The sequence below is a fragment of the Curtobacterium sp. PhB191 genome (assembly GCF_004346515.1).
In the GTDB taxonomy this organism is placed as follows: Bacteria; Actinomycetota; Actinomycetes; order Actinomycetales; family Microbacteriaceae; genus Curtobacterium.
Map to the genome: position 1 here is coordinate 111,951 of NZ_SMBV01000001.1, position 57,405 is coordinate 169,355.

Sequence of the window (57,405 nt, forward strand, 5' to 3'; positions counted from 1 at the left end):
GCGGCTCGCGGGTCGATGCCGAGGACCTCTACCATGGCGGCCACCTGATGGTACGCGACCCCGAGCGTTTCCGCATCGTCGGCGTCCAGGGCGGCATTGCCGGTGCGCACGGTCTCGTGCAGGACGGCCAGCGCCTGGGGCACTGCGAGGTCGTCGTCCATCGCGGCGGCGAAGGCGTCCGGCACGGCGGGGGCATCGGCGAGGTGCACGCCTTCGAGCCGCACCTCGGCCCGCTGCAGGAACCCGCCGATGCGGTCGTAGGCCGCCTCGGCCTCGGCCAAGGAGCCGTCGTGGTGGTCGATCGAGGAGCGGTAGTGCGCAGCGCCGAGGAAGTACCGCACCACGGCCGGACGGGCATTGGCGAGGAAGTCGGCGGCGAAGATCGAGTTGCCGAGCGACTTCGACATCTTCTGGCCCTCGACCGTGACGAGCCCGTTGTGCAACCAGTACGACGCGAAGGGGTCGCCCGCCGCGGTGGACTGCGCGAGCTCGTTCTCGTGGTGCGGGAACCGCAGGTCGAGCCCGCCGCCGTGGATGTCGAACGCCGGACCGAGGTACCGCCGCGACATGGCGGAGCACTCGATGTGCCAGCCCGGACGACCGGGGCCCCACGGGGAGTCCCACGACGCGGTCGACGGCTCGCCGGGCTTCGCACCCTTCCAGAGCGCGAAGTCGCGGGCGTCGCGCTTGCCACGGGGGTCGGCGTCGGCGGCCTCGACCATGTCCTCGCGACGCTGCCGGGTGAGCGCCCCGTAGGACTCCCAGCTGCCGGTGTCGAAGTAGACGTCGCCCGAGTCGTCGGCGGCGACGTAGGCGTGACCGCGGTCGATGAGCTTCGTGATGATGTCGTGCATCTGCGGCACGCTCGCTGTTGCCCGCGGCTCGTAGGTCGGGGGCAGGATGCCGAGGGCGTTGTACGCGGCGGTGAACTCGAGCTCGACGCGGTAGGCGCGGGCGAACCACGCTTCGTCGGTGCCGGCGGCCAGGTCGAGCACCTTGTCGTCGATGTCGGTGACGTTCCGCACGAGGGTGACGCGCAGACCGCGGTACGTCAGCCAGCGGCGCCAGATGTCGTAGACCAGGGCCGAGCGCAGGTGTCCGATGTGCGGCGACGACTGCACCGTCGGACCGCAGACGTAGACGCTGACCTGTCCGTCGACCAGGGGGACGAGGTCGACGACGGCTGCGGCGCGGGAGTCGTAGAGGCGAACGGTCACGATCCCAAGCCTAGGACGTCAGGCCGGTCGGGTGACGGCCGTGGCGATCGCGGCGAGCCCCTCGCCCCGGCCGGTGAACCCGAGGCCGTCGGTCGTCGTGCCGGACACCGCGACGGGGGCACCGACGACGGCGGACAGGGCGTCCTGCATCTCCGCACGACGGGCCCCGATGCGCGGCCGGTTCCCGATGACCTGCACCGTGACCGACACGGGGACGAGGCCGGCGTCGGCGAGCAGCCCGACGGCACCGCGGATGAAGACGTCCCCGGCGGCTCCGGCGTAGGCGGGGTCGGCGGTGCCGAACGTCCCACCGATGTCACCGAGGCCACCCGCGGAGAGCAGGGCGTCGCACACCGCGTGCGCCACGGCGTCACCGTCGCTGTGCCCGGAGAGGCCGGGTTCGCCGGGGAAGTCGAGCAGGCCGACGCGGCACGGCGACTCGACGTCGAACGCGTGCACGTCGACCCCGAGCCCGAGCCGGACCGCCGAGGCACCGGGGTCGCCCGGGACCGTGGCGCGCGACCGGACGATCGACTCTGCTCGTCCGAGGTCCCACGGCGTCGTGATCTTGAAGGCATCGGCGTCACCCGGCACGAAGCGCACCGTGCCACCGGCCGCCTGGAACACGCCGGCGTCATCGGTCTCGGACTGCGTCGACACCGCGTACGCCCGTCGGAGTGCGTCGAGCGGGAAGCCCTGCGGCGTCTGGACCCCGACGAGCGCGGACCGGTCGACGGTCTCGACGACCACGTCGCCGGACACCCGCTTGACCGTGTCGGTGACGGGGAGCGCGGGGACGACGCCGTCACCGGTGCCGGTCGCGACCGAAGCCTCGACCGCGTCGAACACCCGGTCGAACTGCGCGGCCGGCGTGAGGCACCGCGCCGCATCGTGCACCAGCACCGCGGTGACGGAGTCCGGCAGCACGCCCAGGCCGGCCTGGACCGAACCATGGCGATCCGTGCCTCCCGGAACCACCGCCGTGTACGCGACCGCGGCGCCCGCGACCGAGGCGACCACCTGACGGCAGTCCTCGAGCAGGGTCGACGGCGCGACCACGACGACCAGCGTCGGAGCCGACAACGTGAACAGCGGCTCGAGCGCCCGCGCGAGCATGAGCTGCCCCGCGACGGGCACGAACGCCTTCGCGGTGCCGATGCCGAGCCGGGTTCCGGACCCGGCTGCAACGACGACGACCGCCCGGTCCACCCCTTCGGGGAACCGTGCGGCCGTCGTGGTGTGCAGTGCGCTCAGGACGCGAGGACTTCGTCGAGGACGGTCGATGCCTTGTCCTCGTCGGTCTTCTCGGCCAGGGCCAACTCGGAGATCAGGATCTGCCGCGCCTTGGCCAGCATCCGCTTCTCGCCCGCGGACAGGCCGCGGTCCTGATCGCGTCGCCAGAGGTCGCGGACGACCTCGGAGACCTTGATGACGTCCCCGGAAGCGAGCTTCTCGAGGTTCGCCTTGTACCGGCGCGACCAGTTGGTGGGCTCTTCGGTGAACGGCGCCCGGAGGACCTCGAACACCTTGTCGAGCCCTTCCTTGCCGATCACGTCGCGGACTCCGACCAGGTCGACGTTGTCCGCCGGTACCTCGATCGTCAGGTCACCCTGCGTGACCCGCAGTTTCAGGTAGACCTTTTCCTCGCCCTTGATGACGCGCGTCTTGACTTCAGAGATGGTTGCCGCCCCGTGGTGGGGGTAGACGACGGTCTCGCCGACCTCGAATTGCATGTATCAGGCTCCGTTCCCAGACTTCCAGTTTACCACAAGGGGTGTTCGGGTAAGGGGACCCTCAGCACTGGGCCTTCCCGGTGATCGCTAAGATGGAGCGGGACCGTCTGGTCCTCATCGACTTACGGAGGAATCTCTTGCGAGCTCGGGTACTCGTGTCCGTCGCCGTTGCGGCAACCATCGCGCTGGGCGCCACCGGGTGCGAGTTCATGTCGCCCGCGCACACCGTCGACATCAAGCAGATCACCGACGGCGTCAACGTCTCGACCGGCAAGGTCGACGTGCGGAACGCCATCCTCATCTCGGACGACGGCGAGGGTGCGCGGTTCATCGGCACGCTGGTGAACAACTCCGACACCGACGGCATCACCGTGTCGGTCGAGATCGGTGGCGACACCGAGACCGTGCTGGTGCCGGCGAACTCGCACGTCGACCTGGCGAACGACTCGCAGCACGACACCCTCGACTTCGACAGCGCGGACGCGAAGCCCGGTTCGCTCGTCAAGGTGTACTTCTCGTACCCCGACGCCGAGGGCGTCTCGGCCAACGTGCCGGTGCTGACCACCTCGCAAGAGGAGTACGCCACCCTCGCGCCGACCTCGACCCCCGAGCCGTCCGGCCAGATCACGCTGCCGGTCGAGACCCCGTCGGCCACGCCGGCGGACGGCGAGTAGCCGCACCACGCACGCGCGAGCGCAAGCGCTTCAGACCGGGAGGCCCGGTGTGAGTCCCACGGACTCGCACCGGGCCTCCTGTCCGTGCGTCTCAGGCCTCGATGCGGTACCCGAGACCGCGGACCGTCACCAGGATCTCCGGGGTCGACGGCACGCGCTCGATCTTCGAGCGGATGCGCTTGATGTGCACGTCGAGCGTCTTGGTGTCGCCGAAGTAGTCGGAGCCCCACACCCGGTCGATGAGCTGCCCACGGGTGAGCACCCGGCCGGCGTTCCGGAGCAGCAGCTCGAGCAGCTCGAACTCCTTGAGCGGCATCGCCGTCTCCGACCCGTCCACCGACACCGTGTGCCGCTCGACGTCCATCCGGATGCCCCCGACCTGCAGGATCCCGCTGTCCGCCGGGTCGTCCTCGGTGCGGCGGCGCAGGACGGCACGGATGCGGGCCAGCAGCTCGCGCGTCGAGTACGGCTTCGTCACGTAGTCGTCCGCGCCGAGCTCGAGCCCGACGACGATGTCGACCTCGGAGTCCTTCGCCGTCAGCATGATGATCGGTGCGTTCGACCGGGTCCGGATCTGGCGGCACACCTCGGTGCCGGAGAGCCCCGGCAGCATGAGGTCGAGGAGCACCAGGTCCGGGTTCTCCGAGTCGAACTTCGACAGCGCGGTCACGCCGTCGGCCGCGACGGAGGTCTCGTACCCCTCGCGCTGCAGCAGGAACTCCAGGGGCTCGCTCAGGGCCGGCTCGTCGTCGACGATGAGGATCTTGGTCACGATGGCTGCTCTTCCAGTTGCTCTTCGAGTGCGGTGGTCAGTTCGGTGTCCGCCTCGGGCAGGCGGATGGTGAAGGTCGAGCCCTTGCCGGGCTGCGACCAGACGCGGACGTCGCCGCCGTGGTTGCCGACGACGTGCTTGACGATGGCGAGCCCCAGGCCGGTGCCGCCGGTGGCCCGTGACCGTGCCGGGTCGACACGGTAGAACCGCTCGAACACGCGGTCCAGGTCGGCCTCGGGGATGCCGACGCCCTGGTCGGTGATCGCGATCTCGACCAAGCCCTTCGCGGACCGGACGCCCACGCCGACGCGGGTGCCGTCGGGCGAGTACTTCACCGCGTTGGCGATGAGGTTCGAGACGGCGACCTGCAACAGGCCCGGGTCGCCCATCACCCGGAGCTTCGACTTCTTCGCCCGGATGATCTCGATCGAGCGGGCGCGCGCGACGACCTCGTTCGCGTCGACCGCGGCCTGCACGATCTTGTCGACACCGGTCTCCTCGCTGTTCTCCAACGCGTCGACCGACTGCAGCCGGGACAGCTCGATGATGTCCTTCGTCAGGGCGCCGAGCCGCTCGGACTCGGTGATGAGCTGCGCCGCGAACTTCTTGACGTGCTCCGGGTCGTCGGCCGCGATCACGAGCGTCTCGGACAGCAGCCCGATGGCGCCGATCGGCGTCTTCAGCTCGTGCGAGATGTTGGCGACGAAGTCACGGCGGACCTCGTCGATGCGCCGGCTCTCGGTCAGGTCGTCGGCCGTGATGAGCACGTACCGGTTGCCGAGCTGCGCGGCCCGGAAGCTGAGGTAGCCGATGAGCTCCCCGTGCCGTCCGCGTGGGAGCTCGAGGTCCTCCGCCCCCATCTCGCCGCTCTTGCGCACCCGGTCGACCAGGTCGAGGAGCTCCTGGTGCACGAGCCGGCGCCGCACGACGAGCCCGACGGTCAGTGCCTGGGGCGATGCGGCCACGACCGTGTTCGACGGGTCGATGACCACCGCCGGGTTGTGCATCGTCGCGATCACCGCTGCGACACCGTCCGGCAGGGTGCGTTCCGCCACGTCTGCTGCACGAGCCGTGCGCTCGGCGGTGATGATCAGCACCACGACGCCCGCGCCGAAGACCCCGCCGAGGAGCATCGACAGTGGCACGAGCCACGCGTTGTCCATGCCGCCAGTGTAGGGATGGTCATGCGGGGTTCCGGTACCGTTCACCCGTCCCGGAAGGCCGGATCGCGAAGCGTTCAGCCCCACGTCACCGTTCGTTCACCTGGGCTGACGACACTCGTCCGGTACGCAGAGAGAGGTACTCCCCCATGCGCGAAGTCTTCCAGCAGGAACTCCAGGACGTCCAGGAGCGACTGACCGAGATCGCAGGACTCGTCGAGTCCGCCATCACCCGGGCCACCCAGGCCTTCAGCGACTCCGACGTCGCCCTCGCCGAGGAGGTGATCGCGGACGACCAGAAGATCGACGAGGCCGCCAACAGCCTCGACGAGATCGCCATCGACATCCTGGCCCGCCAGGCACCGGTCGCCCGCGACCTGCGCGTCGTCGTCACCGCCCTGCGCGTGAGCTCCTCGCTCGAGCGCATGGGCGACATGGCCGAGCACATCGCGCAGCTCGCCCGCCAGCGCTTCCCCGAGAAGGTCGTGCCGAAGGGACTCCGCGGCACCTTCAAGGAGATGGGCAAGCACGACGTCGCGATGTCGCAGAAGCTCACGCGGCTGCTCGCGACCGAGGACATCGCCCTGGCCGCGGAGATCCGCGACGAGGACGACGCCGTCGACGAACTGCACGCGAGCGTGTTCGACTTCGTGCTCGGCGAGGCGTGGAAGGGCGGACCGATCGACACCGTCGACGCCACCCTGGCCTCGCGCTACCACGAGCGCTTCGCCGACCACGCGGTGTCGATCGCCAAGAAGGTCGAGTACCTGGCGACCGGCGACTGGACCGGCGCCTCGAGTTCGACCGCCGCGGTCTGACCGCCGTGGTCTGACCGCGGCTGCGCGGTCTGCGAGGATCGACGCATGGCTCAGGTCGCGATCATCGTCAACGGCATGCCCGGTTCCGGCAAGAGCACGATCGGCGCTGCGCTGGCCGAGGTGCTCGGCTGCCCGTTCCTGTCGAAGGACCGGATCAAGGAGCCCCTCGCCGACATCGTCGGGCCGATGATCGCGTCTCGTCCGCTCGGTGGCATCGCGATGGACACCGTGTGGGCGATGGCCGGCGCGGTCGAGAACGGCGTCGTCCTGGACGCCGTCTGGGTCACCCCGGAGAGCCGGGACTTCCTGACCGCCGGGCTCCTGACGGCCGGTTCGCCGCGTGCCGTCGAGGTCTGGTGCCACGTCGACCGCGCGACGGCCGACGAACGCCTGCGCGACCGCTACGAGCCGGACGCTCCGATCCGGCACGAGGTCCACGGCGACCTGGCATCGATCATCGACACCTGGGACACCCTCGGCCCCACCTCGGGACCGACCGGGCTGCTCCCCGTCGTCCGCGTCGACACGACGAAGCCCTACGACGTCGGTGCCCTCGTGCAGGAGATCGCGTCGCACTTCGTCTGACCAGCCGACACGACGAACGCCCCGTCCGGGCTCGAACGGGGCGTTCGCGTCTGCGGTGCTACTTCTTGGCGCCCTGGGCGGCCACGGCGGCAGCGCCGGCGGCAGCGGCCTCGGGGTCGAGGTAGTACGCCGGCTTCGTCGGACGGAAGTCGTCGTCGAGCTCGTACACCAGCGGGATGCCCGTCGGGATGTTCAGCCCGGCGATGTCGTCGTCGGAGATGTCGTCGAGGTGCTTCACGAGCGCGCGGAGCGAATTGCCGTGCGCGGTGACGAGCACGGTCTTGCCCTCGCCCAGGTCCTTCGTGATGTCCGACTCCCAGTAGGGCAGCAGGCGGTCGATCACGAGCTTCAACGACTCGGTGCGCGGCAGCTGGTCACCGAGGTCGGCGTAGCGGCGGTCACCGGCCTGCGACCACTCGGCGCCGTCGGCGATGGGGGGCGGCGGGACGTCGAACGACCGGCGCCACTCCATGAACTGCTGCTCGCCGTACTCGGCCAGCGTCTGGGCCTTGTCCTTGCCCTGCAGGTCGCCGTAGTGGCGTTCGTTGAGGCGCCAGTCGCGCTTGACCGGCAGCCAGGCGAGGTCGGCCTGGAGCAGCGCGATGTCGGCCGTCTGGATCGCGCGGGTGAGGAGCGAGGTGTACAGGACGTCGGGGACGATGCCCGATTCGGCGATGAGGTCGCCGGCGCGCTTCGCCTCCGTCTCGCCCAGCTCGCTGAGCCGGACGTCGACCCAACCGGTGAACAGGTTCTTCTGGTTCCAGTCACTGTTTCCGTGACGGAGCAGGACGAGCGTGGAGGTCATGCTGCCGAGTCTACCGAGCGTCGGCAGGCCCGTACCCTTGACGTCATGCCCATCGGGAACGTGACGCGCGGGACGACCGGGTACAACCGGCTCCGCCGTGTCGATCGGTGGATCGCGTCGCTGCCGGCGCTCCGCAAGGCCGACGACCCGCTGGTCGCCGACGTCGGGTACGGGGCCTCGCCGACGACGACGCTCGAGCTGCGCGACCGTCTCGCCCTGGTGCGTCCGGACGTCGAGGTCACCGGTATCGAGATCGAACCGGCACGCGTGGCGTTCGCGAACGCGGGTACCCGCGACGGTGTGACGTTCCGGCTCGGCGGCTTCGAGACGCCCACGCCCGGGCAGCGCCGACCGGCCGTGATCCGGGCGTTCAACGTGCTGCGGCAGTACGACGAGTCCGCCGTGGTGGGGTCGTGGCGGATCATGCAGGACCGCCTGCAGCCCGGCGGCGCGCTGGTCGAGGGGACGTGCAACGAGGTCGGGCGGGTGGCCTCGTGGGTGACGCTCGACGAGCACGCGCCGGTGTCGTTCACGGTGTCGCTGCGGCTCGCCGGACTCGCCGTGCCGTCGATCGTCGCCGAACGGCTGCCGAAGGCGCTCATCCACCGGAACGTGCCGGGTGAGCGGGTGCACGCGTTCCTGCGTGACCTCGACCTGTCGTGGGCGGTCGCGGCGCCGCTCGGCACGTACGGGCCCCGGCAGCGGTGGATCGCCACGGTACGGGGCATGCGCGACCGCGGGTGGCCGGTGCTGCACGGGCCGACGAGGTGGCGGCTCGGCGAGCTCAGCGTGCCGTGGGACGTGGTCGAGCCCGCCTGACGGGGGCGGCGGCGCGGCGGCGGGACTGCGCCACGGCGGCGGCGGCGAATTGGCGACGATCCACGAGTCGATCACCGCGTGCACTGTCGGAAGATGCACACGCACACGATGCGTGCGCATCACCCGACGGAACACCAGTCGATCAACTCGTGGACTGTCGGAAACCTGCGCACACACCAGGCGACCGACGACCGGCGGCGCAGGCTACGAGCGCTTGACGGCTCCGAGCCGGGGCAGCCGCGGGACGTTCGCCGTGGCGCCGGCCTCCGGCGGGACGATGGTCTCCTGCGCCGCCGTCACCACGACGTCGTCGGCGATGAGCGTCAGCGTCGCGGTGGGGTCGAGGGAACGCTTGACCACGGCCAGTCCGATCGGGCCGAGCTCGTGGTGGACCGCCGAGGCCGACAGTCGCCCGACTTCCTTGTCGCCGAGCATCACGGGCGTGCCCGGAGCCGGCAGCACGGCGTCGGAGCCGTCGAGGTGCAGCTGCACGACCCGACGCGGCGGGTGGCCCAGGTTGTGCACCTTCGCGACGGTCTCCTGCCCGCGGTAGCAGCCCTTCGTCAGGTGCACGGCGGAGCGGAGCCAGTCGAGCTCGTGCGGGATGGTGCGCTCGTCGGCGTCGGACAGCGTCGGACGCCAGGCGGCGATCCGCAGTGCCTCGTACGCGAGCAGCCCCGCGACGGGTTCGTCCGACGCAGCGATCGCGGCCGAGGTGCCGGGCGTGACCACGGCGATGCGGAGGGTCCAGTCGGAGCCGGGGTGGGCCTCCTGGGCGGCGTAGCTCCACCCACCGGGCGTGACGGCTGCCCACGGGTCGACCCACTCGACGACGGGCGGGTCCGGCAGGACGGTCGACGCGAACGGGGCGGCCTCGCCGAACCAGCCGAGGGTCGCGAAGTCGGCCGAACGGTCGGCGACCTCGACCCGGAGCATGAAGCGCATCGAGTCGAGCCAGGCGGCGAGCGGTGCGGCGTCCTGCGACTCGGTGAGGAGCCACACGACCGCACCGTCGTCGACCACGCGGGCGGCGTGCTCGACCCGGCCGGACTGGTCGAGGACGAGGGTCTCGGTGCTGACGCCGGTCGGCAGGCCGGTCAGCTGCTGCGAGGTGATCGAGTTGAGCCACGACAGGCGGTCCGGGCCGGAGACGGTGACCACGCCGAGACCGAGCTCGACGACCGCGCGGCCACGGGCCAGCAGCCGTTGCTCGCCCAGGGGGTTGCCGAAGTGGGCTGCGGGCGCGCCGGGCGCATCAGATGCCGCGACGAAGCCGTCGCGCACCGCGAACGCCGACATCAGTCGACCTTCGCGAGCTGCCCCGAGGCGTGCGAGGTGAGTTCGCGACCGAGGGCGGCGATGTCCCACGCCCAGAACAACTTGCCCTCGACCAGGCCGTACAGGCGGGTCGCGGCGGAGTAGTCCTTCGCGTTCGGCGAGCGCATCACGGCGTCGGTGGCCAGGTCGATCCGGCCCTTGAGGACGCGGCCGACGTAGAGCTCGTTGACGCCCGTCGGGTGCACGATCGCGGCCTCGACGTCGAAGCCGTCGGTGGTGTTGCGCAGCGCCTCGACGCTCTCGACGGTGGTGAACGGCGTCGGTCCCTCACCCAGGAGCATCGCGGGGCCGCGGTCACCGGGTTCGGTCGGACGGTCGATCCGCCAGTAGCCCATCTCGGCAGCGAGCGGGGTGTGGTCGTCGTCGAGCAGCCACGTCGTGGACGAGTAGTTGAGGTACGGCAGGCCGTCGTGGCTGAAGCTCACGCGCTGGCCGAACTCGTAGGTGCGGGGTGCCTCTTCGTCACCGACGGGGTACTCCACGACGCCGGTGCCCTCCCAGACGCCGACGAGCCACGACACCGGGACCAGTTCGGGCGCCAGGCCCTCGGGGAGCTCGATCAACGCTGACCCTTGAACAGCTTCACGACGACGACGACCGAGATGAACGCGATCGCGAGCGACGCCAGGCCGAGGAGGCCCACGTAGAACAGCTCGAGCGCAAGCAGCGAATCCATGCCCTGGAGTCTACGCGGCTCGGCTCAACGCGCCAGGAGCACCACCGCGGTGACGAGGACCACGACGAAGGCACCGGACGACGCGATGCTGATCCGTTCGACCAGCCCGTCCTTCGTCGCGGTGATGAGCTGGAGCACGAAGCTCACCATCACGCAGGCGACGAACACGAGCAGCAGCCAGGCGAAGGCGTCGCGCTCGGCGAGCGTCAGGACGAGCACCGCCCCGGCGACGCTGAGGATCCAGACCGGCAGGACGGACGTCAGCTTGAGGCGCCGCTGGTCGGTGGGCTGCACTGGCTGGGTCACGCGTTCCATCATGACAGGGGTCACGCCCGGCGCGCAGGCACAGCCCAGCGGCGCGCTGCACCTGCGCTGCGTGCGCGCTTGCGGGTTGCCGCGCAAACCGTCCGGCCGGATGAGGACTTCCCGAGCATCACTAGGATGTGTCCACGACGTCATCCACCTGCGGAGGTCCTGTGGCACAGCTCCTGGTACTCACCTCGACCGCGCCCGGCGACGTCCTGCCGAGCCTCGGTCTCCTGAGCCACAGGATCCGTCACGTGCCGGCCGAGGCCGCACAGCTGGTCAACGCGCCGCAGAGCGACCTGATGTTCGTGGACGCCCGCACCGACCTGGTCAGCGCGAAGGCCCTGTGCAAGATCCTCGCCTCGTCCGGCTCGACGACGCCCATCGTGCTCGTCGTGACCGAGGGTGGCCTGACCGCCGTCAACAGCGAGTGGAACGTCGACGACGTGGTGCTCGAGAGCGCGGGCCCGGCCGAGATCGACGCCCGCATCCGGCTGTCCGCGGGCCGTGCGGCCAAGGGGCAGTCCAGCTCGAAGATCCAGGCGTCGGGTGTCGTCATCGACGAAGCCAGCTACTCGGCGAAGGTCCGCGGCCGGCCGCTCGACCTGACGTTCAAGGAGTTCGAGCTCCTGCGCTTCTTCGCCACGCACCCGTCCCGCGTCTTCACGCGCGAGCAGCTGCTCAGCGAGGTCTGGGGCTACGACTACTTCGGTGGCACCCGCACGGTCGACGTGCACGTCCGACGTCTCCGCGCCAAGCTCGGCGACCTCGAGTCGCTCATCGGCACGGTCCGCAACGTCGGCTACCGCTTCAACGTCTACGACGACGAGGCCGAGCGCCTGATGGGCCAGTAGTGCCGGACCTCGCGCGGTTCGTCGTGCCCGGTGAAGCACCGCCGTTCTCGGACCAGACCCTGGTCGACGTCCGCGCCGGGCGCGCGACCGTCCTCGCCGTCGACGACGGGGTCGCCGTGGTCCGTGACGGCGAGCTGGAACTCGTGGTCGACCGGGAGGCCCGTGGTCGCGGCACCGGCACCGCCCTCGTCACGCAGGCGCTCGCGCTGGGCGGCGGGGCCGCTCCCGTGCTCGCCTGGGCACACGGGGACCACCCCGCAGCGCGGGCCCTGGCCGATCGGTTCGGCTGGCGCGCGGTCCGCACCCTGCTGCAGCTCCGGGCGCCGCTCGACGATGCCGATGCTCCGTCCGCCGACGTGCCGGCCGGGTACAGCCTGTCCGCCTTCCGACCCGGCACCGAGGACGAGGCCGACTGGCTCGCCCTCAACGCCGCGGCCTTCGCGCACCACCCCGAGCAGGGGCGGATGACGCTCGACGACCTGCACGCCCGCGAATCGGACGCCTGGTTCTCGGGCGAGGACCTGTTGCTGCTCCGCGACGCCTCGGGGCAGCTCGCCGGCTCGTGCTGGCTCAAGGTCGAGGACGGCATCGGCGAGTTCTACGCCGTCGCCGTCCGACCCGACCTGCAGGGGCAACGGCTCGGCGGGGTGCTCATGCGCGCGGGGACTGCTCGGTTGACCGGGCGTGGGCTGACCGCCGCCGCACTGTACGTCGAGGGCGACAACGAACCCGCGCTGGCGCTCTACCGACGGTCCGGGTTCGAGCAGCACGCGATCGACGTGCAGTACGCCGCGCCGGAGCAGGCGGAGGCGCCGACCGGCCGGTAACATTGCGTGGTCGGCGAGGGGTCGGCCAACGGGGGAATCGGGAAGTCGGGGACGCAGTGGCGCAGTACGGTCAGGGTGAGCCACTCGGTGCGTCGTACCGGTTGGTCGAGCTGCTCGGGACCGGTGCCACCGGCGAGGTCTGGCGCACCGAGCACACCGCGACCGGCGAGCACTTTGCTGCGAAGCTGCTCCGCGCCGAGCTCGCCGCCGACCCGCAGATCGTCGAACGCTTCGTCCGCGAACGCTCGGTGCTCCTCGCGCTGCAGCACCCCTCGATCGTGCGGGTGCGGGACCTGGTCGTCGAGGGCGACCGGCTCGCGATCGTCATGGACCTGGTGCCCGGTGGGTCCGCGCGCGATCTGCTCGCATCGAACGGTCCGCTGACCCCGCGGGACGCTCTGACCATCACCGCCGAGGCGCTCGACGCCCTCGCCGCGGCACACGAACGCGACGTGACCCACCGCGACGTCAAGCCCGACAACGTGCTGCTCCAGACCGCCTGGACACCCGGTGCGACCGGCGACGTCCGGGTCACCGACTTCGGCATCGCGTCGGTCGTCGCCGAACGCGAGCGCACGACCACCGGGCTCCTCGGCACACCGCAGTACATGGCCCCCGAGTCGATCAGCCACGGCCGCGCCGGTCCCGCTGCGGACGTCTACGGCGCCGGGGTCATGCTCTACGAGCTGCTGTCCGGCCGCACGCCCTTCGCCGGGCCCGGCACGGACTTCGCCGTGGCGTACCGGCACGTCACCTCGAACCCACCGCCGCTCGACGTGCCCGATGCGCTGTGGTCCGCGGTGTCCGCCCTGCTGACGAAGGACCCGAACAGCCGTCCGGCAGCAGCGGACGCCGCGGCGACCCTGCGGCGGCTCGCCCGGTCCCTCGCCTCGGCCCCTGCGCTGGCCGCGACGAGCGACCCGGACGCGTTCGACGAGGTCGAGCGGCCCGCCACCGTGGTCCGCGGGGTCCGTCCCGAGCGCGATGCTGATCGGGATGACACCGGGGTACTAGAGGACGAAGCCCTGGCAGGGCCGGCTCCGGAACTGGGCCCGGCCGGATCGCAGACCGTCATCCGGCCGATGGCCAGACAGCCGCTGCCGGCCGCCCCCGCTGCCGAGCCCCCACCGGCGCGTCGGTTCGCCCGTCCCGAGTGGCTGACGAACCGTGCGCTCCTGTTCGGCGGCATCGGCGTCGTGCTCGTGGCCGCACTGGTCGTCGGTGGCGTCGTGTGGCTGCCCGGTGCGCTGCGGAAGACGCCGGGCGCCGGCACCGCGACCGCACAGGCCGCCAACGCCTACCAGCAGGACCGCCCACTGCCCACGGGCCTCGCCACCACCCGCCGCGCGACCATCGACCCCGCGAAGGGCACCGTCGACCTGCGCGTCACGTACGCGGCGCAGGCGTCGGCCCTCACCGGTCCGTTCCTCGAAGTCGTGCCGGGCTCCCGCTCGGGGGCGTCCTGCCCCGCGGTCACCTGGTCCGGCGAGGGCATCTCGGCGAAGCGCAACCAGCCCTCGCTGACTGGTGTCGACACCGCGTGCGCCTGGGCCCTGTCCGGGGTCGAGGTTCCCGCCGGCGGCGACGTCACGGTCGAGGCCTCGGTGCCGCTCGCTTCCGTCACGGACGGCGCGGCGCTGCAGACGTGGCTCGACAGTGTCGGCGAGGCGACCACTGCTGCCGTGAGCGACGACTCGGTGCGCGGGACCGCCTACCCGGTCCAGCGGCTGCAGGGCGTCGAGGTCCGCACGCCCGACCGCACGGTCAGTCAGACGGCCCTGCCGGTCACCCTGGTGCCGGTGTGGCCGAACGGTGCCGACGAGCTCAACCCGCTCTACCGCAGTCCCGCCACGGGACGCCCGTCGCAGATGCTCGTCGACGTGGCCGGCGGGGAGTCCGGCGTGCGGTTCGCCGACGGCTGCTCGGGGGCGTTGGCGGTGTCGTCCGACGGGCTGGTCGTCACGGCGCTGTCGGTCGCGCCGTCGTGCACGGTGCGGGCGACGGTGGGGAACTTCACGAACCTCGAGAGCTCGCCCTTCGGGATCACGACGCGCGACTGAGCGCGCTCTGGTCGTGACTGCGGGTCGATCCTGCCGTCCGTGGCGGACGCAGCCACGGGCCTCCAGGTCGACGGTCTCGGCGTCTCCGTCAGCTGACAGCAGACGCGGTCTGCACGAGACGGACGGTCCCGCCTGAAGCGGCGTAGCCGCGGCCGACGGTCAGCGCGACCGGTGCACGACGCGGGAGCGTGACACCGAGGAGCTCGCCGTCGTAGTCGACGTCCGGCTGCAGCAGGACGCCACACCGGGACTTCCGGACCGCTCGGGTCCAGTGGCTGTACAGCGACCGGAGGTCCGCGGACCGGCCGGCCGCCACGACGCACAGTCCGGGGCGCTCGGTCGTGAGCAGCGTCGCGATGGCCTGGTCGCCGTCCTCGAACCGCTCCGCGTCGTCGATCAACAGCAGCACCGGTCCACGCTCGAGCCGCAGCCCGGCCAACAGGGCCGGGACCTCGTCCGGGCCGACGGCGATGCGGTCGAACGAACCCGAGGCGAGCGGCGACCGGCGGTCGCAGATCGCCCAGACCGCTGGACGGACACCCTCGGCTGTCCGTGCGAGCTCGGCGACGGCGAGGAGCACGCTCGACTTGCCGGACCGCGCCGGGCCGGCGACGAGCACGTGTTCGCCGTCGTAGACCTCGACGGACGCCGGCTGCAGGTCGTCCTCGGCGATGCCGATCGGGATCCGCCAGGGCTCACCCGCGAACACCGCTCCGGTGCCGAGTTCGTCCACGAGCACGGCGTCTGGGAGCCGGCCGACCGCACTCGCCTTCTTCGTAGCGTCCGACCGGGTCTCCGCGATCCGTGCGACGGCCTGCGCGAGCGGGACGTCCGGCGTCGCGACGTGCGACTGCAGCCGCATGGTCGAGTCGATGAAACGGCCGGGCACCGGCGGCGGGACGTCCTTGGGGCGGACCCCGATGGACGCGTAGTCGTAGGGGTCGGCGAGGCGGAACATCCACTTCTGCGTGGTGACCTCGTCCATCGCCGACGGCACGGCCTTCGCGCGGGTCGTGGAGACCGCGAAGGAGATGCCGAGCGCCGGACCCTCGGCGTACACCCGGTAGAGCGCGTCGAGCAGCTGCTGGCCCTCGAAGTCCTGGTACTCGTCGCGCAATGCGGCGAGGCCGTCGATGAGCACCACGGCACGGCGCCCACCGGGTGCCGCACGGCGACGCTCGAGCTCGACGCGGAGGTGCCGCAGGAACCGCGTCTGCAGCTCCCCCGCACCGGCACCCGAGCCGACGTAGGCCGTCGTGTGCGGCAGCTGCGCGAGTGGAGCGAGGTCCCCCGGACCCATGTCGAGCACGAGGAGGTCGAGCTCGTCAGGGCTCGACGCGGCGGCGAGCTGGAGCGCGATAGTGGCGAGGGCGGTGCTCGTCCCGCTGCCGGGGATGCCCATGAGCATGAGGTTGCCCTCGTCGAGGTCCCATCCGGTGGTGATCTGGCGCTGGTGGTCCGGGTCGTCGGCGAGGGCGACGGGCACCGACGCGGGGCGCGGGTCGATCAGGGCGGCGAGCTCGACGCGGTCGCCGAGCGCCTCGGGCCAGATCGGGCGCGGCGGGGTGTACCCGGCAGCCTCGTTCGCCTGCCCGATCGACTCGATGAGCTGGTCGAGGTCGGTCACGTCGGACGCCGTCGGAGCCGGGGCAGGCACCGGCGCGGGAACGCCGAAGACGTCCGTCGGTCGGACGGACACCGGCTGCTCGGCACGCTCGTCACGGGCACGGCCGGTGACCAGGGCGGTCTGCACCGGGGTGATGTCGTCCTGCCCGAGCTTCACGTAGGCGCGGCCGGTCTGCTGTCGACCGATCCCGGCTGCGGCGGGGACACCGATGACGTTCGTCGAGTCCTCGCGGCTCTGCACCCGCAGGGCGACCCGCATGTTCGTGTTCGCGAGGATGTCCTCGCTCACCACACCGGCCGGCCGCTGGGTGGCGAGGATCATGTGGACGCCGAGCGTTCGGCCGACGGCCGCGATGCTGACGAGCGACGTCAGGACGTCCGGGAAGTCCTTCGCGAGCATCGCGAACTCGTCCACGACGAGGAGCAGGCGCGGCATCGGCTCGTTCGGCTTCGTCGCCAGGTAGGCGTCGAGATTGTCGATGTCCGCCCCGGCCGCGGCGAACACGCGCTGCCGTCGCTCGAGCTCGGCCTCGAGTGCCCGGATCGCACGGTCGGCGAGCTGTTCGTCGAGGTTGCTGATCGTGCCGATGGTGTGCGGGAGGCGCTCACACGCTGCGAAGGCCGCACCACCCTTGAAGTCGACGAGCAGGAAGTTCAGGCGCGTCGGGTCGTTCCGCGCGGCGAGCCCGGCCACGAGGGACCGGAGGAACTCGCTCTTGCCCGAACCCGTCGTGCCGCCGACCAGGCCGTGCGGGCCGTCGCGCACGAGGTCGATCTCGAGCACACCGCTCTCGGACGAGCCGATCGGGGTCGAGAAGCCCGTGCGCGTGTCCCACGCCGTGCGGATCCCGTCGCCCGACAACAGCTCCGGCAGGCGGACGAGCGCGGGCAAGGACGCCCCCGGCACCAGCAGTTCGGGATCGTCGAAGTGCGCCACGCTGCGGGCGCTGCGCTCGGCGGTCTCGACGCTGAGGCCGGCGAGCACGACGTCCTCGACACGGGTCCGGTCTTCCGGCCGGTAGACCGTGGCGGCGGCATCGGCACCGACCGTGATGATCGACGTGCAGGCGGCGGGGAGCTGCTGCTCGTTCGTCGCGATGACGATGCCGCTCACCCGGCGCGGTCGCTCCCCCGGGCGCAGGGACTGCCCGGGCACCGTGCGGCCCTGGCCGAGCAGGTTGCGGGCAGGGGCATCCCGTCCCTCGGTGAGCACCTCGGAGTCGACCACGACGAGCAGGTTCGGCGTCGGCAGCTCGTCGAGCGACTCCCGCAGGCCACGGAGCATCGCCGCGCTCTGGTCGCGCTGCGCCGACATCCAGCGGGCGCCGGTGCTGCTCCCCGCCACACGCGCGTGCGGCAGCCAGGAGGCCCACCCCCAGTCGTCCGCGCGGCCCGCGTCGCAGAAGACGCCCACCGTCAGGTCCGCTGGACCGCAGTGCACGGTGGCCTGCGTGAGCAGGCTGCGCGCCAGGGCGAGGGCGCCCTGACGGTCGCCGACGATCCCGACGACGCCGGCGTCGGACAGGTCGGCAACCACCGGCGCGGCCGTCAGACGGCTGTCCGCGATGGCGGCCTTCGCCTCGTCCTCGAGCTTCGCGGACGCTGCACGCTGGTCGACCTCGGGCCGCCAGGGAGCGTCTCCGGTGCCGGCGTGCAGGCTCAGGAAGTCCTCGTCGTCCGATCGACGCTGCCACAGCAGGGTGGTCGGCAGTTCGGCTCGCCGCACCACGGTCGCTGGGTCGGGCACGAGCTCCTGGCGGCGGGCGGCCTCGACGGCCGCGGCCTCGGAGATCTCACCGCGGAAGGACTCCACAGCCTCGGCGAAGCGGGTGTCCTCTTCTTTGAGGTTCTTCGCGCGGCGGTGCTTCTGCTCGAACCACATGCCGATCGCGGTGACCGGGGAGAGCAGGGCGAAGAGCGCGAACCGTGCGTCGCCGAGCAGGAGCACCATCGCCCCGGCGAGCACCAGGGGCGCGGCGACGGTGATCCAGCTGAACTTCGACGCCGGTGGCACGTCCTTGCGTCCGGGTGGCACGACCGTCTCGGCGTCGGAGGTCCGTCCGGCGCGCGGTGGACGGTTGAACGGCGCCGTCGCCGCCGGGGTCAGGTTCGCCATCGAGCCGGCCGCGGGCACGGGGACCTCGTCGAGCGCCGGCCGGACGAGCAGCACAGCCCCGCCCCCGATGACCCTCGTCGTCCCGGTGAGCAGGACGCCCTCGGCGTCGATGCGCTCCCCGGCGATGACGGTGCCGTTCGTCGATCCCGCATCACGCACCCGCACACCGTCGTCCTCGCGCTCGACGGTGCAGTGCTCCCACGACGCGCTCTCGGTGGGGAGCACGACGTCGGCCTGCGGCGCCCGGCCGACCACGAGCTTCCGCCCGCGCGGGACCGGCACCACGAGGCCGGCTTCGAGCCCGCCGGCGAGCGTGACGGTCCAGCCGTCGGTGCCGAGCGGCCGTTCCTCGGGGGTTCGTCCGATGCGCGATCCCTCGAGCAGCACCAGGTCACGGAGCGGGGTGTCGACGCTGGTGCGGTGCCCGTCGACCGCCAGGGTGGTGCCGGGTTCGAGCGTGAGGCCGATGGCCGCGGACACGAGGTCCCCGAGCGAGGATGCGCCGGACCACCCGTCGACCTCGACCGCATCACGTCGGTCGTCGAGCTCGATCAACAGGCGCATGCTCGCGTTCCTCTTCCGGGTCGGTGCGTGGGTGGGTCAGTCCGTGCTGGAGTCGTCGAACCAGACGAGCGACGCCGTCCGGGCAGCGTCGGTTCCGCTCCCGGTGCCGTCGCCGGACGCGGTGCTGGCCGGACGGAGACCGAGCTGCTGTGCCGACGCCGCGAGCACCGTCGCGTGTGCGCCGAGTGCCTGCTGCCGCGTGAAGTCGAGTGCCGGACCGGCGATGCCCGCATCGGCGTCGAGGTCGAGCGTGGCGAGGGCATCGGTGACGTCCGCCGGCTCGACGCTCCGCGCCGAACCGACGGCGCGGACCAGGGCGATGACGGCGTCGTGGCTGCGCGAGTCCGCTGCGCCCGCGACCGCCGAGAACGGCTGGTCACCGGTCAGGTTCTCGGCGTCCTGGTCGCCGGCGAGCACCCGGACACCGCCGAGGAAGGCGGACATCGCGCGGCCCCCGGCGTCGGAGGCGAGCGCGCGGGCGTCGTCGGTGGCGACACCCACGGCCCGGAAGGAACCGCTCAGGCTGCCGCCGGCCTCGACGAGTGCGGCGCCGAACGCCGGGCTCGTCGCATCCGGCGTGAGGACGACCGGCACCGTGACGTTCTCGGCCTGGAGCGCGGCGACGAAGGCACCCTGGCGTTCTGCGGAGCCGCTGACGACGACGGCGTCGGAGTCCGGCGTCGGGGTCTTCGCGTCGGCATCGGCATCGGCATCTGCGTCCGCGTCTTGCTCGTTGCTCGTTGCGCCGGTGCGCTCGGCGACGGTCGTGGCGAGCGCTGCGGTGTCCGCGGTGTCGTCACCGTCCAGGACGTGCGCCACCCGCAGGCCCGCCGGAGCACCGCCGCCCAGGTCGACCAGCAGTGGAGCGTCGGCGTCACCGAGTGCCGTCGTCATCGCCTTGCTGATCGAGTCAGCGGCCGGCGCCGTCGACCAGGAGTCCTTCTCCGCCGGAGCGTAGGGCAGGACGACCGGGATGCCCTTCGCCGCAGCAGCAGTGAGGGCGCCGGACACGTGGCTGCCCGACGAGGCGACGACGATGCCCGCGACCCCGCTCTTCGCGAGGGCCTCGACCGCGGCCGTGCCCCCGGCAGCGGTCCCGCCGTCGTTCTTCGTGACGAGCGCGACGTCGGTGCCACCAAGTGCGAGCCGACGCTCCGCCACCAGCGCGCCTTGCGCCGCTTCGTTCCACTCGGAACCCTCGCCGTCGCCGAGCGTGACGATGATGCCGATCTTCGTCTTCGCCGGGACGTGTGCCACCGTGATCTTCACCGGCACGGTCGCCGACACCGCTTCGGCCGGGGTGCTGCTGCCGAACGCCCGGAACGTCAGGACGGCGGCGACGACCGCGGCCACGAGGAGCACCGCGATACCGACGAAGAGCAGCGGACGGCGGCTGCGCGGACGCGTTCCGTCAGCACCCTCGGTCTCAGTTGCTTCGGTCGTCTGGTCACTCATCGGTCGGCCCCGATCCGGAAGGTGTACAGCGTGGTCGACGTCGCGCTGGCGGGGACCTTCAACTGGAACGCCGGCAGCGTCGTCGCCGCATCGAGCGATGCGCGGAACTGCTCCTGCTGGAGCAGGATGCCGGCGACGTCCTCGGCCCGGACGTTCGCGTAGCCCGCGGCGTTCTGCGACGCCAGGGCGAGCTGGTAGTCGGCGGAGTCGGACTTCGCCGCGCTCGTGGCCATGGCGCCGAGGATGCCGGAGCCGTTGACCTTGCGGTCGCCCAGGTCGAGCATCACGCGGTTGAGGTCGCCGGTCAGCAGCGTCGAGGCACCCTGCACGTCGCGCGTCGAGGCGCTCGTGCTGGCCGCGATGCGCTCGAGGCTGGACGCCGTCTGCCGGTCGACCGCGGAGGAGAGCTCCGAACCCTCTTGCTCGAGCGTGCTCTTCTGCTCGTCGATCGTGCCCTTCGAGTCCTTCGTGACCTCGCCCGAGGTGGACCGGAGGCCGGCGATCGACTTGTCGAAGGCCGAGATGACGGCGTCACGACTGCCCTTCGCCGTCTCGCTGACCTGCCGCACCTGCTGGTCGATGATCTCCTGGACGTCCTTCTCGGACTGCGTGGACGCGTCTGCGAAGGCCTTGCGGACGGCGTCCTGCAGCTCGGTCTGCTGGGCGCTGATCGCGGTCAGCTGGGTGCCGACCACATCGCTCGACTTCGTTGCCTGCTCGACGAGTTCCTCGAGCTGGCGGGCTGCGCCGTCGACCGAACCCCCGTCATTGCGCACCGCTCGACGCACCTCCTCGATGCCGTCGTCGAGTGCATCGACGTCGTCGGACAGCGTCGTGATCGCGGCACCGATGCCGGTCGCGGAACGGAGATCGGTTGCCGCGATCACCGCGTCCCACTGCTTCGCCTGGTCCGTGAGGCGTTCATCCATCGGGGTGCTGAACCGTCCACCGGGCTTCAGCGTCGTGCCCTCTTCGGCGCCGGGGCAGGGGGTCGCGGTCAGGTAGCCCCGCAGCGCATCCGCCTGTTCCGCGTCGAGCTGGTCGGTTGCCGCGAGGGCGCAGAGCTGGTCGGCGACCTCACGGTTCTGCGCCTGCATCGAGGTGCTGAACAGACCATCGCCGGCGTTGCCCACGAGCCCGCTCGCTGCGATTGCCTGCCGGTTCACCGTCGTGACGGCGTCGCGCACGGGGCCGAGGTCGTCGGCGGTCTGGTCACGCAGGTCCTGCAAAGCCTGCAGGGTGCGAGCAACCTCGCCGGTGCCGTCGCTTCCGAGGGCCTGGACCGCGGTGTCGATCTCGCCGAGCTTGGCGCGCAGGGCGTTCGACTGCTCGATCGCCGTGTCCGCGAGCTTGGGGTCGAGCTGGTCGGCGAGCTGCTGCCCGGTGCTGACCAGACCGATCAACGAGGTGCTCACCGCACGCGACGATTCCCAGAGCGCGCAGGTCAACGATCCACGGGCCTCCTGAGGGGCGCACGTCGCTGCGTCCGGTGACGCCGGGCCGACGGATCCCGCCAACTGCGCACTGACCTGCTGCTTGCACGCCTCGCTCGCGTCGGCGTAGCCCTCGAGCTGCGACGAGACGCGGAGCAGGTTGCCGTAGACGCTGCCGCCCGCGGTCGAGGTCTTCGGCGTCGCCGCGCACCCGTTGCCGTCGAGCACCGTGGCCGGTGCCGTCGCCGAGGTGTCGCCGAGCAGGCTGTCGAGACTCGTCGTGGTCTGCTGGAGCTGCTGCAGCACGGTGGACTGTGTCGCCTTCACGGTCGCGCCGAGGTCGCCGTTCAGGGAACCGAGCTCGCCGGACAGGGACCGCATGGTGCCCGCCAAGGACGAGCTGCTCTCCTTGAGCCGCTCGGCCGTGCTGACGCCGAGGGTCTTCGACGTGGTCTCGAGGTTGGACCGGACCTCGGTGATCGTGCCGCCCGCTCGTGCGAGCACCTCGTTCACCTGCGAGATGAGGTCGATGGTGCGGCGCTGGAGCGCGAGTTCGGAGTCACTGTCGGACCCGAACGCCGCGTTCACCACGCCGGTCGAGGACAGGTCCGTGGACAGCCCGGGCTGCGCGGCGACGTCGAACGTCGGTGCCGTGAAGTCCTTGACGTCGGCGACGAGGTGCAGCGTGCTGCTCGCGCCGGATGTCGGCGGTGCCAGCAGGCGACCCCACTGGACGACCGCGTCCCCGTCCTCGTTCGTGCTGACGACGCCGTCCGTGGACGAACCGGAGTCAGCGGCATCGGTGACGATGCGGTCGGCCGCGGTGCCGGTGAGGACGGTCGAGGCCGCGACGCTGAACGGTGCACCCACGAGCGCCGGCGTCGAGCGGGAGGTCCCGGCGACGTCGTAGGTCAGGTTCTTCGACGTGACCGTGAGGTTCTCGATCGTCAGGTCGATCGCGATACGACCCGAGTACCCGTCGAGGTCGGCAAGGTCGGTACCGGTCTTCTTCGACGTCGAGTACTGCGTCGTGATGCGGAGCGGGAGGTCACCAGCCGCCTTCGCGGGGTCGTGGTCGGTCGTCGCTGACGAGGAGTCCTTGCCCGCGACGGAGATCGCGGTGTCGGAGATCGAAGTGATCGAGCCGTCCGCGGCCAGACGCGTGTCGACCGTCTGCAAGATCCGTGACGGGTCAGCCACCGGCTTGTCGTCGGACGTGCACCCGGCGAGCACCAGAGCGGCGATGCCGGTGACGGCGACCGCCCCCACGAGCCGGCGAGTGGTGCTTCGTGCTCCGGTGTTCCCGGCACGCTGGTTGATCACGGTCTTCCCCCCAAGAGAATCGTCGAGCACATCGATGCTAGTTGCTCGATGGCGTCGGGTCCGCGTCGATCGGCCGCCCTGGCCGCCCCCGTTCGGGCCACACGCCCCGACTGGAATACAACGTATCGCATCCGGCGAGTTGCGCGTTCGCCTTCCACAACCGCGCTGATACTCTGCACGCATGATCCAGGGGGACCAGGGCTTCGGGCCCATCGAACGACGACGTCCGCACGCACGACCGGGGGCAGATCGGTGACACTCAACCTCTCGCCGGTCCTCATCGCGCTGCTCGCGATGATCGCGATCCCGGCCGCCGTCAGCGCGCTCGTCCGCCGCAGCGATCGCAAGCGACCACCGTCCACCGTCGTCGGCGACGAGGCCTACGGCGTGCTCTTCACCGTCCGCGCACGCCGGTGGAACTACCTGCTGCTCCGGATCATCGGGATCGTGTTCATCGTCGTCGGCGGGTTCTTCTTCCTGGCCACGCTCAGCATGCTCGACGACCCCGACGCGATCGGGATGCTCATTGCCGGCGTCGGCATGGTGCTGTTCGGGCTGTTGTTCGTCTACCTCGGCGTCGGGCAGAAGCGCCGTCGCGTCGAGGCGTACGACTCGCAGCTGGTGGTCACCCCGATGTTCCGCGCCCCGCGGACCGTCGACCCGGCGGCGATCAAGCACATCCGGCCCACCACCAACCGGTTCGGTGGACTCGACATCAAGGTGAACGGGCAGCGCGGCGTCATCAGCGTCGTCTCCATCGATGCGGCCTACCAGGAACTGTGCGCATGGCTCGAGCAGCGTGCGCCGACGCAGTGGAACGAATTCGTCCGGGTCTTCGGGCACTGACGAGCGCCTCAGCCGCCCTCAGGCCAGCTCGAAGCTGTTGACGTAGACGGCTTGTCGAATCGTGTTGAGGAAGCTCCGCATGGCGAAGGAGGCCGCGCCGACGTCGAACTCATAGCGCTCGCCCGGGACGATGCTCTCGGCGAGGTCGTCCTCGTTGTCGCGGGTGACGCCCCGCTGCAGAACGAGTGTTCCGCAGTCCGAAGTCTCGAACACGATCTGCGCCGTCGACGAACCGATCCCCTTCAGCGAGTGGGACGATCCGGCGCTGCTGTGGGCAGAGGTGACGGTACAGACTGCATGCACCCGGTGTCCTGCGTCGTACACCTTCAACGTGATCGGCCCGACGAAGAAGCCCAGCAGGGGCACGAGGACAACGACAGCGAGGACGATCGATGCCGCGACCCTGTCCCGCCGCACGCGCCGTTCAGCGCCGGTGTCAGTCAACCGTGACTCCGACGCCCGTCGTGCCGACAATCTGGCCAGCCGGCAGGCAGTCCACCGTCCCAGGATGGCCTGCGAGATCAGGTCTGAGGCGGGTCAGTCCGCCCGCGCCGTCGTCGGCTTCAAGGGGACGGCCGTCGGCGCCGAGGGTGATGGAGCCGTCTCCGTTGGACGTCGATCTGACCGGTTTCATCGGGGTCTGCGAGGGCCTTCCTGCTCGCGGGCGGCCCGCCCACCAGCACACGTCAGTAGCATTTCGGCATGTTCGAAAAGCGTGCCTCCAGGGCGGGAGCGATCCAGATGCCGTCACCGTCGACGTGGGATTCCGGCGGTCTTCGGATCACAGCTTCCGCCGAACCCCGCGGCTTGACCCGTCGCCTCCAGCTCATCGTGACAATGGAGATTGCGAGCGTCGTCGCCGTCTTTCGTGGCGAAGAGCTCTCGAGCCTTGTCAACCGTCGGGTGCAACAGATCGAGTCTGATTCGACTCCGACCGCATTCCTGTTCTTCGGCGGAGAACAGGACACGGGAGCACCCATCGATGCGGCGCGACAAAACGTGCCGGGCGACGCAATCGCTCTCGTCATCACGCCGAACGTCGAGGCCGTCGCGCACACGCTCACGGCGGTCGAAGTTGAGCGACTGCATTCTTGGCTACGAGAATGTGCGCGCTGACCCACTGCCCCGTCGACTCCGCAACGGACACCGCTTGTCTGTACCAAGCAGCTCACACAGGATTGGTCAGCGCTGGATCCTCGGTTGCGCAGTTCCCCGGAGCCGTACGCTCACGCGATCGCCGACCGCTGCGCCACTGATCAGACCGGCAAAGGCGGTGAGAAGCCACAACCATTGAAGACCCGCAATCGGCCGAGCAGCGCCGACGAGGCCGATGAAGACCAAGATCACAACCACCATCAGCGCGGCCAGTACCACCGGGCGACGATCGTTCAGCTTCGACCAGCATCCGACGGCGCTCCCGTAGCCGAGAGCAACGGCACCGACAATGATCGCCGCGGGGACGTTGATGTCCTCGGGACCACTCCGCAAGCGCCACCAGGCGATTGCCAGGCAAGCGAGGGCTGCAACGGCATCGACGAACCAAGGTCGCATTCGACGGCTTGATCGACTCGTCATCCGAAAAGACCTCCCACGACCGAACCGCCGACGGCCGATCCCCACAAGGTGCTCGTGTTCTTCTGCAAGAAGTTGAACGCGCCGGAGGGGGTTCGCGGGTGGAAGTAGGGCATCTGCGCAAGGGTATCCACTCCGTGCTGACCCGGGAGGATCCTCCCGCTGACGTACGTGCCCGCCATACCCGTGGCTCCGTTCTGCGCCACAGTGCCGAGATCCACTCCGTCCCCGCTGATCACCTGACTAACTGCCGTCCCGGCCGCCGTTGATGCGCCGCTCAGCACCAGGGACGTCCCCTGAGCGAGCGCTCCGGACGCTGAGTACCCGATTTCCTTAGCGATCGTGCCCCCGGCCGGACCAGCCATTCCTCCGGCAGCACCGGACACACCACCGCCGACGACGTCCCCCGCAAACTCCCACCCGTTGCGGATCTGCCAGCCGTTCTTCTGAAGGTTGGTCACACCACCACTCACAGCACCGACCCCTCCGTTGACACCCATGTTGACCGCGACGGCTCGCGCCGCTTGGCCTGCAGGTGCGCCTGCCATGGCAGCCTTGCCGAACATCATTGCTCCGCCACCGGCTGCACCGAGCACGCCGCCCACAGCAGTGTCGACTCCGACTCTGCCCCAATCTACTTTTCCGGTCTGTGCTTTCTGCGACGCCACCGAGACGCCCCCGCTGAGCAACGCCCCAGACGCAGCCATGAGCGCGATTCCAGCAGGGCCGCCGACCCCGGTGCACATGAGCGCGATGCCGCCAGCGATCGCAACCCCCGCGACCACGTACTCCCAGTTGTCGTCCCACCAGCTCCCGACAGCAGCGATCGCCCCCTGGTTCGCATCCCGGTACGCCTGCAGGTCTTTGTCCGTCGCCGGCCGGAGCCCGAGCGGGTCGACGGCCTGCAACGGATCGTTGCCGGCGTACGAGTAGGGGTTCCCCGACCACGCCGCACCCAGGATCGGCGCGAGCGGGTCGACCGACAGGAAGCCCCGCGCCGCCGGGTCGTACACACGGGCGCCGAGCCACTCCAGCCCGGCGATGGACACCCCGCCGGAACCGGTCAGTGCCACCCCCGCGGGCAGTCCGACGTCGGTGACGGCAGCGAGCGCGGCCCACGGATCCGCAGCATCGGTGGCGCGAGCACTGCGCCACGCGGGCCGCGTGACGACATCGCCGATCGCGGTGACACCCCCCGGCAGGTCGAGCAGCGACGTGTCGGCGATGCTGATGAGTGACGGCACGACCGCGGCGGAGTCCCACCACGCCGCGACCCCGGCCACCTCGGCGAGTTCACCCAGGGCATCGACCCAGACGTCGAGCCGACCGGTCTCGGCGTACGCGGCGTCGCGGTCGACGACGGCAGCGAGGTACCCCAGGTCGGACCACGCGTACTCGGTGGTCGAACCGTCGGCGGTGGTCCGCCGGATGCGTCGGCCGAGACCGTCGTGGACGTACTCGGTCCGGCCGGCCTCGGTGATCGTCGCGATGATCTGTCCGGCGGCGTCGTACTCGTGGCGCGTCTCGACACCGCCGACGGTCTCGGCGACGAGTCGCCCACCGTCGTCGTAGGTCCACGTCGAGTCCCCGGCGCGGACGAGCTGCCCGGCGGCGTCGTACTCGAACGACACCGCTCCGGACGGTCCGTCGATCGCGGTGATGCGCGCGTCGGCATCGCGCTCGATGCGCGTGGTGGTGGCACCGTCGAGCGTCGTCGAGGTGTGCGCGACGAGTGCGCCACCCTCGTACGACCACGACTGCACCAGTTCGCCCGTGGCCGCCTGGACGATCCGACCCGAGGCGTCGTACGAGAACGTGCCGGCAGGGGCGCCCTCCCGTTCCACCCCGACGACGCGGCCGACGGCATCGCGACGGTAGGTGGTGCGGGTGCCGTTCGGGTCGACCCGAGCGGTGCGGTTGCCGTCGGCGTCGTACTCCCACGCGACGGACTGGTCGCCTCGGGCACGGCGGACGAGCAGGCCACGGCGGTCGTGCTGGAGCTCGTGCTCGATCGTCCGACCGGCACCACGGGTGTGGTCCGCCACGACGACAGTGCGGTGGACGGCGTCGCGGGAGATCTCCGACTGCACCGCACCGTCGACGAGCACGGCCCGCTGTCGGCCAGCCGCGTCGTGGGTCCACTCCGTCGTGCGGCCGTCGGGATCGGTCTGGCGGATCTGGCGCCCGGCCGGGTCGTAGGCCGCGGTGGTGGTACGGCCGAGCGCGTCGGTGACGGCGACCACACGGTCGGCGGCGTCGTACTCGCGTCGCGTGGTCCCGCCGGCAGGGTCGGTGATCGTCACCAGCCTTCCCCGGTCGTCGTACTCGAACGAGGTGCCCCCGTCGAGACCGTTGACGACCTGGATCAGCTGCCCCGCGGGGTCGTAGCGGAACCGACGACGGCCGAAGCGTGCGTCGTGGCTGGAGACGGGCCTCCCGGCTTCGTCGTACCGGAACCGCGCGGTGCCGGAACCCGGAGTCGTCTGCGTGACCACACGTCCGACGGCGTCGTACGTGACTTCCTCGACCTCGCCGGTGGGCAGGGTCCGGGCCACGACGCGGGAGTCCGCGTCGTAGGCGAGCGTCGTCCGCGCCCCGGCGGCGTCGGTCGCCGCGGTGGGTCGACCGCAGGCGTCGTACTCGTAGGTCGAGCGCGCTCCCGAGGGGGCGACCAAGGCGACGACACGGCCGGCGAGGTCGCGCTCGAGTCGGGTCAGGCCGCCTTCGCCGTCGACGAGTTCGACGGGTCGGCCGGCAGCGTCGTAGGTGACGAGTTCGGAACCGGTCTCGTCAGACGTGGACTCGACGGGTCGGCCGTACTCGTCGAACCGGACGGTCGCGGTGTCGAAGGCGTCACGCAGGGTCGCGACGCCGGTCGCGACGTCGTCCGAGAACTCCTGGCGGACGCCCGTCGGGTCGACGGTCGCCGTCAGCTCGCCGACGACGTCGTACTCACGACGCCAGGTGGCGCCGGCGGGGTCGGTGATGGCCTGGAGGCGCGACAAGGCGTCGTGCGCGAACGTCCAGACCGCGCCGCCCGGCATTGCGAGCTCCGCCAGGTTCCCCTGGTCGTCGAACGTCCGCGAGACACGCCGACCCAGCGGGTCGGTGGTCGTCGCGAGCTCGCCGTTCGGGGCGTAGTCGAACGTGGTGCGTGCTCCGAGCGGGTCCACGACCGCTGCGATGCGTGAGCCGGCGCCGTACTCGAATCGCCAGACGGCTCCGTCGGCGTCACGTCGTTCGACGAGGAGCCCAGCTGCGTCGTAGCGGTACTCGCTCCGTGCGCCGGAGGGGCTGACCGCGGCGACCGGGCGACCGGCCGGATCGCGCTCGATCCGCGCGGTGTCGCCGACGGCGTTCGTGGTCGCGGCGAGCTCGCCGAACGCGTCGTGGGAAAGCGTCAGGACCACGCCCGCCGGGTCGACGACGCGGGTGAGGGCGCCGTCCTGCCAGGTCAGCTCCGTCCGGCCGCCGACCGGGTCGGTGATCACCGACGGGTCGCGGTCGTCGCCCACGTACTCGTAGCTGACCACGGCGCCGGCCTCGGTGACGACGGTCGCGACGCGGTCCTGCTCGTCGTACCCGTAGGTCAGGTCACCGCCGGACGGCGTGACGGTGCGGGTCTTCCGGCCGCGCTCGTCGTACGCGTGCACGGTGACGGACCCGTTCCGCTCGGTCGCCGACACGAGGTTGCCGTACCGGTCGTAGCTCATCGACTGGCGTCGGTCGTCGGAGTCGATGACCCCGACCAGGCGCCCCTTGGCGTCGGCGATGTACGAGTTGGACCGGGAGCCGTCGTGGTCGGACACCACCGTGACACGACCGGGCAGGTACGCGAACCGCACCGTGCGGCCGTGCGGGCTGACCTGCTCGACGACGCGACGCTGGTCGTCGTAGGTGTTGTCGACCTCGACGACACCGGCCGCGCTCGTGACCGTCGTGATCAGGTCGTCGTCGTTCCAGCCGTAGATCCGGGTGCCGACGGCATCGGTCGCCGAGACGAGTCGGCCGCGATCGTCGTACCCGTACTCGACCCGGCGGCCGTCGGAGGCGCGGAGCACCGCCACCCGGCCGTCGACGTGGTCGACGTCGATCGAGCGACCGCGCTCGTGCACCAGGCGCACGACGACGTCGGCGGCGTCCCGCTCGACGCGGACCGCGGTGCCGGCCCCACCACGCTGTCCGAGCCACAGCCCGGACGGCGAGAAGTCGATGCGCCCACCCTGGTTGTCGCGGACGACGAGCCGGTCGCCCTCGGCCGCGAGCCAGCGGTTCTCGCCGACGCCGCGGGCCCACCCCTCGCCGTCGCGCGGGAAGCGCACCTGGCGACCGTCGGCGCCGACGAACGACGCGCCTTCGTCGTCGATGAGCAGCCGGGTCTCGAGGATCGACGCCCACCCCGGACCGAAGAGCCCGACGTGCTGGTCGAGGGAGTTGTACATGCGGGTGACCTGCAGCGCTGCAGATGAACCGGTGAACCCGAGGTCGAGCTCGGGTTCGAGGAAGTTGCCCGTTGTGGTGTTGACCGGGTCCATCGAGTAGCCGGTCGTCGGCTGGGCCCCGTAGGCCGACGGCGGATCGAACTGCAGGTCGGTGCGGGACTGCGAGACCCCCGCGGCAGCCAGGGCTGCGGCGAGCGCGGCATCCGAGACCGTGGAGACGGCGCCTTCACCGCCGGCAGCAGCGAACGCGTCGGCGATGGTGTTCGCCCAGGTGACGTCCTGGCCGTTGGCGGTGATCCACTGTTCGAAGGCGTTCACCAGGCTCGTCGCGTCGATGTGCCCCCAGGAGCACTTCGACGCGAAGTCGGTGAGCTTGCCGCGCAGACCGGCCGGCTTGCCGTCGAGGGACTGGTTCAGCGTCGACGACCCGGTGGCGAACGAGCGGAGGTCGGCGGGCTTGGCGGACGACGTCCCACCGCCGCCCCCGCCACCGGAGCCGGGGTTCGGCGTCTGGCGCGGAGTGCTCGGTCCGGTCGCCTGGTCGAAGGTCGGTGCGTCCTCGTGGTGGACGGTGGGCGGCACGGGAGCCCCGGCGACCTTGTCGTGCACCCACTCGAAGAAGTTCCGGTCGCCGTACTCCGCTTCCCAGTCGCGGGCTTCCTTGCGACGAGCGTTCTCCCGCTCAGCAGCGGCCTTCATCTTGTCGACCCACCCCGCGACGGTGCGGAGGTTCGCGGCGATCGTCGAACCGTCGGACGCTGCCGTCGACGCGTTCTGCGCGAAGAGCTCGGAGAAGTGCCCGCGGAACTCCTGCGATGCGGTGGTGACGTACGACTGCCGTGAGCCGGCCTGCCCCTCGATCGACTCGGCCGCGCCGTTCAGCGCCGTGCTGAGTGCGTCGGCCGTGCCGTTGTCGAACTTGACCGGATCGTTGCCGTGCAGGTCAGCCATGGTTCATCCCCCGAAGTCGTACTGGTCGTGCTGGTCACGCGGCCCCACCGACCGCGAACGCCCGGACCGCCGCGAGCGCGGCGGTCCGGGCGGAACGAGTGGCTGCTTACGCGCCGCCACCCGCGGTGAAGATGTCCTGCGAGATCTTGTCGAGCTGCGTGCGGAGCTGCTCGAGTTCGGTCTTCGCCTTGTCGAGGGCGGCCTTGGTCTCCGGCCAGGTCGACCCACGGAAGGTCGCCGCAAGCGGGCCGTCCCAGACGTTGGAGTCGGACAGGATCCGGCCCTGGGCGTCGAGCTGTGAGATCTGGTCGGTGAACCCACCGTTGATGATCGACTGGACCTGACGGATGGCGGTCTTGGCCTGCTCGGTCGAAAGGACACGCGACATGATGAACCTCTTTCATTCGTAGCTGCACCCCCGCGCAGTGGAATCCCCCCGGAGGCTCTGACGGGACCCACCATACCCACAATCCGGCGCAGATGTCACCGTTCGTATATCGTGATCGTTCCTCCACAAACAGTCCGTTCACCGCGGGTTTCCACAGCGTCCACCGGAGCCCCTCCGGCCTTGGTGCCCGGGTGGCAGGATGTTGACATGGACACCGAACCGCAGCTCGACGGCGAATCCGTCGCACCCGACCTCGACGACTTCGACGAGGTCGTCGAGATCGAGCACGAGTCGCTGCCGTCGGACCGCTACTTCGACCGCGAGCTGAGCTGGCTCCGCTTCAACCAGCGCGTGCTCGAGCTGGGCGAGGACCGAACGCAGCCCCTGCTCGAGCGGGCGAACTTCCTGGCGATCTTCGCGTCCAACCTCGACGAGTTCTTCATGGTCCGGGTCGCGGGCCTGAAGCGCCGCATCGACACCGGCATCGCCGTCCCGACCAACGTCGGCCGCGCCCCGAGCGACGTCCTGCGCGACATCGCGAAGAAGGCGCACGAGCTGCAGGACCGGCACGCCCAGGCGTTCATCGGGTCGCTCAAGCCCGACCTCGACGCCGCCGGCATTCACGTCGAGCACTGGTCCGACCTGGACGAGGCCGACCGGCTCCGGATGCGCGAGTACTTCAACGAGCAGATCTTCCCGGTGCTCATGCCCCTGGCGGTCGACCCGGCGCACCCGTTCCCCTACATCTCGGGGCTCTCGCTCAACCTGGCCGTCCGGGTCCGCAACCCGAAGTCGCAGCGCCAGGAGTTCGCGCGCCTCAAGGTGCCGCAGAACTTCTCCCGCTTCATCAAGCTGCCGGACGACAACTCCGGCCGGATGCGCTTCATCCCCCTCGAAGACCTCATCGCGAACCACCTCGACGATCTGTTCCCGGGGATGGAGGTGCTCGAGCACCACGTGTTCCGGGTCACCCGCAACGAGGACGTCGAGATCGAGGAGGACGAGGCCGAGAACCTCATCCAGGCCCTCGAGCGCGAGCTGCTGCGTCGCCGGTTCGGTCCGCCCATCCGTCTCGAGATCACCGAGGACATGGACCCGGTGACCCTCGACCTGCTCGTGCGCGAACTCGACATCACCGAGCAGGAGGTCTTCCGACTGCCGTCGCCGCTCGACCTCGGTGGCCTGTTCGAGCTCTCGAAGATCAACCGCCCGGACCTGCACTACCCGAAGCACGTGCCGACGACCCCGGTGCAGTTCCAGCCCGGTGAGCCGAACACGAAGCCCGACCTGTTCCGTGCGATCAAGGCGAACGACGTCCTCGTGCACCACCCGTACGAGTCCTTCGCGACGAGCGTGCAGGCGTTCCTCGAGCAGGCCGCGGCCGACCCGCACGTGCTCGCGATCAAGCAGACGCTGTACCGCACCTCGGGTGACAGCCCCATCGTCGAGGCCCTGATCGACGCGGCCGCCGCGGGCAAGCAGGTCCTGGCGCTCGTCGAGATCAAGGCACGCTTCGACGAGCAGAACAACATCACGTGGGCCCGCAAGCTCGAGAAGGCCGGCGTGCACGTCGTCTACGGCCTGGTCGGGCTGAAGACGCACTCGAAGCTCGTGCTCGTCATCCGGCAAGAGGGCGGCACGCTCAAGCACTACAGCCACATCGGCACGGGCAACTACAACCCGAAGACCTCGCGCATCTACGAGGACATGGGCCTCTTCACCGCGGACGACACCGTGGGCAAGGACCTGACGCGCCTGTTCAACGAGCTGTCCGGCTACGCGATCGAGAAGAAGTTCAAGCGGCTGCTGGTCGCGCCGTTGCACCTGCGCAAGGGGCTGCTCAAGCGGATCCAGACCGAGTCCGACAACGCCCGCGCCGGCAAGCCGTCCGGCATCCGGATCAAGGTCAACTCGATGGTCGACGAGCAGATCATCGACGCCCTGTACCTGGCCAGCCAGGCGGGCGTGCCGGTGGACGTCTGGGTGCGCGGCATCTGCTCGCTCAAGCCGGGGATGGAGGGCGTGAGCGACACCATCCGGGTGCGGAGCATCGTCGGGCGGTACCTCGAGCACTCCCGCGCGTTCGCGTTCCACAACGACGGCGACCCGGCGGTCTTCATCGGCAGCGCCGACATGATGCACCGCAACCTCGACCGCCGCGTCGAGGCCCTCGTCCGGCTGACGGCACCGGACCACATCGACGAGGTGCTCGCGATGTTCGACCTGGCGATGGCCGACACCGCGAGCTCGTGGCACCTCGAGTCCGACGGTGAGTGGACCCGCCACTCGACCGACGATGACGGTCGCCCGCTCGAAGACGTGCAGAATGTGACGATGCGGAAGATCTCGGCTCGGAAGCGCTCCACTCGGTGAGCGGCGGTCCCTCGGGCCCCGTCCTCGCCGCCGGCGCAGTCGTCTGGCGCGATCAGGACGGCACGCCCCTCGTGCTGCTCATCCACCGCGACCACCACAAGGACGTCTCCCTGCCCAAGGGCAAGGTCGACCCGGGCGAGGCCGTCCCGACGACCGCCGTACGCGAGATCGACGAGGAGACCGGGTACCGCGTGCACCTCGGCGCCCCGCTCGGCACCGCGGAGTACGTGCTGCCGAACGGCCGCGACAAGGTCGTGCACTACTGGGCCGCCCGCGTCTCGTCGAAGGAGTACGCCCGCGCGGGTGACTTCACCCCGAACCACGAGGTCGCCGCGCTCGAGTGGGTCACGATCGACGACGCCCGCAACCGTCTGACGTACGAGCGCGACGTGGCGATCCTCGACCGGTTCGCCGAGCGCGCCGCCGCGGGCCACCACCGCACGTTCGCCCTGATCGCGCTGCGACACGCGAAGACCGTGCCCGGCTCCGACTGGAACGGCCCGGACGCCACCCGTCCGCTCCTGCCCGTCGGTCGTTCCCAGGCCAAGGCCGCTGCGTCGCCCGTCGCCGCGTTCGGCCCGAAGAAGATCGTGAGCAGCACGGCGGCCCGGTGCCTCGCCACCGTCGAACCGCTGTCCGCCACCACGAAGCTCGGCGTCTCGAGCACCCCCGACATCAGCCAGGACGCCCACGACCGCGGCGCCGCCGACGTCAAGGGCATCGTCCGCCGCCGGCTCGACAAGGGCAAGACCGCGGTGCTGTGCTCGCACGGGCCGGTGCTGCCGGACATCATCGCCCGGATCGCCACCGCGACCGCCGACGACTCCGGCCGGTTCGACCTCCGCCGCGCCGCGATGCTCTCGGTCGGCGACTTCTCGGTGATGCACATCGCCGGCGAGACCCTCGTCGCCGTCGAGACGCACCGCAACACGATCCCGGCGTAGCGACCGCACGCCCTGCACCCGGCCACGTGCCGGGCGTCCGCCGCGCCCGGAACGCGATCCGCGCCTCCCGGTCGGCACAACCCCTCGTTCACCTTCCGTTCACCAACGCGCGTGATCCCCGTCACCTCGCGTCCCTACAGTCGCTCCCGGGTCGGCACCGGCCCAGGGACCGCAGTGGTCCCACTGCACCCCATCCCCGAAGGGACCCCTGTGAACATCAAGCGAATCGGTTCGATCGCAGCAATCGCGATCGCCGGCGCAGTCGTGCTCTCCTCGTGCGCGGCGAACGAGGACGCGGGCAGCACCGAGTCCTCCTCGAGCAACACCGGCTCCTCGAGCCTCACCGGCACCCTGACCGGCTCCGGCTCGTCCGCCCAGCAGACCGCCCAGGCCACCTGGGCCGCCGGTTTCCAGGACGTCGCCAAGGGCGTCACGGTGAACTACTCGCCCGACGGCTCGGGCGCCGGCCGCAAGAACTTCATCTCGGGCGCCGCGGACTTCGCCGGCTCCGATGCAGCGCTGAACGACGAGGAGCTCTCGGGCTCCTTCGACCTGTGCAAGGCCGACACCAAGGCCATCGACATCCCGGTCTACATCTCCCCGATCGCGATCGCCTACAAGGTCGACGGCGTCAGCGACCTGACCCTCGACGCGAAGACCATCGCGGGCATCTTCTCGGGCAAGATCACCAAGTGGAACGACTCGCAGATCGCCGACCTGAACGACGGCGTCGACCTGCCGGACGCGAACATCACGGTCGTGCACCGCTCCGACGACTCGGGCACCACGCAGAACTTCTCGGAGTACGTCTCCGCGAACGCCGGCGACGTCTGGACCGAAGAGCCGAGCCAGACCTTCCCGTACTCGGTCGGTGACAGCGCGAAGGGCACCTCCGGTGTCGCCTCCGCCATGGGCAGCGCCTCCAACGCGATCACCTACATCGACGACTCCGGCGCGGGTGACCTCGACAAGGCGAAGCTGATGGTCGGCGACAAGGCCACCGAGATCTCGGCCGACGGCGCCGCGCAGGTCGTCGCCGACTCGAAGGTCGCCACCGGCCGCGAGGACAACGACCTCGCGATCGACATCGACCGCAAGGACACCGCTGACGGCGCCTGGCCGCTCGTCCTCGTCTCCTACGCCATCGCGTGCCAGGAGTACAAGGACTCGGACAAGGCCGACCTGGTCAAGGGCTTCCTGAACTACGTCGTCTCCGGCGACGCCCAGGACGCTGCGGCGAAGGAGGCCAAGTCGGCCGCCCTGTCGTCCGACCTGGCCGACAAGGCCGCTGCCGCGGTCGACTCCATCAAGTAAGACCCCCAAGCGCCCGGACGCCGGTCCCACCCACCTGACCGGCGTCCGGGCCCTTGCTCGTCGCGACGCGAGCAGCCCGGCTCCACCGCCAGCGCCCGTCCGACCAGCGCCACGCACCACGCACCATCCCCGAACCCGTCGCCTCCCCCGGCGTTCCTCCGACAGGAGTCCCATGACGACCGCACCGGCCCAGCCAGGGGCCACCGTCACCCCGACCAAGCCGAAGGCCGTCGTCCGCGTCGGTGACCGGGTGTTCTCCGCTGCCTCGGTGATCGCCGGCGGCCTCATCCTCTTCGTGCTCGTGCTCGTCGCGGCGTTCCTCGTCTGGCAGAGCATCCCGGCGTTCGCCGCCAAGGTCGGCGACCTGCCGAACAACGCCACGAACTTCTGGGACTACGTCGGCCCCTTGGTCTTCGGCACCGTCTGGTCCGCGCTCATCGCGCTCGTGATCGCGGTCCCGCTCGCACTCGGCATCGCCCTGTTCATCTCGCACTACGCACCGCGACGCCTCGCGCCGGTGCTCGGCTACGTCATCGACCTGCTCGCCGCGGTCCCGTCGGTCGTCTACGGCCTCTGGGGCATCGTGGTGCTGGCGCCGTTCGTGAAGCCGTTCTACGGCTTCCTGAACGAGTACCTCGGCTGGTTCCCGCTCTTCTCCGGCCAGGTGTCCGGCACCGGCCGTACCATCCTGACCGCGTCGATCGTCCTCGCCGTGATGGCGATCCCGATCATGACGGCCGTCATGCGCGAGATCTTCCTGCAGGCGCCCACGCTCAACGAGGAAGCCGCCCTGGCCCTCGGTGCGACGCGCTGGGAGATGATCCGCCTGTCCGTGCTGCCGTTCGCGAAGTCCGGCATCGTCTCCGCGATCATGCTCGGGCTCGGACGTGCCCTGGGCGAGACGATGGCGATCGCCCTGGTGCTGTCGGTCTCGACGAACGTCACCTTCCAGATGCTGACCTCGCAGAACCCCTCGACGATCGCCGCGAACATCGCGCTGCAGTTCGCCGAGGCATCGGGGACCGCCCTGAACGCCCTGATCGCGACGGGCCTGATCCTGTTCGTCATCACCCTGGTCATCAACATGCTCGCGCGGTACATCGTCCGCACGCGGGTCAGCTGAGAGGTCGCACCCGATGTCCCTCGCGCTCCGTCACACCGGCACCGCCGGCAACGTCTACGCCAACGGCAAGCTGCACCGCTCGGTGCCGTGGCTGCTGCTGGTCGGCAGCTGGGTCGCCCTGGTGGCCGTGTTCGCCCTGCTCAACGCCGGCGGTGCGGTCAAGGACTTCAACGTCGTCGCCGCCCTGTTCCTCGGCACCGTCCTGTTCGACGTCCTGATCGTGGTCGTCTCGCGCATCGTCGAGGGCGGTCGTCAGGCCGTCAACCGACTGGTCACGTCGCTCGTCATCACCGCCTTCGTCATCGCGGTCCTGCCGCTGGTGTCGCTGCTCTGGACCGTGATCGCCGACGGCCTGGCCCGCTTCGACGCGAACTTCTTCTCGTACTCGATGCGCGGCGTGATCTCCGAGGGCGGCGGCGCGATCCACGCGTTGGTCGGCACGCTCGAGATCACCCTGTTCGCGGCGCTCATCTCGGTGCCGATCGGGCTGCTCACCTCGATCTACCTGGTCGAGTACGGCCGCGGTGCACTGGCGAAGGGCATCACGTTCTTCGTCGACGTCATGACGGGCATCCCCTCGATCGTCGCCGGTCTGTTCGCGTACTCGCTGTTCGCGCTGTTCCTCGGCCCTGGTGCCCGCTTCGGCTTGGTCGGCTCCGTCGCCCTGTCGGTGCTGATGATCCCGATCGTCGTGCGCTCCACCGAAGAGGTGCTGAAGATCGTGCCGATGGAGCTCCGCGAAGCGTCCTACGCCCTCGGGGTGCCGAAGTACCTCACGATCCTCAAGGTCGTCCTCCCCACGTCGCTCGCCGGCATCACCACCGGCGTCATGCTCTCCATCGCCCGCGTCATCGGCGAGACGGCTCCGCTGCTCGTCACCGCCGGCTTCACCGCGAGCATGAACTACGACCTGTTCAAGGACCCGATGATGACCCTGCCGGTGTACGCGTACACGCAGTACTCGCAGCAGGGCGCCAACCCGCAGCCGTTCATCGACCGTGCCTGGACCGCCGCGCTGGTGCTCATCCTCATCGTGATGGCGCTCAACCTGCTCGCCCGGTTCGTCACCCGACTCTTCGCCCCCAAGCTCTCGCGCTAGCGAACCCACTTCCCCACCCACCAGAAGGATCAACGTGTCCAAGCGCATCGAGGTCGACGGCCTCAACGTCTACTACTCGAAGTTCAAGGCGGTCGAGGGTGTCGACATCACCATCGAGCCCCGCACCGTCACCGCCTTCATCGGCCCGTCCGGCTGCGGCAAGTCCACCTTCCTCCGCACCCTGAACCGCATGCACGAGGTCATCCCCGGCGCATGGGTCGAGGGCTCGGTCAAGATCGACGGCGACGACCTTTACGGCCCCGGGGTCGACCCGGTGCTCGTCCGTCGCCAGGTCGGCATGGTCTTCCAGCGTCCGAACCCGTTCCCGACGATGTCCATCAAGGACAACGTGCTCGCGGGCGTGAAGCTCAACAACAAGCGCGTCTCGAAGTCCGAGGCCGACGACATCGTCGAGCGCTCCCTGCAGGGCGCGAACCTGTGGAACGAGGTCAAGGACCGCCTCGACAAGCCCGGTATGGGCCTGTCCGGTGGGCAGCAGCAGCGTCTCTGCATCGCCCGCGCCATCGCGGTGCAGCCCGACGTCCTGCTGATGGACGAGCCCTGCTCGGCGCTCGACCCGATCTCCACCCTGGCCATCGAGGACCTGATCGAGGAGCTCAAGAAGGAGTTCACGATCGTCATCGTCACGCACAACATGCAGCAGGCCTCGCGCGTCAGCGACAAGACGGCGTTCTTCAACATCGCCGGCACCGGTGCGCCGGGCAAGCTCATCGAGTTCGACGACACCGCCACGATGTTCTCGAACCCGTCCGTCCAGGCCACCGAGGACTACGTCTCGGGTCGCTTCGGTTGATCGCTGTCCGTCCGTCGTGCTGACGGACGACCGGGAGGCCCGATGCACGTCCGCAACGGACGCGCACCGGGCCTTCGTGGTTGCGCTGGGTGCGGGGGCCGTGCGGGGTGCGTGCGTGCGCATGTTCCGACGATGCACGCGTCGATCGTCTCGTGGTTCGTCGCTCGATGCGCACGCAGACGGTGCGTGCGCATGTTCCGACGTTCCACGCGTCGATCGCCTCGTGGAACGACGAAAGGTGCCCACGCATCGATCGCGTGAGCACCTTCCGGGGAGGGTCAGGCCGAGGTGGTCGGGACCGCCATGATCGGCGTCGTGGTCGGCTGCTCCGAACCACCGGCCGGCTCGACCGTCATGCCGATCGTCGCACCGTCGGACATCGAGCCCTTCAGCACGGCCGAGTGCACGCCGTCGGCGACACCGTCGACCAGGCCAGCCGACTTGATCGTGCCGCCCTCGTTCTCGGAGCCGATGTACCAGAGCTCGTACGTCTTGCCCTTCGGTGCCTGGGCGACACCGTCGAGGATGACCGCGGACTTGCCGAGGTCGCCCGACCACACGACCGTGGCCGTGCCGCCGCCCTCGACCTTGGTGGTGCTGCGCTGGAAGTCCGACGCGGCGTAGATGCGGTCGAGACCACTCGAGGCCTGCGTGGTGCCGGTGCCCGGTCCGTCGGCCGGACCGTTCGCGACGCCGACCCCCAGGCCGACACCGAGGAAGACCACGGCGACCGCAGCAGCACTGGTGAGCATGGCTGCCGGACGCTGGAACCAGCGGCGGCGAGCCTCGGAGGTCGCCCGGCCACCGGTGGTGGAGCCGTCGGCGATCGAGGCGACGTGCCTGGCGGGCTCGGGACGGGCCTCCTGGACGGAGGTCGTGTCGACGGCAGGAGCCGTCTCGGCCAGTGGTGCAGCCTGCGGGGTCGTCGCGATCTGGGCCAGCAGCGACGCGCGGAGCGACGTCGGCGGCTCGATCGGAGCGGCAGCGAAGGCCAGCTGCAGCGCGGTCTCGCGCAGCGAGTCGGCCTCGGCCTGGAGTTCGGGCGACGTCGTGAGGACGTCCTCGAGGAGCATGCGCTCATCGTCGGACAGCGCGTCGAGTGCGTAGGAACCCGTCAGCAGGGCGGGGTCGTCGTGTCGTTCGGTCATGAGGTCACCCCCATTTCGTCTCGGAGTCGGATCATCCCGTCACGGAGACGGGTCTTGACGGTGCCGATGGGGACACCGAGTTGTTCGGCCATCTCGCTGTGCGAGAAGCCTCCGTAGTACGCGAGCTGCACGGCCTGGCGCTGGAACTCGGTCAGCTTGGCAAGGGCCCGGCCGACACGTTCGTGTTCGATGCGGATCTCGACCGACTCGGAGACCTGGTCGAAACCGGACTCGAGGTCGCGGATACCGATCTTCGTGTCCCGGTCGTGCGAGGCCTGCGACGCCCGGACCCGGTCCACCGCTCGGCGGTGCGCCATGGTCAGGACCCAGCTGGAGGCGGTCCCGCGCTTCCGGTCGAACCGGGTGGCCTGTTGCCAGACTTCGAGGAACACCTCTTGCGTGACCTCTTCGGACTGGGCGCGGTCCCGGAGGAGCCGCGTCACGAGTCCGAGGACCCGGCCGGAGAGGACGTCGTAGAGGTCCGCGAAGGCGGCTTGGTCACCGGAGGCAACCCGCGCCAAGAGGTCGTCCGGCGATGCCTGGGCTGGCTCTGACGAGCTCCAGCGTTCGGTGTCGCTATCCACGAGGGCAAGCATTGCAGGTTTCCCTCCTCTCGGGTGCGTCGGCGACCGGTTGTGGCCGTTCTGTCAGGGGTGCTGCGTGATGCGGTGGTGCTGGTGGTGCTGTGCTGCGGTCGCGCCCCGGGTAGGACGAAGCCGCCGCGTCGTGCGGTCGAGACGAGAGGCCAGCGTGACCCACAGGGAATTGACCGGCGGATACCGGTCCGGGTCACGCCGGGCCTCTCGCGTTCGTGACGGTCATCAAGTCCGTCACGCTGATGATTCGGCGCGGTGCCCGTGGTGGATTGGATCGGATGCCGAGAAGTTGTCGGGACGCCGCGTCCGGGCCGTCTGCCGGGCACGCCCGGGTCCGGATCTGTCCACCGAGAGTGAACAGGGCAGCGGACTCAGCCGACGCGTCGTAGAGTTGGTCTCGCCGGGCCGCAGCAAGCCCCGGGCTCCAAAATTCGCCGCTTCGAGCGGCCTCGCGCCGAGAGGCGCTTCTGCGGCCCGGTTTTTCTCTGCCCTCTTGCGTCGTCTCGTCTTGCTTCGTCCGGTCTCGCTTCGTCCGGTCTCGCTTCGTGAGCAGAAATGGTCGCTTGCCTCGTTGCGACCCGACATCTTCTGCTCACCGTGCGCAGCCAGCCGGGAGGCCCGGTGCGGGTCCGGCGCGTTCGCTCGCTAGTCCAGGCTCTCGCGACGCCAGAGCGCCGCCGCCTCGGTCAGGTCGGCCGCCAGCTCCGTGAGACGGAGCGCCCGCCGCGTCAGTTCGCTCGCACGATCGGTCGCCGTCAGGTCGGAGTCGTCCGCCACCGCCGTCGCACCGGCCGCGGTCAGCCGGCAGAACGCCGCACCACGGTCGAGCGCCACGGCGAAGTCGCCCGTGTACAGCCCGTGCAGGATGCGGTCCGCCAGGGTGAGGATCTCGGCAGGACCGGTCGGCTGCTCCGCCCCCGCGACGGCCTGGTCGATCGTGCCGATGCGCTCGGTGCCGCGCTGGAAGAAGTACGCGATCTCATCCGGGTTCTGCCGGATCACGGTGCGGACGAGGTACACCCGCCACAGGGCGCCCGGCAGGGTGTGCGCACCCACCCGCGCCCAGAGTTCGGCGATCGCGTCGATGCCGTGCACGTCCGTGTAGGTGACGAGCCGCTCCACCACGGCGGGGTCCGGGTCCTGACGCACCCGGTGCAGCAGCGCGTTCGCGGTCTCGTGCGCGACACGGTTCACGACGGCGGGGTCCTCGCCGCCCTGGATCGCGGCGAACTCGGCATCGGTGAAGTGGACAGGACGGTGGTGATCGCGAGGCACCGCGTCAGTGTAGGCACGGCCGGTGACACGCCCGCCCTCCGTTCGCCCAGAACGCAACGGCAGCGCCGCGGGTACGGTGTCTCGTCGGGAGGCGCTCCTCCCGAACGTGAAGGAGAGGACTCCCCCATGAACCCGTTGCTCATCATCCTGGCCGTCATCGCGGTCATCCTGCTGTTCGTCGGTGGCTTCACCGCGAGCCTCAAGTTCCTGCTGTGGGTCGGCATCGTGCTGCTCATCGTGGCCGTCGTCCTGTGGCTGCTGCGAACGCTCACCGGGCGTCGCGGCTGACCATCGACACCAGGTTCTTCCCAGAGGCCCTCACCCGCTAGCCTTGCGGGTGAGGGCCTCTAGCTCAGTTGGTAGAGCACCGGACTTTTAATCCGAGGGTCGTGGGTTCGAGCCCCACGGGGCCCACACCAAGTGCGTTGTCTAAGATGTGGCGGATGGCACGACGACTCCTCCCCGGCATCGCGCTCGGAGCTATGGCTCTCGGCGTGAGCGGGCTGCTCGTCATCCTGCCGACCGTCTCGAGTGCCTGCCAGCCCGTCACGACGTCGTCGAGCGTCTCCTCCGCCGAGGTCTCCGACGCGATCGCCCCCGGCTCGCACGTGTTGATCGTCGGCGACTCGTACACCTCCGGCCGCGGCTCGACCAGCGGCATCGACGGGTGGGCGCAGGACCTCGCGGCCGACCGGGACTGGAAGGCCACGATCGACGGCTACCCGGGGACGGGCTACGTCGACACCGGCCGCACCGGGTCCTCGCACTACACGTTCGGCCCCCGCCTCGAACGGCACGCCGCGACCGTCGATCCCGAACTCGTCATCGTGCAGGGCAGCCAGAACGACTGGCTCGTCGACTCGTCGGTCCTTCAGGCCCGCGTCGAGAAGACCCTCCGCGACGCCGAGCAGACCTGGCCGGACGCCGTCATCGTCGCGCTCGGGCCGTCAGCGCCGTTGCCGTGGGCGAAGTCGACGGTCGGGGTCGCCTCCTCGGTCTCCGCGGGGGCGGCAGCAGCGGGCGTGCCGTACATCGACGCGCTCGCCGGGCAGTGGTTCACCGCGGCGAACAGCCCGGGCTACGCGGCGATCGACGGCGGACACCTCAACGACGCCGGCTACCAGTACCTGGCGGACCGGGTCTCGGACTCCCTCGACGCACTCGCTGCCTCCGACGACGAACGCTGCGCCTGACCTCGGGTTCGGATTCGGGGTACAAGTCGTCCCCAGCTGGCTCATGGCAGATCCCCTGCACACATCAGCCCGCGCACAGCCGACTGTTGGGCTGCCGCCGATAGTGTCGTTCCCGGATCCGATCACCGGATCCTGCAGCACCGCACCACCACGAACGAACGGGGTACACCGTGATCGAGCCCATCGAAGCCACGCAGACCAGCAGCACCGGGGACGCGCGCCGCATCGTCGAGCTCGCCGCAGCGACCAACACGACGATGAGCAACGAGCTCCTGCTCGACACGCTCCGTCGCAACGCGCAGGTCACGACCCGGCACATCCGCAAGGACTTCATCGAGGTCGCGACGGCCACCGCGGTGCTCGGCTACGTGTGCCGACAGCGCAAGGACTTCATCGCCCTGCGCGGGGACGACCCGGCCTGGGCGCACGAGGTCGGGCGCTACGCCAGCGAATCACTCGCGGTCGAGGCACTCCGCATGCGCCGCGGCTGACCAGCAGCTCCCCGCCACGAACGCCGTCCCCACACCGGGGCGGCGTTCGTGTGTCCAGTGGAGCAGTGAATCCCCGGCCGAAGCGACAGATCCACGGTCGCACCCGCGACAACCCCGCGAAAGCGACTCTGTGCCGCGAACCTTCGGCGGGACGGAGTCGCTTTGGCGGAGCCGGCAGCGTGGGGGCGATCAGGACCAGACGCGGCGGATGCCCCAGGTGCCCGTCCAGGTCTCGTCGGGCTCGAGCCACCGCAGGCCCTCGCCGGAGTTCAGGGCGTTGGCCGGAGCGGTCATCGGCTCGACCGCCACGGCCAGACCCTTCCCGTCGCCGCGGGGGTACTCCCGAGAGGTGAACACCTGCACGTACGGGAACGACGCGTCCTGCCAGAGCTGCACGCCGTCACCCTCGGGGCCGTGCAGCGTCGTGTGACGGACCCCGTCGGCGTCCGGGGTGATGTCGGAGTACGCGGTGTCGAGATCCGCGTCACCGGCACGCAGTCCCCGTCGCAGGTCGAACGAAGTGCCCTCCACCGACACGGACCCGTTCGGCACCTTCTGCTCGTCGACGGTGAAGGCGGTGGCGGCGTCGAGCGTGACGACGAGGTCATCGGCCGGGGCGTCACCGGCGCGCAGGTACGGGTGCGCCCCCACGGCGAAGGGTGCGCGGGCACCGGAACGGTTCGTGATCTCGTGCGTCACCCGGATGCCGTCGTCGACGAGCTCGTGGTGCACCCGGGTCTCGAGCGTGAACGGCCAGCCGTGCTGCGGGTGGATCGTGGCTTCCTGCACGATGCCCGTCTCGGTCTGCGACACCACGCGGTACGGCGCGAAGCGGAGCAGGCCGTGCGACGCGTTGCCGTACTTCGGCTCCGAGATGTCGAGCTGCTGCCGCTTGCCGTCGAGTTCCCAGACCCCGCCGGCGACGCGGTTCGGCCACGGTACGAGCACGATGCCGTTGGCGCCGGGCGGCTGCTCGGTGACGGGGAACGGCTCGGTCAGGTCGAAGCCGGCGACGCGGAGTTCTCGGATGCCGGCGGCGACCTCGGTCACGACGGCCTCGACGACGCCGTCCGGTCCGGCGTGGTGCAGGCGGTACTGGCCACCGGTGGGTGCTGCGGTCATGGGGTGTGGTTCCTTCCGGCTGTGTCCTCGCCGTCCGCGACGACGACCTCGACGCCGGCCGCCCGGATCGTGGCGACCGCGTCGGCTTCGGCCTCGGCGGTGACGACGACGTCGATGTCCTCGAGCGCGCGGACGACCCCGATGTGGGCCCGGCCGAACTTCGACCCGTCCGCGACGACGACGGTACGCCGAGCCGTGGCCGCGAGCACCCGCTTCGCCTCGGTCTCGGGCAGGTTGACGTTGGTCAGACCGTGCGCGACGTCGACACCGGTGCCACCGAGGAACACGACGTCAGCGGCGATCACCGGCAACAGGGTGTTGTTGAACGGTGCGACGAGCGAGTGTTGGAGCGGTCGGAGGGTGCCGCCCGTGACGATCACCGTGAACCGCGGCACGGCGCGCTCGAGGGCCAGCGCGGTCGTCAGCGAGTTCGTGACGACGGTGAGGTCGGACAGCTCCGTGCGGGCGACGAGCGCCTCGGCGACCGCTGCCGGGGTGGTGCCGACGTCGAGCACGACGCACTCGCCGGACCGCACGAGCGCTGCGGCCGCGCGGCCGATGGCGGCCTTGGCCACCTGGTGCTCGACGGCGGTCTCCTCGAAGGGGCGCTCGGTGGACCCGGCCCCGAGGCGGACCGCTCCGCCGTGCACCCGGCGGATCCGGGCCTCCTGGTCGAGGACCGCGAGGTCCTGCCGGACCGTCACCTCACTCGTGCCGAGCGACGCGGCCAGCGCGGCGGTCCGGACCATGCCGGGCGCGCCCTCGACGATGGAGACGATGCGGTCCTGCCGCAGCGGCGCGGGCAGCGATCCGGCCAGGAAGGAGAGGTCGTCATCGGTCACGGCCCTAGTTTCGCTTGCTTCCGAAGCCTTTCGCAACGCTTCGGATCGGCGATAGGCTGTTCCGGTGATCACCAAGCGCGTGACGAAGCTCGCGGACGGCCGCGACCTGTTCTACTTCGACGATGCGGACAGCACCCTGCCCGCGGAGCGTGCCATCGACGAGCGTGCGCTCGACCCTCGGCCCGAGACCGCGCGGATGCGCCAGGACGTCCTGACCGGCGAGTGGGTCTCCATCGCCGCGAGCCGGCAGAACCGTGCGTTCCTGCCGCCAGCCGACCAGGACCCGCTCGCGCCGCAGTCACCGCAGAACCCGTCCGAGATCCCGAGCACGTACGACGTCGCCGTGTTCGAGAACCGCTCGCCGTCGTTCGGCCCCGCGCTCGCGGCGGACGACGCTCCGTCGTCGCTCGACTCGCTCAGCGACGTCGGCCTGAACCGGCAGCTGCGCAGCGTCGGCCGGTGCGAGGTCGTGTGCTTCTCGCCCGCGACCGAGGGGTCCTTCGCGTCGATCTCCGAGTCGCGTGCCCGCACCGTGGTCGAGGCCTGGGCGGACCGCACCGCCGCGCTCTCCGCCATGCCCGGCATCCAGCAGGTGTTCCCGTTCGAGAACCGCGGCGAAGCGATCGGCGTCACGCTGCACCACCCGCACGGGCAGATCTACTCGTACCCGTACGTCACGCCCCGCACGCAGCGTCTGCTCGACTCCATCGAGCGCTTCGGACCGGACCTGTTCGAACAGCACCTGGCGAACGAGCGGGCCTCGGACCGGGTCGTCCTGCAGGGCGAGCACTTCACGGCCTTCGTGCCGTTCGCCGCACGCTGGCCCATCGAGATCCACATGCTGCCGCACCGCCACGTCCCCGACTTCGCCGGCCTGACCGAGGCCGAGAAGGACGAACTGGCCCACATGCACCTGCGCCTGACGCGGGGCATCGACGAGCTCTACGGCGACCCGACCCCGTACATCGCCGCGTGGCACCAGGCACCGGTGCACGTCGGGCGGGACACCGTGCGGCTCATGCTGCAGATCACGTCGCCGCGTCGGGCGGCGGACAAGTTGAAGTTCCTGGCCGGCAGCGAAGCCGCCATGGGCGCCTGGATCGGGGACCTCGTGCCCGAGAAGGCAGCCGAGTTCATCCGACAGGGAATCGAGCGAGCATGACGTTCCAGCAGGTCTACGGGTACGAGCCGGCGGTGCGGTACTCCGCCCCCGGCCGGGTCAACCTGATCGGTGAGCACACCGACTACAACGACGGGTACGTCCTGCCGTTCGCGATCGACCGGCGCACCACCGCGTCGATCGCCCCGCGGCCGGACCGTCTGCTGCGCGTCTCGTCCGCGTTCGACGCCGACACGGTGCTCGAACTGTCGCTCGACGACCTCGACCCGTCGAACATGACCGGCTGGTCGGCGTACGTCTTCGGCATCGCCTGGGCACTCCGCGAGCAGGCCGGCGCAGACCTGTCGGACAAGACCGGGTTCGACGTCTTCATCGAGTCCGACGTCCCCGTCGGGGCCGGCCTGTCGTCCAGCGCCGCGATCGAGTGCGGCGTCGCGCTCGCCTTCAACGACCTGTGGGAGCTCGGGCTCGACCGCAAGACCCTCGCCCGCGTGGGGCAGTACTCCGAGAACCACGCCGTCGGCGCACCGACGGGCATCATGGACCAGTCCGCGTCACTGCTCGGCGAGCAGGACGCCGTCGTGTTCCTGGACTGCCGCACGCTCGACACCGCCGTGGTCGACCTGGCGCTCGAGGCCAACGGGCTCGAGGTCCTGGTCATCGACACCCGGGTCGAGCACGCCCACGCCACCGGTGGGTACGCAGCTCGTCGGGCCTCGTGCGAGAAGGGTGCGCAGGTGCTCGGTGTCGAGGCCCTGCGTGACCTGAGCGTCGATGACCTGCCCCGTGCGCAGGAGCTGCTCGACGACGAGACCTTCCGCCGCGTGCGCCACGTCGTGACCGAGGACCAACGAGTCCTCGACACCGTCCGGACGCTGCGCGAACAGGGCCCGCGGGCGATCGGCTCGCTGCTCGTCGCGTCGCACGAGTCGATGCGCGACGACTTCGAGATCTCCGTGCCGGAGCTCGACCTGGCCGTCGCGACCGCCGTCGAGCACGGCGCCGTCGGTGCGCGGATGACCGGTGGTGGGTTCGGTGGTGCGGCGATCGCGCTGGTCGACCGGGAGGCCCGTGGCGCGATCACCGAGGCCGTCACCGCCGCCTTCGCAGCCGCCGGGTACCGCGAGCCGAACGTCTTCACGGTGCACGCCGCGCAGGGCGCCCGCCGCGACTGAGCCTGACCGGCGGAGTTTCGCGCTCACCGACACGTCACGCGGCGCACGGCCCGTGAGGTGTCGCTGACCGCGAAACTTCGGCGCAATCCAGCGCGAGGCCGTGCGTCAGCGGGTCATGTGACCCGTGGTGACGGTGACGCCGCCCCACGGGAACCCGTGCGGGTGCAGCACCTCGTGCTGGAGCTGGTCCATCACGACGTGGCCCTGCCACACCGTGTAGACCAGCACGCCGACGACGATGCACACCGGGACCGCCAGGTACGCGGAGTACCGCACGATGTCGCCGAGGGTGCGGTGCCCGTAGCGCGCGAGCGTCGGCGGCAGGACGATCCCGACGACGACCACGAGCAGCAACAGTGCGAGTGCGGCCGGTGCGACGTGCGCTTCGACCTGCACCGTGATGGGCGCGGTCTCCAGGACCTTGCCGCCGTTGTCGATCCAGTTGTCGTCGGCGTCGACCCCGCCGTAGCCCGTCGACGTGCTCCAGAGCACCAGGTTCGGGGACAGCACCAGTGCGACGGTCCCGACGAGTACGAGTCCCCACGCACGCGGACGCAGCTTCCTGCCGGTGGCCGCCATCACGGGCGCGGTCTGGACGTTCTCCCCCATGCGGTGACCGTAGCACTGGGGGCGGCTCCGCACCCGTCCCCCGAACGCGCGGGGCGAGGGCGAGCCGCGCCTCCCGGCCGCCCGTGGACACGACCATCCCGCCAAAGCGACAGATTCCAGCGAACTGTTCGCGGGATTCTGTCGCTTTCGCGGCACAGACAGCGGCACGGACAGCGGCACGGACCGCGGCACGAACGGACGCGCGCCAGCGGCACCGACCGCCGCGCACCTACTTCAGGTGGCGCTCCGCAGCCTCGACCACGTTCTTCATGAGCATCGCGCGCGTCATCGGGCCGACGCCGCCGGGCACGGGCGACATGAAGCCGGCGACCGACGCGACCGCGGGGTCGACGTCGCCGTGCAGCTTCGCCTTGCCGGTCTCCGGAGAGACCACGCGGGTGATGCCCACGTCGATCACGGCCGCACCGGGCTGCACCCAGTCCGGCTTGACGAGCCCGGCGACCCCGGCGGCCGCGATGACGATGTCGGCGCGACGGCACTCCGCGGCGACGTCCGCCGTCAGGGAGTGGGTCAGGGTGGCGGTGGCCTCGAGGCGGGTGAGCAGCAGACCGAGCGGCCGGCCGACCGTCAGGCCCTGCCCGATGATCGTGACGTGCGCGCCCCGGATCGGGATGTCGTACGCCTCGAGCATCGCGACGATGCCCCGCGGGGTGCAGGGCAGGGGCGCGTCGATGGTGCCGGCACCACCGGGCACGGCGAGCACGAGCTCACCGAGGTTCGTCGGGTGCAGGCCGTCGGCGTCCTTCGACGGGTCCATCAGCTCGAGCATCGGCGTCGGGTCGATGCCCTCCGGCAGCGGCAGCTGCACGATGAACGCGGTGACCCGGGGGTCGTCGTTCATCTGCAGGATCGCGGCTCGGATGTCTGCGGCGGATGCCGTTGCCGGCAGGTCGATGCGGTGCGAGTCGAGCCCGATCTGCGCCGAGTCGCGGTGCTTGCCCGCGACGTAGGACAGGGAACCGGGGTTCTCCCCGACCAGGATCGTGCCGAGCCCCGGACGGATGCCGTGCTCGTGCAGCCGGTCGATGCGGACCCGCAGTTCGTCGAGCGTCCGGGCGGCGAGGGCGGTGCCGTCGATGCGGACCGCCGAGCCCTCCCCCGCCCATCGCTCGACGGGCAGGGGGCTCAGGGCGTCGCTCACGCGTAGAGGGGGAACGCGTCGGTCAGGGTCTTCACCCGGGCCGAGAGCGCTGCGATGTCCGGGTTCGGCATGAGGGTCAGCGCGATGATGTCCGCGACCTCGGTGAACTCGGCGTCGCCGAAGCCACGCGTGGCGAGCGCCGACGTGCCGATGCGGACACCCGAGGTGACCATCGGCGGACGCGGGTCGAACGGCACGGAGTTGCGGTTCACGGTGATGCCGACCTCGTGCAGCAGGTCTTCGGCCTGCTTGCCGTCGACCTCGGAGGTGCGCAGGTCGACGAGCACCAGGTGCACGTCGGTGCCACCGGTGAGGACGTCGACGCCGGCCGCGCGGGCGTCCGGCTGCGTGAGCCGATCCGCGAGCAAGCGGGCACCGCGGATGGTGCGCTCCTGGCGGGCCTTGAACTCGGGGGTGCCGGCGAGCAGGAACGCGGTGGCCTTGGCGGCGATCACGTGCATGAGCGGGCCGCCCTGCTGGCCCGGGAAGACCGCGGAGTTCAGCTTCTTGAACAGGGTCTCGTCGTTGGACAGGATGATGCCCGAGCGGGGGCCGCCGAGGGTCTTGTGCACGGTCGACGAGACGACGTGGGCGTGCGGGACCGGGGACGGGTGCAGACCGGCGGCGACGAGGCCGGCGAAGTGCGCCATGTCGACCCAGAGCTTGGCGCCGACCTCGTCCGCGATCTCGCGGAACTTCGCGAAGTCGAGCTGGCGCGGGTAGGCGGACCAGCCGGCGATGAGGACCTTCGGCTGGTGCTCGATGGCCTTGGCGCGGATGTCGTCGTAGTCGACCTCGAACGTCTCGGGGTCGACGCCGTACGCGACGGCGTTGTAGATGCGGCCGGAGAAGTTGAGCTTCATGCCGTGGGTCAGGTGACCGCCGTGCGCGAGCTCGAGGCCGAGGATGGTGTCGCCGGCGCTGGCGATGGCGTGCAGGACCGCGGCGTTGGCCGTGGCGCCCGAGTGCGGCTGGACGTTCGCGTAGGCAGCACCGAAGAGCGCCTTGGCACGGTCGATGGCGAGCTGCTCGGCGACGTCGACGTACTCGCAGCCGCCGTAGTAGCGCTTGCCGGGGTAGCCCTCGGCGTACTTGTTGGTGAGGACGGAGCCCTGGGACTCGAGCACGGCGCGCGGCACGAAGTTCTCGGACGCGATCATCTCGAGGGTGTCGCGCTGACGGCCGAGCTCCTGCTGCAGGACGGCGGCGATCTCGGGGTCGACCTCGGTGAGCGGGGCGTTGAAGGCTGCGCGGTCGGTGTCGACGGAGCCGTCGACGGCGGGCAGATCGGTGATGGACACGGTTCTCCTACGTGGGTTGGCGACGACCGGTGGGTCGCGCACGGACGATCGGTCGGTGCAGCCCAGGCGTACGGCCGCGCACCGTGTCAGGTGTCGCTCCCCGATGGTGACCCATCCAACGCCAGTCGCGACGTGACGATCGTACCGAGCCGCCCGCCCTGTGTCACCCTGGATGCATGACGCTGACCTCGCCCGACGTGGACGAACGGACCACCCCGGACGAACGCACCAGTGCGCGCGCCGACACCCCGTGGGTCACCGTCGTGTGGGACGACCCGGTGAACCTGATGTCGTACGTCACGTACGTCTTCCAGCGGCACTTCGGCTTCGGTCGCGCGCATGCGGAGCGGCTCATGCACCAGGTGGACACCGAGGGTCGGGCCATCGTGGCGACGGGTCCGCGCGAGGCCATGGAGGCCCACGTCCAGTCGATGCACGGCTACGGCCTGCAGGCGACCGTCGACAAGGCTCCCAAAGCGTGATCCCCTTCGTCCGCCGGGCCGACGGCGTCCACCTCGGCATGTCCTCCGGCGAGCGCGGGTTGCTGACGTCCCTGACCGAGCAGCTGCGCCAGGTGCTCGACGGCGACCTGACAGCGGACCCGGTGGCGATACGGATGTTCCCGGACGCCTACCCGGACGACGACGACGCCAGCGCGGAGTTCCGGAAGTACACGCAGTCCGACCTGCTGGCGCAGAAGACCTCGAACGCGACGACCGTGCACGAGTGGCTGACGGGGACCCGCGACGGCGCCCTCGACCCGGAGGACGAGCAGGCCTGGCTCCGCACCCTGACCGACCTGCGGCTGACGATCGCGGACCGCCTCGGGATCGTCGACGCCGACGACGAGGAGCGTTCGGTCGAGGCCGACGCGGGCGTCGGCCTGCGCGACGTCTACGACTGGCTCGGCTACGTGCAGGAGCACCTGATCACGACGATGACCGACCCGCGGTGACGGTCACCTTCCGCGCGACCACCGAGGACGACCGGGAGGCCCTGCTCGCGTTCTCGACGTCGGAACCGGTCGCGTGGATCGGTCCGGACCGGTACCGCGCCGAGTCGGGTACGGACAACTACCGCCCGGGGTGGTCGTGGCTGGCCGAGCGCGACGGCCGTCCGGTGGCACGGGCGCTCTGGTGGGGTGGCGCGGACGCCGAGGTGCCGTCGACCCTCGACGACCTGCTGGTGGCTCCGGACGTGCCCGAGGACGAGCAGGTGGCGATCGCCGCCGGGTTGATCACGGCGGGGACCGCTGCGTTCGGGGCGCGACCGGAGTGGATCGTCGACGTCGCGGTGGACTGGCACGACGACCCCGAGGCCGTCGCCGCGGTGTCGTGGCGCACGGCGGCCGCCCGGTCGGCGGGGCTCGGACGTTCGACGGAGCGGGTGAGTGTGGCGTGGACGCCGGACCACGGAGTGCCGATGCCGTCCTCGCTGCGCTTCCGGTCGGGTGACGACGACGAGTTCGTGGACCTGTTCGCCCGCGTCGCGGTGGGGAGCCTCGACGCCCACACCGTGGCGTCGGTGGACGAACTCGGCCCGCGGGGCGCCGCCGCCGACGACCTCGAGTTCTACCGCTCGCTGCCGGGGTCGCGCGACGGCTGGCGGGTCGCGCTCGACCCGGACGGCCTGGTGGTCGGGTTCGTCCTGGCGACGCGGACGGCGTACGACGCGGCGATCAGCTTCATCGGCGTGCTGCCGCAGCACCGTGGGCGCGGTGTGGTCGACGGGCTGCTCGCCGAGGGGCTGCGCGTGCACGCCGAGGCCGGCGAGCCGAAGGTGGTCGGCACGACGGACGCGGCGAACACCCCGATGCGCCGGGCGTTCGAACGGGCCGGCTTCGTGGTGACGAAGCGCCGCATCGTGTTCGAGCGCTGAGCCGATCCGGAGTGGCGAGCCTGGGACTCGCAAGGTAGCCTTGCAAGTTGTCCTGCCGAAGTAGTACCGTGCCGGTATGGACTCACCCGATCCGACCGCGCTCGCCGGCGACCTGCTGACGCTCTACGGTCGGATCCGTCGCACGCTGCTGACCGGCAAGGCCGACGAGGTCACGGCGTCCCAGACCGCCGCGCTCGGCCGCCTGCTGCGGTACGGCGAGAGCACGGTCGCCGAGCTCGCCCGCGCCGAGGGCGTCCGGCCGCAGTCGATGGGCGCGACCGTCCAGGCGCTCGAGGACCTCGGCCTCGTCGAACGACGTCCAGACCCCGCCGACGGCCGCCGTGCGCTCGTCCGCGCGACCGACCAGGGCGCCCGTGCCCGCGAGGACGCCTGGACCACCCGCACTCGCGTCCTGACCGACCGGCTCGCCGCGCTGCCCGACGTCGACCGCGACACCGTCGCCCGAGCGATCGCGATCCTCGCCCCGCTCACCGAACGCTGACCCCGGAAGAAGCACTCCCACGTCCACCTCGACCACTCCCACCCCCGTCGTCGCCCCGGGCAGCACCGGCAGTGGCTTCGGCCCGAAGCTCCTCATCCCGGTGCTCGTCGGACCGCTGCTCAACCCGATCAACACCACGATGGTGTCCGTCGCGCTCACGCCGATCTCCAGCGACCTGGGGATCGGTGCGGCGCAGGCGATCTGGCTCGTCGCCGCCCTGTACCTGGCGAGTGCGATCGCGCAGCCGACGATGGGCAAGCTCGCCGACCGCTTCGGCCCGAAGAAGGTGTTCCTGACCGGGCTCGTGATCGTCGGTGTCGCCGGGGTCGTGCCCGAGTTCCTGACCGGCTTCGGCGGCGCGGTGTTCGCCCGCGTGCTCATCGGCATCGGCACCTCGTCGGCGTACCCGGCAGCACTCACCACCCTCCGACAGCACTCGGCACGGATCGGGAAGCCGACCCCGCCGCTCGTGCTCGGAGCGCTGTCCATCACCTCGCTCGTGTCGGCGGCGGCCGGGCCTCCGCTGGGCGGCGCACTGATCGCCGCGTTCGGCTGGCACGCGATCTTCCTGGTGAACGTGCCCCTGGCGGCGTTCGGCATCGTCGTGGCGGCGATGTGGCTGCCGTCGGACCGTCTCCGTCCACGTGACGACGAGGCCCTGCCCGTCCTGCAGGCGCTCGACCCGTTCGGCATGCTGCTCATGACGGGCACCGTCTCGGCGCTGCTCGTGTTCCTGCTCGACCTGTCCGCCGGCCTGTGGTGGCTGCTCGCGGTGGCGATCGTGCTGCTCGTCGCCCTCGTCCTGTGGGAGCTGCGCGCGGTCCGGCCGTTCGTGGACGTCCGGATGCTCGCGCGGAACGGCGCGCTGTCCCGCACCTACGTGCGACTGTTCCTGACCTACCTGCTCGCGTACACGATGACCTACGGGTTCTCGCAGTGGGTGCAGGACGTCGCCGGGTACTCGAGCGACGTCGCCGGGTACATCCAGCTGCCGGCCGCGATCGTGGCCGGGATCGCGTCGTTCGTCGTCGCCCGGAAGACCGCCGTGCGCGGACCCCTGATCGTCGCGGCCGTCGTGCCGATCGTCGGCGGGGCGCTCCTGCTCTTCCTGCACACCGGGTCGCCGGTCGTGCTGCTCGCGCTGGCGCCGGCACTGTTCGGCGTCCCGCAGGCCCTGGCGTCGGTGTCGAACCAGGCGGCGCTGTACCGGCTCGTCCCCGCGGCGTACATCGGCACCGCGGCCGGGCTGTCCCGCACGGCGGTGTACATCGGGGCGATCGGGGCCTCGTCGCTCATCGGTGGTGTGTTCGGCCAGGCCCCGACCACACCGGACCTGCACGTGCTGGCGTGGGTGATCCTCGGCGTCGCGGTGCTCCTGACGGTCCTGACCCTGGCCGACCGCCGCCTCCGCACGGCCGCCGCCGCCACGCCCGCTTCGTGAGCAGAAATGGTCGGGTCGCGTGACGGCACTCGACCATTCCTGCGCACGAAGCACCGCGCTCCTCACGCCCGGTACCCTGATCCGGTGACCGACCCGACCCCCACGCACTGGACCCTGACGCTCGTCTGCGACGACCAGCCCGGGATCGTGCACGCCGTCTCCGGAGCGGTCGTCGCCGCCAACGGCAACATCACCGAGTCGCAGCAGTTCTCGAGCGTCGACACGAACACGTTCTTCATGCGCCTGCAGGTCATGGCTCCGGTGGACCGTGCGACCTTCGAGGCGGCCCTCGCCCCCGTCGCCGCCCGGTACGACGCCCGCGTCCAGCTCGACGTCGTCGGTCGCCCGCTGCGCAGCCTCGTCCTCGTGTCGAAGGCCGGCCACTGCCTCAACGACCTGCTCTACCGCCAGCGCGGTGGGCAGCTGCCGATCGAGGTCCCCCTCGTGCTGTCCAACCACCCGGACCTGTCCGAGCTCGCGTCGTTCTACTCGGTGCCGTTCGAGCACCGTCCGGTCACCGACGCGGACAGCAAGGCGGCCATGGAGCGCCGTGTCCTCGAAGCGGTCGAGGAGCACGACATCGAACTCGTCGTGCTCGCCCGCTACATGCAGATCCTGTCGCCGGAGCTCTGCGCGGCGCTCGAGGGCCGTGCGGTCAACATCCACCACTCGTTCCTGCCCGGCTTCAAGGGCGCGAACCCCTACCGCCAGGCGCACGCACGCGGCGTGAAGCTCATCGGTGCGACGGCCCACTTCGTCACGAGCGACCTCGACGAGGGCCCGATCATCGAGCAGAACGTCGTGCGCGTGGACCACACGAAGGACCCCGCCGAGCTGGTCTCCATCGGCCAGGACGAAGAGTCCCGCACCCTCACCCAGGCAGTGCGCTGGATCGCCGAGGACCGCGTCCTGCTCGACGGCGCCCGCACCATCATCTTCAAGTAGGCAGCACCATGACGAACGCCCCGCAGTCCCCCGTCGACTGGGAAGCAGTCCCCGGCCCGGCACCCGCCGGCAAGCAGCGACGGCCGTTCGACGTCTGGCGCGTGCTCCGCGTCCTGGTCTGCACGTTCGGCCTGCTCTCCCTGGCGTTCTGGGGCTACTGGTCGTGGCAGCTCCCCCTGCCCGGTTACCTGTTCATGGTCGGCGCCCCGCTGTTCGCGGCCGTCGTCTGGTACTTCTTCCGCTCGCCGGCGTCGCCGATCGAGACCGACATCGTCGGCAAGACGATCGTCGAGGTCGCGTTGGTCATCGCCGCGGGCGCGACCTGGATCTCCATCGGCCACCCGGTCGTGGGCTTCGTCTTCATCGTGATCGCCGCCCTGAGCGGCGTGATCGCGTTCCGCAGGGAGACCGCATGACCGTCACGGGCCTCCAGGCCGGCCGGGAGGCCCAGCGCACCCTGGTGCGCGCATCCCGCTTCGTCGACGCGGCCGGGTCCACGGCGGACGGCTGGGTCCTGCTCGCCGGCGACGTGGTGCACGCGGTCGGCTCCGGCCCCGAAGCCCCCGCGGCGGACCAGGTCGTCGACCTGGGCGACGCGGTCCTGACGCCCGGGTTCATCGACCTGCACGGGCACGGCGGTGCGACCGAGTCGTACGAGGACGACTCCTTCGCCGAGTCGCTGGCAGTCCACCGGGCCCACGGCACGACCCGGTCGGTCCTGTCCCTCGTCGCGAACCCGGTCCCCGCGCTCGCGGACTCGCTCGCGCGGATCCGTTCCGTGATGGCGACCGACCCACTCGTGCTCGGCGTGCACCTGGAGGGGCCGTTCCTGTCCCCGCACAACAAGGGCGCCCACAACGAGTCGTTCCTCATCGACCCGTCCCCCGCAGCGGTCGACGCACTGCTCGAGGCCGGCGAGGGCGTCATCCGCCAGGTCACCATCGCGCCGGAACTGCCGGGCGCGCTCGACGCCGTCCGCCGGTTCGTCGCCGCCGGGGTCACCGTCGCCGTCGGCCACACCGTCGGCACCTACGACCAGGCCCGTGCCGCGTTCGACGCCGGTGCGACGCTGCTGACCCACGCGTTCAACGCGATGCCGGGGCTGCACCACCGCGCCCCGGGGCCGATCGGTGCCGCGGTGGCCGACGACCGGGTGACACTCGAGCTCATCCTGGACGCCGTGCACGTGCACCCGGTCGTCGCGGACACCCTGTTCCGCGCTGCTCCGGGCCGGGTGGCGCTCATCACCGACGCCATGGGTGCTGCGGGCGCAGCCGACGGCTCGTACCGGCTGGGGTCGCTCGACGTCACCGTGACGGACGGCGTCGCGCACGTCGCCGGGACCGAGACCATCGCGGGGTCGACGTTGACGCAGGACGTGGCGTTGCGGAACGCGGTCTCGCTCGCCGGACGGACGCTGCCCGAGGCCGTCGCGGCCCTGACGAGCGTGCCGGCCGCGGCGCTGGGGCTCGGCGACCGACTGGGGCGGCTCGCGCCGGGGTACGCAGCCGACTTGGTGGCGCTGTCCCCGGCGCTCGAGGTGCAGCGGGTGTGGGGCGGCGGGCGCGAGCTGCGCTG

Annotated in this window: 52 protein-coding genes, 1 tRNA gene and 1 riboswitch (2 of these 54 running past the window's edge); of the genes, 29 read left to right on the forward strand and 24 right to left on the reverse strand. The window is 70.6% G+C overall.

Going from position 1 to position 57,405, the window contains the following annotated elements; genetic code table 11:
- The 3 genes in view from cysS to EDF48_RS00570 are tightly spaced (at most 41 nt apart) and all read right to left on the reverse strand, a layout consistent with a single transcriptional unit that may run on beyond the window.
- A protein-coding gene (gene cysS, locus EDF48_RS00560; protein WP_131877473.1) for a cysteine--tRNA ligase crosses the window boundary here: on the reverse strand, positions 1-1,217 show its 5' portion. Its footprint begins 193 nt before the window's first position; the window shows 1,217 of its 1,410 coding nt (coding positions 1-1,217); the start codon lies at positions 1,215-1,217; the stop codon falls past the left edge of the window.
- A gap of 18 nt (positions 1,218-1,235) precedes the next feature.
- Entirely contained in the window at positions 1,236-2,426 is a 1,191-nt protein-coding gene (gene ispD, locus EDF48_RS00565; protein WP_131877475.1) for a 2-C-methyl-D-erythritol 4-phosphate cytidylyltransferase, read from the reverse strand.
- Between the two features lie 41 nt (positions 2,427-2,467).
- A complete protein-coding gene (locus EDF48_RS00570) occupies positions 2,468-2,950 on the reverse strand; it encodes a CarD family transcriptional regulator (protein ID WP_017888066.1) in 483 nt (160 codons plus the stop codon).
- Positions 2,951-3,105: 155 nt separating this feature from the next.
- On the opposite strand from EDF48_RS00570, the gene EDF48_RS00575 reads away from it, so the two are divergent.
- Complete coding sequence (locus EDF48_RS00575) at positions 3,106-3,624, forward strand: DNA modification methylase (protein ID WP_131877477.1); 519 nt, start codon at positions 3,106-3,108, stop codon at positions 3,622-3,624.
- Positions 3,625-3,715: 91 nt separating this feature from the next.
- Here EDF48_RS00575 and EDF48_RS00580 read toward each other — a convergent pair whose 3' ends face one another.
- Positions 3,716-4,396 (reverse strand): response regulator transcription factor, encoded by a 681-nt coding sequence (locus tag EDF48_RS00580; protein WP_111085241.1) that lies wholly within the window; start codon positions 4,394-4,396, stop codon positions 3,716-3,718.
- Positions 4,393-5,559: an ATP-binding protein gene (locus EDF48_RS00585; protein ID WP_131877479.1), complete on the reverse strand. Its 1,167-nt coding sequence runs from the start codon at positions 5,557-5,559 to the stop codon at positions 4,393-4,395. Before EDF48_RS00585 ends, EDF48_RS00580 begins: the two co-directional genes overlap by 4 nt.
- A 146-nt stretch (positions 5,560-5,705) precedes the next feature.
- Between EDF48_RS00585 and phoU the strand changes: the two genes are divergently transcribed.
- Together phoU and EDF48_RS00595 are read left to right on the forward strand one after the other, a co-directional pair.
- Positions 5,706-6,374 (forward strand): phosphate signaling complex protein PhoU, encoded by a 669-nt coding sequence (gene phoU, locus EDF48_RS00590; RefSeq protein WP_123293296.1) that lies wholly within the window; start codon positions 5,706-5,708, stop codon positions 6,372-6,374.
- A gap of 45 nt (positions 6,375-6,419) precedes the next feature.
- The gene (locus EDF48_RS00595) at positions 6,420-6,959 is read left to right on the forward strand and encodes an AAA family ATPase (RefSeq protein WP_131877481.1); all 540 of its coding nucleotides are present in this window, start codon (positions 6,420-6,422) and stop codon (positions 6,957-6,959) included.
- Between the two features lie 58 nt (positions 6,960-7,017).
- Here EDF48_RS00595 and EDF48_RS00600 read toward each other — a convergent pair whose 3' ends face one another.
- Positions 7,018-7,764 (reverse strand): phosphoglyceromutase, encoded by a 747-nt coding sequence (locus EDF48_RS00600; RefSeq protein WP_131877483.1) that lies wholly within the window; start codon positions 7,762-7,764, stop codon positions 7,018-7,020.
- Between the two features lie 45 nt (positions 7,765-7,809).
- On the opposite strand from EDF48_RS00600, the gene EDF48_RS00605 reads away from it, so the two are divergent.
- A complete protein-coding gene (locus tag EDF48_RS00605) occupies positions 7,810-8,583 on the forward strand; it encodes a class I SAM-dependent methyltransferase (RefSeq protein WP_131877485.1) in 774 nt (257 codons plus the stop codon).
- 204 nt (positions 8,584-8,787) lie between these two features.
- Here EDF48_RS00605 and EDF48_RS00610 read toward each other — a convergent pair whose 3' ends face one another.
- From EDF48_RS00610 to EDF48_RS00620, 3 genes are all read right to left on the reverse strand, one after another.
- On the reverse strand, positions 8,788-9,882 hold the full coding sequence (locus tag EDF48_RS00610; RefSeq protein ID WP_131877487.1) for a folate-binding protein YgfZ: 1,095 nt from the start codon (positions 9,880-9,882) through the stop codon (positions 8,788-8,790).
- On the reverse strand, positions 9,882-10,484 hold the full coding sequence (locus EDF48_RS00615) for an FABP family protein (protein WP_131877489.1): 603 nt from the start codon (positions 10,482-10,484) through the stop codon (positions 9,882-9,884). Before EDF48_RS00615 ends, EDF48_RS00610 begins: the two co-directional genes overlap by 1 nt.
- A 137-nt stretch (positions 10,485-10,621) precedes the next feature.
- The gene (locus tag EDF48_RS00620; RefSeq protein WP_131877491.1) at positions 10,622-10,903 is read right to left on the reverse strand and encodes a hypothetical protein; all 282 of its coding nucleotides are present in this window, start codon (positions 10,901-10,903) and stop codon (positions 10,622-10,624) included.
- 170 nt (positions 10,904-11,073) lie between these two features.
- Between EDF48_RS00620 and EDF48_RS00625 the strand changes: the two genes are divergently transcribed.
- Genes EDF48_RS00625 through EDF48_RS00635 form a run of 3 tightly spaced genes read left to right on the forward strand, consistent with a single transcriptional unit; the run spans position 11,074 to position 14,644 of the window.
- Positions 11,074-11,757: a response regulator transcription factor gene (locus EDF48_RS00625; RefSeq protein ID WP_123293289.1), complete on the forward strand. Its 684-nt coding sequence runs from the start codon at positions 11,074-11,076 to the stop codon at positions 11,755-11,757.
- Positions 11,757-12,584 carry a mycothiol synthase gene (mshD, locus tag EDF48_RS00630; RefSeq protein WP_131877493.1) on the forward strand — a complete coding sequence of 276 codons (828 nt, stop codon included), beginning with the start codon at positions 11,757-11,759 and terminating at the stop codon, positions 12,582-12,584. Before EDF48_RS00625 ends, mshD begins: the two co-directional genes overlap by 1 nt.
- Before the next feature lie 56 nt (positions 12,585-12,640).
- Complete coding sequence (locus EDF48_RS00635; RefSeq protein ID WP_131877495.1) at positions 12,641-14,644, forward strand: serine/threonine-protein kinase; 2,004 nt, start codon at positions 12,641-12,643, stop codon at positions 14,642-14,644.
- 88 nt (positions 14,645-14,732) lie between these two features.
- Here the strand turns inward: EDF48_RS00635 and EDF48_RS00640 are convergent, their stop codons facing one another.
- Genes EDF48_RS00640 through EDF48_RS00650 form a run of 3 tightly spaced genes read right to left on the reverse strand, consistent with a single transcriptional unit; the run spans position 14,733 to position 23,161 of the window.
- On the reverse strand, positions 14,733-18,950 hold the full coding sequence (locus EDF48_RS00640) for an FtsK/SpoIIIE domain-containing protein (protein WP_131877497.1): 4,218 nt from the start codon (positions 18,948-18,950) through the stop codon (positions 14,733-14,735).
- A 36-nt stretch (positions 18,951-18,986) separates the two neighbouring features.
- Positions 18,987-20,405, reverse strand: a complete 1,419-nt coding sequence (locus EDF48_RS00645; RefSeq protein WP_131877499.1) for a hypothetical protein — start codon at positions 20,403-20,405, stop codon at positions 18,987-18,989.
- A complete protein-coding gene (locus EDF48_RS00650; RefSeq protein WP_131877501.1) occupies positions 20,402-23,161 on the reverse strand; it encodes a hypothetical protein in 2,760 nt (919 codons plus the stop codon). The genes EDF48_RS00645 and EDF48_RS00650 overlap by 4 nt, the downstream gene beginning before the upstream one ends.
- 252 nt (positions 23,162-23,413) lie before the next feature.
- Between EDF48_RS00650 and EDF48_RS00655 the strand changes: the two genes are divergently transcribed.
- Positions 23,414-24,007: a hypothetical protein gene (locus tag EDF48_RS00655; protein ID WP_131877503.1), complete on the forward strand. Its 594-nt coding sequence runs from the start codon at positions 23,414-23,416 to the stop codon at positions 24,005-24,007.
- An 18-nt stretch (positions 24,008-24,025) separates the two neighbouring features.
- On the opposite strand, the gene EDF48_RS00660 is transcribed toward EDF48_RS00655, so the two are convergent.
- Positions 24,026-24,451 carry a hypothetical protein gene (locus EDF48_RS00660; protein WP_131877505.1) on the reverse strand — a complete coding sequence of 142 codons (426 nt, stop codon included), beginning with the start codon at positions 24,449-24,451 and terminating at the stop codon, positions 24,026-24,028.
- Positions 24,452-24,709: 258 nt separating this feature from the next.
- Here EDF48_RS00660 and EDF48_RS00665 point away from each other — a divergent pair, with 258 nt between their 5' ends.
- Complete coding sequence (locus EDF48_RS00665) at positions 24,710-25,123, forward strand: hypothetical protein (RefSeq protein WP_123293281.1); 414 nt, start codon at positions 24,710-24,712, stop codon at positions 25,121-25,123.
- Between the two features lie 66 nt (positions 25,124-25,189).
- On the opposite strand, the gene EDF48_RS00670 is transcribed toward EDF48_RS00665, so the two are convergent.
- The 3 genes from EDF48_RS00670 to EDF48_RS00680 all read right to left on the reverse strand — a co-directional run bounded on the left by EDF48_RS00670 (position 25,190) and on the right by EDF48_RS00680 (position 31,360).
- A complete protein-coding gene (locus tag EDF48_RS00670) occupies positions 25,190-25,582 on the reverse strand; it encodes a hypothetical protein (RefSeq protein WP_131877507.1) in 393 nt (130 codons plus the stop codon).
- Positions 25,579-30,972 carry a DUF6531 domain-containing protein gene (locus tag EDF48_RS00675; protein ID WP_131877509.1) on the reverse strand — a complete coding sequence of 1,798 codons (5,394 nt, stop codon included), beginning with the start codon at positions 30,970-30,972 and terminating at the stop codon, positions 25,579-25,581. Before EDF48_RS00675 ends, EDF48_RS00670 begins: the two co-directional genes overlap by 4 nt.
- Before the next feature lie 106 nt (positions 30,973-31,078).
- Positions 31,079-31,360, reverse strand: coding sequence for a hypothetical protein (locus tag EDF48_RS00680; protein WP_027466625.1), 282 nt, complete (start codon positions 31,358-31,360; stop codon positions 31,079-31,081).
- Positions 31,361-31,567: 207 nt separating this feature from the next.
- Between EDF48_RS00680 and EDF48_RS00685 the strand changes: the two genes are divergently transcribed.
- From EDF48_RS00685 to pstB, 6 genes are all read left to right on the forward strand, one after another.
- A complete protein-coding gene (locus EDF48_RS00685) occupies positions 31,568-33,733 on the forward strand; it encodes an RNA degradosome polyphosphate kinase (RefSeq protein WP_123293277.1) in 2,166 nt (721 codons plus the stop codon).
- A complete protein-coding gene (locus tag EDF48_RS00690; protein ID WP_131877511.1) occupies positions 33,730-34,677 on the forward strand; it encodes an NUDIX domain-containing protein in 948 nt (315 codons plus the stop codon). The genes EDF48_RS00685 and EDF48_RS00690 overlap by 4 nt, the downstream gene beginning before the upstream one ends.
- A gap of 210 nt (positions 34,678-34,887) precedes the next feature.
- On the forward strand, positions 34,888-35,991 hold the full coding sequence (gene pstS / locus EDF48_RS00695; protein ID WP_123293275.1) for a phosphate ABC transporter substrate-binding protein PstS: 1,104 nt from the start codon (positions 34,888-34,890) through the stop codon (positions 35,989-35,991).
- 172 nt (positions 35,992-36,163) lie between these two features.
- Positions 36,164-37,114 carry a phosphate ABC transporter permease subunit PstC gene (gene pstC, locus EDF48_RS00700; RefSeq protein ID WP_111085280.1) on the forward strand — a complete coding sequence of 317 codons (951 nt, stop codon included), beginning with the start codon at positions 36,164-36,166 and terminating at the stop codon, positions 37,112-37,114.
- A 13-nt stretch (positions 37,115-37,127) separates the two neighbouring features.
- Entirely contained in the window at positions 37,128-38,213 is a 1,086-nt protein-coding gene (gene pstA, locus EDF48_RS00705; protein WP_131877513.1) for a phosphate ABC transporter permease PstA, read from the forward strand.
- 34 nt (positions 38,214-38,247) lie between these two features.
- Positions 38,248-39,027, forward strand: a complete 780-nt coding sequence (gene pstB, locus EDF48_RS00710; RefSeq protein WP_111085283.1) for a phosphate ABC transporter ATP-binding protein PstB — start codon at positions 38,248-38,250, stop codon at positions 39,025-39,027.
- A 278-nt stretch (positions 39,028-39,305) separates the two neighbouring features.
- Here the strand turns inward: pstB and EDF48_RS00715 are convergent, their stop codons facing one another.
- The 3 genes from EDF48_RS00715 to EDF48_RS00725 all read right to left on the reverse strand — a co-directional run bounded on the left by EDF48_RS00715 (position 39,306) and on the right by EDF48_RS00725 (position 42,046).
- A complete protein-coding gene (locus EDF48_RS00715; RefSeq protein WP_131877515.1) occupies positions 39,306-40,175 on the reverse strand; it encodes an anti-sigma factor in 870 nt (289 codons plus the stop codon).
- Positions 40,172-40,771, reverse strand: a complete 600-nt coding sequence (gene sigK, locus EDF48_RS00720; protein WP_123293272.1) for an ECF RNA polymerase sigma factor SigK — start codon at positions 40,769-40,771, stop codon at positions 40,172-40,174. The genes EDF48_RS00715 and sigK overlap by 4 nt, the downstream gene beginning before the upstream one ends.
- Positions 40,772-41,416: 645 nt before the next feature.
- Positions 41,417-42,046 carry a DNA-directed RNA polymerase subunit beta gene (locus EDF48_RS00725; RefSeq protein ID WP_131877517.1) on the reverse strand — a complete coding sequence of 210 codons (630 nt, stop codon included), beginning with the start codon at positions 42,044-42,046 and terminating at the stop codon, positions 41,417-41,419.
- A gap of 126 nt (positions 42,047-42,172) precedes the next feature.
- Here EDF48_RS00725 and EDF48_RS18960 point away from each other — a divergent pair, with 126 nt between their 5' ends.
- The 4 genes from EDF48_RS18960 (at position 42,173) to EDF48_RS00740 (ending at position 43,730) form a co-directional block, all read left to right on the forward strand.
- On the forward strand, positions 42,173-42,334 hold the full coding sequence (locus tag EDF48_RS18960) for a DUF2207 domain-containing protein (protein WP_146249745.1): 162 nt from the start codon (positions 42,173-42,175) through the stop codon (positions 42,332-42,334).
- A 53-nt stretch (positions 42,335-42,387) separates the two neighbouring features.
- A tRNA-Lys gene (locus EDF48_RS00730) sits at positions 42,388-42,460 on the forward strand.
- Between the two features lie 29 nt (positions 42,461-42,489).
- Positions 42,490-43,239: an SGNH/GDSL hydrolase family protein gene (locus EDF48_RS00735; protein ID WP_165918686.1), complete on the forward strand. Its 750-nt coding sequence runs from the start codon at positions 42,490-42,492 to the stop codon at positions 43,237-43,239.
- 170 nt (positions 43,240-43,409) lie between these two features.
- Complete coding sequence (locus tag EDF48_RS00740) at positions 43,410-43,730, forward strand: hypothetical protein (RefSeq protein ID WP_111085292.1); 321 nt, start codon at positions 43,410-43,412, stop codon at positions 43,728-43,730.
- A gap of 189 nt (positions 43,731-43,919) precedes the next feature.
- On the opposite strand, the gene EDF48_RS00745 is transcribed toward EDF48_RS00740, so the two are convergent.
- Entirely contained in the window at positions 43,920-44,852 is a 933-nt protein-coding gene (locus EDF48_RS00745) for an aldose 1-epimerase family protein (RefSeq protein WP_131877521.1), read from the reverse strand.
- The gene (locus EDF48_RS00750; RefSeq protein WP_173168871.1) at positions 44,849-45,694 is read right to left on the reverse strand and encodes a DeoR/GlpR family DNA-binding transcription regulator; all 846 of its coding nucleotides are present in this window, start codon (positions 45,692-45,694) and stop codon (positions 44,849-44,851) included. The genes EDF48_RS00745 and EDF48_RS00750 overlap by 4 nt, the downstream gene beginning before the upstream one ends.
- A 64-nt stretch (positions 45,695-45,758) precedes the next feature.
- Here EDF48_RS00750 and galT point away from each other — a divergent pair, with 64 nt between their 5' ends.
- Positions 45,759-46,856: a galactose-1-phosphate uridylyltransferase gene (gene galT, locus EDF48_RS00755; RefSeq protein WP_131877523.1), complete on the forward strand. Its 1,098-nt coding sequence runs from the start codon at positions 45,759-45,761 to the stop codon at positions 46,854-46,856.
- Positions 46,853-47,989 carry a galactokinase gene (gene galK, locus EDF48_RS00760; protein WP_131877525.1) on the forward strand — a complete coding sequence of 379 codons (1,137 nt, stop codon included), beginning with the start codon at positions 46,853-46,855 and terminating at the stop codon, positions 47,987-47,989. The genes galT and galK overlap by 4 nt, the downstream gene beginning before the upstream one ends.
- Positions 47,990-48,094: 105 nt before the next feature.
- Here galK and EDF48_RS00765 read toward each other — a convergent pair whose 3' ends face one another.
- From EDF48_RS00765 to glyA, 3 genes are all read right to left on the reverse strand, one after another.
- Complete coding sequence (locus EDF48_RS00765; RefSeq protein WP_131877527.1) at positions 48,095-48,598, reverse strand: hypothetical protein; 504 nt, start codon at positions 48,596-48,598, stop codon at positions 48,095-48,097.
- Positions 48,599-48,827: 229 nt separating this feature from the next.
- A complete protein-coding gene (locus EDF48_RS00770) occupies positions 48,828-49,760 on the reverse strand; it encodes a tetrahydrofolate dehydrogenase/cyclohydrolase catalytic domain-containing protein (RefSeq protein WP_243698002.1) in 933 nt (310 codons plus the stop codon).
- Positions 49,757-51,046, reverse strand: coding sequence for a serine hydroxymethyltransferase (gene glyA / locus EDF48_RS00775; protein ID WP_123937599.1), 1,290 nt, complete (start codon positions 51,044-51,046; stop codon positions 49,757-49,759). The genes EDF48_RS00770 and glyA overlap by 4 nt, the downstream gene beginning before the upstream one ends.
- 68 nt (positions 51,047-51,114) lie before the next feature.
- Positions 51,115-51,200: riboswitch (ZMP/ZTP riboswitch) on the reverse strand.
- 37 nt (positions 51,201-51,237) lie between these two features.
- Between glyA and clpS the strand changes: the two genes are divergently transcribed.
- The 8 genes from clpS to nagA all read left to right on the forward strand — a co-directional run.
- Complete coding sequence (gene clpS, locus EDF48_RS00780) at positions 51,238-51,543, forward strand: ATP-dependent Clp protease adapter ClpS (RefSeq protein WP_131877529.1); 306 nt, start codon at positions 51,238-51,240, stop codon at positions 51,541-51,543.
- Positions 51,540-52,016, forward strand: coding sequence for a DUF2017 family protein (locus EDF48_RS00785; protein WP_131877531.1), 477 nt, complete (start codon positions 51,540-51,542; stop codon positions 52,014-52,016). The genes clpS and EDF48_RS00785 overlap by 4 nt, the downstream gene beginning before the upstream one ends.
- The gene (locus EDF48_RS00790) at positions 52,013-52,939 is read left to right on the forward strand and encodes a GNAT family N-acetyltransferase (protein WP_131877533.1); all 927 of its coding nucleotides are present in this window, start codon (positions 52,013-52,015) and stop codon (positions 52,937-52,939) included. Before EDF48_RS00785 ends, EDF48_RS00790 begins: the two co-directional genes overlap by 4 nt.
- A gap of 76 nt (positions 52,940-53,015) precedes the next feature.
- Positions 53,016-53,441, forward strand: coding sequence for a MarR family transcriptional regulator (locus EDF48_RS00795; RefSeq protein WP_131877535.1), 426 nt, complete (start codon positions 53,016-53,018; stop codon positions 53,439-53,441).
- Positions 53,442-53,541: 100 nt separating this feature from the next.
- Positions 53,542-54,882, forward strand: coding sequence for an MFS transporter (locus tag EDF48_RS00800; RefSeq protein WP_207913207.1), 1,341 nt, complete (start codon positions 53,542-53,544; stop codon positions 54,880-54,882).
- A gap of 84 nt (positions 54,883-54,966) precedes the next feature.
- Complete coding sequence (purU, locus tag EDF48_RS00805) at positions 54,967-55,827, forward strand: formyltetrahydrofolate deformylase (RefSeq protein ID WP_123293261.1); 861 nt, start codon at positions 54,967-54,969, stop codon at positions 55,825-55,827.
- Between the two features lie 8 nt (positions 55,828-55,835).
- Positions 55,836-56,243 (forward strand): YrdB family protein, encoded by a 408-nt coding sequence (locus EDF48_RS00810; RefSeq protein ID WP_131846021.1) that lies wholly within the window; start codon positions 55,836-55,838, stop codon positions 56,241-56,243.
- On the forward strand, positions 56,240-57,405 hold the 5' portion of the coding sequence (nagA, locus tag EDF48_RS00815) for an N-acetylglucosamine-6-phosphate deacetylase (protein ID WP_131877537.1). 1 nt of this gene lie beyond the right edge of the window; only the first 1,166 of its 1,167 coding nucleotides appear in the window; its start codon is at positions 56,240-56,242; only part of the stop codon is in view: it crosses the right edge, with 2 bases visible at positions 57,404-57,405. The genes EDF48_RS00810 and nagA overlap by 4 nt, the downstream gene beginning before the upstream one ends.

Excerpts from the sequence above, each read along its gene's own strand:
- EDF48_RS00595 (WP_131877481.1), top strand. The coding sequence starts at position 6,420 with ATGGCTCAGGTCGCGATCATCGTCAACGGCATGCCCGGTTCCGGCAAG.
- sigK (WP_123293272.1), bottom strand. The coding sequence starts at position 40,771 with ATGCTTGCCCTCGTGGATAGCGACACCGAACGCTGGAGCTCGTCAGAG.
- galK (WP_131877525.1), top strand. The coding sequence starts at position 46,853 with ATGACGTTCCAGCAGGTCTACGGGTACGAGCCGGCGGTGCGGTACTCC.
- EDF48_RS00795 (WP_131877535.1), top strand. The coding sequence starts at position 53,016 with ATGGACTCACCCGATCCGACCGCGCTCGCCGGCGACCTGCTGACGCTC.
- pstC (WP_111085280.1), top strand. The coding sequence starts at position 36,164 with ATGACGACCGCACCGGCCCAGCCAGGGGCCACCGTCACCCCGACCAAG.
- EDF48_RS00645 (WP_131877499.1), bottom strand. The coding sequence starts at position 20,405 with ATGAGTGACCAGACGACCGAAGCAACTGAGACCGAGGGTGCTGACGGA.
- EDF48_RS00735 (WP_165918686.1), top strand. The coding sequence starts at position 42,490 with ATGGCACGACGACTCCTCCCCGGCATCGCGCTCGGAGCTATGGCTCTC.
- EDF48_RS00675 (WP_131877509.1), bottom strand. The coding sequence starts at position 30,972 with ATGGCTGACCTGCACGGCAACGATCCGGTCAAGTTCGACAACGGCACG.
- EDF48_RS00810 (WP_131846021.1), top strand. The coding sequence starts at position 55,836 with ATGACGAACGCCCCGCAGTCCCCCGTCGACTGGGAAGCAGTCCCCGGC.
- EDF48_RS00640 (WP_131877497.1), bottom strand. The coding sequence starts at position 18,950 with ATGCGCCTGTTGATCGAGCTCGACGACCGACGTGATGCGGTCGAGGTC.
- EDF48_RS00570 (WP_017888066.1), bottom strand. The coding sequence starts at position 2,950 with ATGCAATTCGAGGTCGGCGAGACCGTCGTCTACCCCCACCACGGGGCG.
- EDF48_RS00665 (WP_123293281.1), top strand. The coding sequence starts at position 24,710 with ATGTTCGAAAAGCGTGCCTCCAGGGCGGGAGCGATCCAGATGCCGTCA.
- EDF48_RS00585 (WP_131877479.1), bottom strand. The coding sequence starts at position 5,559 with ATGGACAACGCGTGGCTCGTGCCACTGTCGATGCTCCTCGGCGGGGTC.
- EDF48_RS00605 (WP_131877485.1), top strand. The coding sequence starts at position 7,810 with ATGCCCATCGGGAACGTGACGCGCGGGACGACCGGGTACAACCGGCTC.
- EDF48_RS00745 (WP_131877521.1), bottom strand. The coding sequence starts at position 44,852 with ATGACCGCAGCACCCACCGGTGGCCAGTACCGCCTGCACCACGCCGGA.
- EDF48_RS00685 (WP_123293277.1), top strand. The coding sequence starts at position 31,568 with ATGGACACCGAACCGCAGCTCGACGGCGAATCCGTCGCACCCGACCTC.
- EDF48_RS00715 (WP_131877515.1), bottom strand. The coding sequence starts at position 40,175 with ATGACCGAACGACACGACGACCCCGCCCTGCTGACGGGTTCCTACGCA.
- clpS (WP_131877529.1), top strand. The coding sequence starts at position 51,238 with ATGACGCTGACCTCGCCCGACGTGGACGAACGGACCACCCCGGACGAA.
- phoU (WP_123293296.1), top strand. The coding sequence starts at position 5,706 with ATGCGCGAAGTCTTCCAGCAGGAACTCCAGGACGTCCAGGAGCGACTG.
- EDF48_RS00670 (WP_131877507.1), bottom strand. The coding sequence starts at position 25,582 with ATGACGAGTCGATCAAGCCGTCGAATGCGACCTTGGTTCGTCGATGCC.
- EDF48_RS18960 (WP_146249745.1), top strand. The coding sequence starts at position 42,173 with ATGAACCCGTTGCTCATCATCCTGGCCGTCATCGCGGTCATCCTGCTG.
- EDF48_RS00600 (WP_131877483.1), bottom strand. The coding sequence starts at position 7,764 with ATGACCTCCACGCTCGTCCTGCTCCGTCACGGAAACAGTGACTGGAAC.
- EDF48_RS00680 (WP_027466625.1), bottom strand. The coding sequence starts at position 31,360 with ATGTCGCGTGTCCTTTCGACCGAGCAGGCCAAGACCGCCATCCGTCAG.
- EDF48_RS00765 (WP_131877527.1), bottom strand. The coding sequence starts at position 48,598 with ATGGGGGAGAACGTCCAGACCGCGCCCGTGATGGCGGCCACCGGCAGG.
- EDF48_RS00610 (WP_131877487.1), bottom strand. The coding sequence starts at position 9,882 with ATGTCGGCGTTCGCGGTGCGCGACGGCTTCGTCGCGGCATCTGATGCG.
- pstA (WP_131877513.1), top strand. The coding sequence starts at position 37,128 with ATGTCCCTCGCGCTCCGTCACACCGGCACCGCCGGCAACGTCTACGCC.